Origin of the sequence: Paractinoplanes polyasparticus, assembly GCF_019710575.1 — a bacterium.
GTDB lineage: Bacteria > Actinomycetota > Actinomycetes > Mycobacteriales > Micromonosporaceae > Actinoplanes > Actinoplanes polyasparticus.
Genome location: NZ_JAHWFK010000020.1, coordinates 54,982 through 112,652, shown reverse-complemented (window position 1 = coordinate 112,652; position 57,671 = coordinate 54,982). Strand labels below are relative to the sequence as shown.

The window sequence follows — 57,671 nt, the reverse complement described above, 5'->3', positions numbered from 1 at the left end:
CGGCTCGTCGTGAAGCTGGGCACCACCAGACTGAGCGTCGCGATGGTGGCGACCGTGGCGAAGGCGCCGCCGGTGCCCTCGGCGTTGAAGACCGCGACGTGCCGGCGTAGCGCGCCGACCAGCAGCGAGATGCCGAGCAGGCCGTTGCAGGTGATCATCACGGCCGCGAAGACGGTGTCCCGGGCCAGCGACTGGGCCTTCTCGCCGCCGCTGATCATCAGCGTGACGATGAGGGCGACCTCGATGATGGTGACCGCCACGGCCAGCACCAGCGACCCGAACGGCTCGCCGACCCGGTGGGCCACCACCTCGGCGTGGTGGACGGCGGCCAGCACCGCCCCGCCGAGCAGGCAGGCGGCCACCACGACGACCACCGACGGCAGGTCGCGGCCCCACGTGAACACGAGCGCGACGATGGCGATGATCGGAACGAACACTGTCCACTGCGCGAGGTAGCTTCCGACTCTGGCCGCCATCAGGCAACTCTGTCAGATCCGTCCGCGGTCGGTGCCCCGCCTGCGGGCGAACGTCGCGGATGACCCGGGACATCGCCTTTCGGCGGGCGCATGCTCACCGGACGAAGCAGGATGGGGGCATGGCGTACGTGAACCCGCAGGGCGAATTCTCCCGGGACCAGCGGTACATCGCGACCCGGATCACCGAGGACGGCCGGGACGGCTACCCCGTCGAACCCGGCCGGTACCGGCTCGTGGTCGCCCGTGCCTGCCCGTGGGCCAACCGCGCGATCATCGTGCGGCGGCTGCTCGGCCTCGAGGACGTGCTCTCGATGGGCATCTGCGGCCCGACGCACGACGAGCGCAGCTGGACCTTCGACCTCGACCCGGGCGGACGCGACCCGGTGCTCGGCATCGAGCGGCTGCAGGAGGCGTACTTCAAGCGCTTCCCGGGCTACGACAAGGGCATCACCGTGCCCGCGATCGTCGACGAGCCGACCGGGCAGGTCGTCACCAACGACTTCCCGCAGATCACCATCGACCTGTCGCTCGAGTGGACGCGCTACCACCGCGAGGGCGCGCCGAAGCTCTATCCCGAGGAGCTGCGCGACCAGATCGACAAGGTCAACCGGTTCGTCTTCGCCGACGTCAACAACGGGGTCTACCGGGCCGGGTTCGCCGGCACGCAGGAGGCCTACGAGAAGGCGTACGACCGGCTCTTCGCCCGCCTCGACCAGCTCTCGGAGCTGCTGGCCGGGCAGCGCTACCTGGTCGGCGACACGATCACCGAGGCCGACGTGCGGCTGTTCACGACGCTGGCCCGGTTCGACGCGGCCTACCACGGTCATTTCAAGTGCAACCGCAGCAAGCTGACCGAGATGCCGGTGCTGTGGGCCTATGCCCGCGACCTGTTCCAGACGCCCGGCTTCGGCGACACCACGGACTTCGTCCACATCAAGCAGCACTACTACATCGTCCACAAAGACATCAATCCCACCGGGATCGTGCCCAAGGGCCCCGACCCGAGCGGCTGGCTGACCCCGCACGACCGCGAGAAGCTGGGCGGCCGCCCCTTCGGCGACGGCACTCCCCCGCCGCCGCCGAAGCCCGCGGAACGTGTGCCGGCGGGGCACGGCGCCTGACGTCGGTTCCCGCTAACGAAAATCGGCGTTCTCGACGATGTGGTTCGGGAAGCCGACGCGGGCGGCCCGCAGCATGGCCTGGCCGACCTTGTCGGTGGAGGTGACGTACTTGGGGGCGATGCGTTCGAGCAGCGGGACGATCGGGCCGACGGCGGTGTAGAGCGCGTTGTACCAGCCGGTCTTCGAGCGGACGCCGTGCATCGGCTGGATCATGCCGGGACGGAAGGCGTAGCCGTTGGGCAGCAGGGCGATGATGTCGTTCTCGGCCCGGCCCTTCACCCGCGCCCACATCTGGCGCCCCTGCGCGTTGGTGCCGGCGCCCGAGACGTACACGAAGGTGATCTGGGGGTTGAGCTCGGCGAACGTGCGCGCGGCGGCCATCGGGTAGTCGTACGAGATCCGGGCGTACGCCGCCTCGTCGAGGCCGACCGACGAGATGCCCAGGCAGTAGAAGCAGGCGTCGGCGCCGCGCAGGTCGTCCTTGATCGGCGACAGGTCGGTGAAGTCGGCCGGCTTCACCTCGCGCAGCTTGGGGTGCGAGACGCCGGTCGGTGTGCGGATCACCGCCAGCACCTCGTCGACGTCGGGCGCGAGCAGGCTCTCGCGCAGCGCGCCCTGGCCGACCATCCCGGTCGCTCCGAAGACCACGACCTTCATCGTTCCTCCCGCGGTGAGCCCTGCCACCGATCATTTCACTGCTCCCGGGCTGCCTGAGCAGGGGCGGCGAAATTGTCGTACCTCCCGCCTAGGGTTTGCCCGTGACCGTTGAACGATGGCCGGCCGCCCAGGTCGAGACGCTCGCCCCCGATGCCCCGTCGGTCAAGGCGGCCCGCGGCCTGTCCTCCCCCGGGTCGTGGTCGGCCGCCGGGCGGCTCGACGACATCCTCTGGGGACAGTGCCGCAGCTATCAGGTCTGCGTCGATCTGGCCGGTCCCGCGTTCAAGTGCAACTGCCCCAGCCGCAAGATCCCCTGCAAGCACGCGCTCGGCCTGCTGATGCTCTGGTCCGAATCCGATCTGCCGGCCGGGCCGGCGGCCGAGTTCGCGCGCGAGTGGCAGGCCGCGCGCGCAGCCCGGGCCGCGGCCAAACCCAAGGCCGCCACCGCGGCTCCCGATCCCGCCGCCGCGGCCAAGCGGGTCGAGCAGCGTGCCGAGCGGGTCGCCGGCGGCATGGCCGAGCTGCGCCGCTGGCTCGACGACCAGATCCGCCAGGGCCTGGCCGGGGCCCAGCGCGGCGGCCACCAGCCGTTCGAGGTCATGGCCGCCCGGCTGGTCGACGCGCAGGCGGGCACCGCGGCCGGCGCTGTGCGGCGGCTCGGCTCGGTCGCCGGCGTCGGGCCGCAGTGGGCCGACCGCCTGCTCGGTGAGCTGGCCCTGTTGCGGCTGCTCGTCGCGGGCTACGACCGCCTGCCCGAGCTGCCGCCCGAGCTGGCTGCCACCGTCCGCAGCCGCATCGGTTTCCCGGTGCCGACCGACGAGGTGCTGGCCGGTCCCCGCGTCGCCGACCGGTGGCAGGTGCTGGGCCAGGTCGAGTCCGACGAGGGCTCGCTGACCACCCGGCGCACCTGGCTGCGCGGCTCCGGCCACGGCCGGTTCGCGCTCGTGCTCGCGTTCGCCGCCCCCGGCCAGCCCCTGGTCTCCGACCTCGTCCCCGGCACCGAGTTCCGGGGCGAGCTGGCGTTCTATCCCGGCGCGGCCCCGCTGCGGGCACTGGTCGCCGAACGGGTCAGCGCGGCCGAGCCGTTCCGGGCGCCCGACGGCGCTGTGACCCTCGACGAGGCGCTGGCCGGCTACTCGGCCACGGTCGCCGCCGAGCCCTGGCGCTTCGACGCTCCGGTGCTGCTCACGGGGGTCGTGCCGAGCGACGACGGCTGGCTGGTCGACCAGTCCGGCGCCGCCCTGCCGCTCGCCTCCGGCCACCGCGAGCCGTGGTGGCTGCTGGCCGCGGCCGGTGGGCGTCCGGCGACGGTGGCGGCCGAGTGGTCGCCGATCGGCCTGCGCCCGCTCGCGGCCTGGGTCGAGGGCGCGTTCGTGGCCGCCGCTCCCCCGGCGCCCGGCCCGGCCGCCCCGCGCCACGCCGAGCTGCCGCCCGAACTGCTGGCCGCGGCCCTGGTCGGCACCAACCGCCGCCCCTGGGCCGGCGAGTCGTCGCTGCTCGACGCGGCCGCCGTGGCGCTCACCCGGCGCCGCGCGGGCGTGCGGCCCGGCGCCGGTCACGCGGCCGTGCCGGCCGCCCCCGACGAGACCACCGCCCCGTTGCCCGCTGCGGCCGGCGCCCGCGTGCAGCGCATCCTGGCCGGGGCCGTTCCCGGCGGCGGCCAGCTCGCGCAGGAACTGCTGGCCCAGTGGCTCACCGCCGCGGCCGAGAGCGGCCGGCACGTGCCCGCGGTCGTGTTGCCCGCGCTGCTCGACGCGGGACGCCGCAACTCGATCGTCCGTCCGGCGCTGGCTCGCGTCGCCGGCCGCCGCGGCTCCTGGCTGGCCGGCATGCGGGCCGACTGGCGCTGGCTGCGCGACGAGACGCCGGTGGCCGTGGTCCTGGCCGACTGGCACACAGGCAGCGCGGGCGAGCGGCTGGGCCACCTGACCGAGCTGCGGGCGACCGACCCGGCCCAGGCCCGTGAGCTGCTCGAGAGCACGTGGGCCGAGGAATCCTCCGACGACCGGGCCCGGTTCCTCGGCGCCCTGGCCACCGGCCTGTCCCTGGCCGACGACCCGTTCCTCGAGCAGGCCCTCGACGACCGCCGGAAAGAGGTGCGCGAGGCCGCCCTCGGTCTGCTCCGCCAGCTGCCCGGCTCCCAGCTGCGCACCCGCATGAAGGAGCGGGCCCTCACCCTCGTGCGGCGCGAGCGCCGGGTGCTGGGCGCCGACCGGCTCACGGTCACCCCGCCCGAAGAGCTCGACGCGGCCCTGCGCCGCGACGGCGTGGCCGTCACGCCCGCCCGCGGCATCGGGGTGAGCGCCTGGTTGCTCGAGGAGATCGTCGCGGCCGCCCCGCTCGACTCGTGGTCCGACCCCGCGACGATGCTGCGGCTGGTCCGTGGCAACGACTGGGAGGGGCCGCTGCGGCACGGCTGGGCCAAGGCCGCGGTGGTGCAGGAAGATCCCGCCTGGGCCGCCGCCCTGCTGCGCGACTCGTCCGGCTCGCTGCGGGAAGCCGTCCGATGGGACCTGCACCTCGTGCTGCCGCCCGACGAGCTCGGCCGGCTCGCCGCCGACGCGCTGCGCCGCGACGACGGGCTGGCCACCCGGCTGCTGGCGCTGCACCCGGGTCACTGGCCCGAGGAGCTGTCCGTCGCCGTGCTCGAGACGATCGCCCACCGCGCCCGCACCGACCGGCACAGCTGGCAGCTGGGCGAGCTGTGCCGCGCGGCCGGGCTCTCCATGCCACCCGGTTACGCGGACCTCGTCGGGCGCCTGGCCCGGCAACTCGACCAGGAACCGGCCGACGCCTCCCGGGTGCGCCCGGTCGCCGACCTGGCCCGCACCCTGACCTTCCGTCACCAGATGCTCGACGAGCTGAAGACGGCCTGACCACACCCGCTTTTCTGTCAGAGGTGGGCGATAGCCTTCGGCTCTGGCGAAGACCAAGGAGCTTCACGTGACCGCACTGCGCCCGCACGCCGAGGACCAGTACGCCGAAGAGCTGGCCCTGCTCGCCGCGGCCGACGACCGGCCCCGCCCGCCCGGCTGGCGGCTCTCCCCGCAGGCCGTGGTGACCTACCTGCTGGGCGACGGCGCCAAGATCACACCGAAGTACGTCGGGCCCCGCCGCCTCATGGAGGTCGCGGTCTCCACCCTCGTCACCGACCGCGCGCTGCTGCTGCTCGGCGTCCCCGGCACGGCCAAGACCTGGGTCTCCGAACACCTGGCGGCGGCCATCTCGGGCGACTCGACCCTGCTCGTACAGGGCACTGCCGGCACCGCCGAAGAGGCGATCCGCTACGGGTGGAACTACGCCCGCCTGCTCGCCGAGGGCCCGACCGACGCCGCCATCGTGCCCAGCCCGATCATGCGGGCGATGCAGACCGGCACGATCGCCCGCCTCGAAGAGCTCACCCGCGTGCCCTCCGACGTGCAGGACGCGCTGATCACGATCCTCTCCGAGAAGACCCTGCCGGTGTCCGAGCTCAACACCGAGGTGCAGGCCCAGCGCGGCTTCAACCTGATCGCCACCGCCAACGACCGCGACCGCGGCGTCAACGAGCTGTCGAGCGCGCTCCGCCGCCGGTTCAACACCGTCGTGCTGCCGGTGCCCGCCTCGGCCGACGACGAGGTCGAGATCGTCGCCCGCCGAGTCGCCCAGCTCGGCCGCTCGCTCGACCTGCCCGAGGTGCCGGCCGCGATCGAAGAGATCCGCCGCGTCGTGACGGTCTTCCGCGAGCTGCGCAGCGGCCTCACCGAAGACGGCCGCACCAAGCTGAAATCCCCCACGGGCACCCTGTCCACGGCCGAGGCGATCTCGGTGATCACCAACGGCATGGCGCTGGCCGCCCACTTCGGCGACGGCCGCCTGCGCCCGGGCGACGTGGCCGCCGGCATCCTCGGCGCGGTCGTCAAAGATCCGGTGTCCGACGGCGTCGTCTGGCGCGAATACCTTGAGACCGTGGTGCGCGACCGCCCCGACTGGCGCGACTTCTACCGGGCCGCCCGCGATGCCTGAGCGGCTCTACGGTATCCGCCACCACGGGCCGGGCTCGGCCCGGGCCGTCGTGGCCGAACTCGAGCGGCAGCCGCCCGAGGTGCTGCTGGTCGAGGGGCCGCCCGAGGCCGACGCGCTGGTGCGCTGGGTGGCCGACGCCGGCCTCGAGCCGCCGGTTGCCCTGCTGGGCTACGCCACCGACGATCCGCGGCGGGCGGCGTTCTGGCCGTTCGCCGTCTTCTCGCCGGAGTGGCAGGCCATCCGGTGGGCGGTCGAGCGGGGCGTGCCGGTTCGCTTCTTCGACCTCCCGTTCGCCTACCGCCTGACCGGCGACGCCCGCCCGGCTCCGCGGCCGGCTCCGGCCGACGCTCGACCCGTTCCGGGCGGTGCCGGGCCTGCCGCTGTGGCCCCGGCTGACGGCCCCGCCGCTGCGGTCCCGGCCGACGGCCCTGCCGCTGTGGCCCCGGCCTACGGCCCCGGCTCTGCGACCCCGGGCGACGGCCCCACTGCTGCGACCCCGGGCGACGGCCCCGCCTCTGCGGCCCCGGCGCCCGGCGGGACCCACGCGGAGAACGGCTCGGACGCTGCGTCGGCCGCGCCGAGCGGATCGGGCGGGGGGAGGACTCCGGGTTCCGTGACGCGGGGGCGACCGGACTCGGACAGCACGCCGGACGGGGCCGACGCGAAGAGCGGGCCGGGCTCGGTGTCGCCAGACGATTCCGACGGCGTTCCGGGCGCCTCGCAGCCGAACGGTTCTCACAGCGTTCCGGGCACCTCGCAGCCGAGCGGTTCGGAGGACGGTCCGGGCCTTGAGCCGTCGGGCGGTTCGGAGGACGGTCCGGGCCTTGAGCCGTCGGGCGGCTCTGATTCGGAGAGTGCGCCGGGCGATGGGGAGCTGCCGGAGGAGGCGACGCCGCGGCGGCCGGTGGATCCGATCGGGGAGCTGGCCGCGGCGGCCGGCTACGACGATCCCGAGCGCTGGTGGGAAGACGTCGTCGAGCACCGCGGCCTACCGGCGTTCGAGGCGATCGCCGAGGCGATGACGGCCATCCGCGACGAGTCGCCGGAGGACCCGGACGACCTGGTGCGGGAGGCGTACATGCGCAGCGTGCTGCGGGAGGTGCGCAAGACCTACGACGACATCGCCGTCGTCTGCGGGGCCTGGCACGTGCCGGCGCTCACCCGCAAGGTCGCCGTCAAGGACGACAACGCGCTGCTCAAGGGGCGCAAGAAGGCCAAGGTCGACTTCACCTGGGTGCCCTGGACCTACGGGCGGCTGGCGTCCTGGTCGGGCTACGGCGCCGGGGTCAATTCCCCGGGCTGGTACCACCACCTGTTCACCTCGGCCGACGAAGTGGTGCCACGCTGGCTGGTCGACGCGGCCGGCGTGCTGCGCGCCGAGGGTGTGCCCACCTCGTCCGCGCACGTCATCGAGGCGACGCGCCTGGCCGAGGCGCTGGCGACCCTGCGCGGGCGCCCGCTGGCCGGACTAGCCGAGGTCACCGAGGCGGCCGAGTCCGTCATGTGCGACGGCGAGCCGCTTCGGGTCGAGCTGATCACCCGCAAGCTGGTCGTCGGCGAACGCCTCGGCGGAGTGCCCGACGACATGCCCGCCGTGCCGCTGGCCAAAGACCTGGCGGCTCAGCAACGCGCTGTCCGCCTCAAGCCGGAGGCGCTCGAGCGCGTCGCCGATCTCGACCTCCGCACCGAGACCGGCCTGCGGCGCAGCCATCTGCTGCACCGGCTGCGCACGATCGACGTGCCGTGGGGCGAGGCCGTCACGACCAGAAGCAGCACCGGCACCTTCCGCGAACAGTGGCGCCTGCGGTGGCAGCCCGAGTTCGCCATCCGCCTCGTCGAGGGCAGCATGTACGGCACCACGGTGGCCGCCGCGGCCACGGCCAAGGTGGCCCAGGCGGCCGACAAGGCCGAGACGCTGGCCGAGGTCACCGCGCTGGTCGAGACGTGCCTGCTGGCCGACCTCTCCGACGCGTACCCCCAGGTTCTGGCCTCGCTCGACACCCGGGCCGCGCTCGACGCCGACGTGAACCACCTGATGGCGGCGATCCCGGCGCTGGCCCGCACGCTGCGGTACGGCGACGTCCGGCGTACGGATGTGGCCGGGCTGGCCGAGGTGACCGCGAGCCTGCTGGGCCGGGTCTGCGCCGGGCTGCCGTCGGCCGTCGGCTCCCTGTCCGACGAGGCCGCCAAGGTGCTGCGCGACCGCATCGACGGCGTCCACACCGCGGTCGGCCTGCTCGAGGACGACGACCTGCGCGAGCGCTGGATGTCCACGCTGGCCTCGCTGGCCGGGCGGGCCGACCTGCACGGTCTGCTGGCCGGGCGGCTGACCCGCCTGCTGCTGGACGCCGGCCGGCTCGACGGCGCCGAGGTGCGCCGACGCCTGCGTCTGCCGCTGACGATCGGCACGCCGCCGGCGCACGCGGCAGCCTGGGTCGAAGGCTTCCTGTCCGGCGGCGGTCTGCTGCTCGTGCACGACGACGCCCTGCTCACCCTGCTCGACGACTGGCTGGCCGACATTCCGGCCGAGGCGTTCGACGACGTGCTGCCGTTGCTGCGCCGCACGTTCGGCGCGTTCGAGGCCGGCGAGCGGCGCGCGATCGGCGAACGCCTGGCCGGTCCGCGCGCCGCCGACGACGAGGCGGCAGTAGGCGGCCTCGGCTTCGATCCCGCCCGCGCCGACCTGGTGCTGCCCACGCTGAGCGCCCTGCTGGGCCGCGACATCACCGCTACCGGGGAGGCGCGATGAGCGACGACGACACGATCGACGAGGTGACCCGGGAGCGGCGGCGGCGCTGGCGGATGGTGCTCGGCGGGGCGGCCGAGCAGTCGCTGGGCAAGGCCGAGGGCCGGGACGGCGCGATGGACTCGGCGCTGGCCGCGCTCTATGAGGGCGGCGGCGGGGACGGCGATGAGCGCAGCAACCGGCGGTCGGCCGGGCTGGGAGGGTCGGCGCCGAAGGTGGCGCGGTGGCTGGGCGACATCCGGGAGTACTTCCCGAGCACGGTCGTACAGGTGATGCAGCAGGACGCCATCGAGCGGCTCGACCTGTCCCGGCTGCTGCTCGAACCGGAGATGCTCGGGGCCGTCGAACCCGACGTGCACCTGGTCGGCACGCTGCTCTCGCTCAACCGGGTCATGCCCGAGAAGACCAAGGACGCGGCGCGCCAGGTGGTGCGCACCGTGGTCGAGCAGTTGGAGAAGCGGATCGAGCAGAAGACCCGGGCGGCGATCAGCGGGGCGCTCAACCGGGCCGCGCGGATCAACCGGCCGAAGCACGCCGACATCGACTGGAACCGCACGATCCGGGCCAACCTCAAGCACTACCAGGCCGAGCACCGCACGGTGATCCCCGAGCGGCTGATCGGGTACGGGCGGCGGACGACTGCGGTCCAGCGCGACGTCGTGCTCTGCGTCGACCAGTCCGGGTCGATGGCGGCCTCGGTGGTCTTCTCGGGTGTGTTCTCGGCCGTGCTGGCGTCGATGAAGTCCTTGCGTACGTCGTTGGTCGTCTTCGACACGGCGGTGGTCGACCTGACCGAGCAGCTCGACGACCCGGTGGAGGTGCTGTTCGGCACCCAGCTGGGTGGTGGCACGGACATCAACCGGGCCATCGCGTACAGCCAGCAGTTGATCACCAGACCCCGGGACAGCATCTTCGTGCTGATCAGCGACCTGTACGAGGGCGGCATCCGCGAGCAGATGCTGCGCCGGGTGGCCGAGATGACCGCGGCCGGCGTGCAGGTCGTGGTCTTGCTGGCGCTTTCCGACGAGGGCGCGCCGGCCTACGACCACGACAACGCGGCGGCCCTGGCGGCGCTGGGAGTGCCGGCTTTCGCTTGCACGCCGGACGCTTTCCCCGACCTGATGGCGGCCGCGATCGAACGTCGGGATCTTCAGGCTTTCGCCGCGGCCCAACAGAACGAGGCGGTTGTGAGGGGCCGCTCCGGTAACTAGCGTTAGGGGTATGAGTGCTTACCTGAGCAACCCGCAGATCTGGCAGGAGAGCTGGGACCGTCAGCAGGAGGCGTTCCTGCCCGACCGTGAGGAACGGTTCGCCGCGATGCTGTCGGCGGTGGCCGCCACCACCGACGGCCCGGCGCCGCGGGTGCTCGACCTGGCCGGCGGCACCGGCACGATCTCGCTGCGCACGCTGGCGCGGTTCCCACGGGCGCGCGTCACCGTGCTCGACCAGGACCCGGTGCTCATGGCCATCGCGACGGCCTCGCTGCGCGACCGGGGCGACATCGTCGACGCCGACCTGAGCGACCCGGGCTGGCGGGCGAAGCTGCCCGAGGAGGGTTTCGACGCGGTGCTCACCGCGACCGCCCTGCACTGGCTGCCGGCCGAGCGGGTGGCGACGCTGTACGGCGAGATCCGCGAGGTGCTGCGGCCGGGCGGCATCTTCGTCAACGCCGACCACATGCCGGAGGACTCGCTGCCGACGTTGTCCGAGCGGCTGCGCGATCACGGCCGGGCCGAGCGCGAGGCGCGATACGCCGCGGGCGCCGCCACCGGGTGGAACGATTGGTGGGCCCTGGCCGCGGCCGACGAGTTCCTCGCGCCGAAGGCGGTCGAGCGGGAACGCATCTACCCGAAGACCCGCCACGGCCAGGAGTGGAACCCGCCGGCGCTGTGGCACGTCGACGCGCTGCGGGTGGCCGGCTTCAACGAGGCCGGCGTGCTGTGGCGCGGCGGCACCGATGCCGCCGTCGTCGGCCTCCGCTGACCTACTCGCGCACCCAGCGCTCATGACGCACGCAGCGGCCGGGGCGGGGCGGTGTCGGGCTTCACGGAGCGACGGCTGCACAAAGCGACGAGAGGAACACGGTTAAGCCATGCCATTGAGTGGGGAGTACGCGCCGAGCACGTCGGACTGGGCGCGCAAGCAGGCCGAGAAGATCGAGGGCACGTCCGGCGCCGAAGGCAACGAGTTGCACGGGTATCCCGTGGTGCTGCTGACCTCCGTCGGGGCCAGGAGCGGGAAGCTTCGCAAGACGCCGCTGATGCGGGTCGAGCACGAGGGCGAGTACGCCGTCGTGGGTTCGCTGGGCGGCTCGCCCAAGAACCCGGTCTGGGTCTACAACCTGCGCAAGGAGCCGCACGTCGAGCTGCGTGACGGGACCGATGAGCACGACTATCTCGCCCGTGAGGTCGAGGGGGACGAGCGGGCTGTCTGGTGGGAGCGCGCGGTGGCGGCGTTCCCGAACTATGCCTCGTACCAGAAGAAGACCGAGCGACTCATCCCGGTATTCGTCCTCACCCGCCTGCCGGAGTAACGCCGGCCACCGCCTGAAGGCGGGCCGGCCGAGCCTCGCGATGGAGCACGCGTGGAGCGGGTGGTTGTGGGGCTTCGTCGAGCCTTCGTCGCGGAAAAGCGGGTGCCATCCGGGCCGCCACGGACGATCATCGGGGTATGCGTACTCCCCACCAGGCGGTCGAGCGGCTCGGCGGCCGGCACGCGGACGCGGCGACCACCGTGCCCGCGCCGGTTGCCCTGCCGCTGGCCGGCGCGGTGGACGACGGCGACCGCCTGGTCGACGTGGTGGACCTGCTGGCGCTCGATGCCTTCGTCACCGGGCGGGAACCGTACGGCCGCAGCAAGTACCTCGAGAATGTGCGCTCCGACGCCCCGCTGATCACCGACGATGCCCGCGTCGTGCGGGACGCTGTCGACGACGACGGGCAGGGCCGGCTGGCTGTCGGCGAGGGCTGGACGCTGCACGTCAACCGGTGGAAGCAGAGCCGCCGTGCCCGGGTCACCGTCACCGCGGTCAGCGCCGAGCTGGCCGAGTCCGTCCTCGAGGCGGCCACCCTCGACGCCGTCGAGGAGCCCACGCCCACGCCGGACAACGTGCCCATCGGCTTCTGGCACTTCGGTCAGCACGGGCCGCGCCGGGCCGCCCGCGAGATCGACGCCGCGCCGTGGCCGGCGATCCGGGGCAATTACAGCGGCGTGGTGGCGGCGACCCTCGAACGCCTGATGGCGCTGACCAGCGAGTCGATCAGCGGCCGCCTGCTGCTGCTGCACGGTGAGCCGGGCACCGGCAAGACGACCGCGCTGCGGGCGCTGGCCCAGCAGTGGCGCTCGTGGTGCCAGGTCGACTGCGTGCTCGACCCGGAACGCCTGTTCAACGACCCGGCCTACCTGATGAGCGTCGCACTGGGCAGCGACGACGAGAACGAGCCGCGCTGGCGCATGCTCATGCTCGAGGACTGCGACGAGCTGATCAGCGGCGAGGCCAAGGCGAGCGCCGGCCAGTCGCTGTCGCGGCTGCTCAACCTGACCGACGGCCTGCTCGGTCAGGGCCGCAACGCGCTGATCGCGATCACCACCAACGAGGACCTGGCCTCGCTGCACCCGGCGGTCGTGCGTCCGGGGCGGTGCCTGGCCAGCATCGAGGTCGGACGGCTTCCGTACGCCGAGGCAGTCGGCTGGCTGGGCCGCTCGGCCGGCATCGGCGCGTCGGGGGCGACGCTGGCCGAGCTTTACGCGCTCAAGACGGGAAGCGAGCCGGTGACCGTACCCAAAAGCACACCGAACACCGGCATGTATCTGTAATAAGAAAGGCTTCCCTCAGCAAGGGTCGCCTTACCTAATAAATGCGCCCGCCGTCGCTATCAGCGACGGCGGGCGCATTACTCGGAGCGGTCAGCCCTTTTCGTACGTAAGGCAGTCGGCCTTCTCGCCCGACTCGCCCACGACGATCGCCGGGGCGTGGCACTCGAGGTCGGTGTTGTGCACACAGTCGGAGCGCTTACACGCTCCCACCTGCGCCAGGGCCTTGCCCATGCCGCCCTTGTCACCGGTCTGCACGTAGGTGTCGCACTCGGCGGAGATCGCGCTGCCGATGGTCACCGCGAACGCGGTGCAGCCGTCGTGGTTGTAACCACAACTGGTGACCGTGCACGTCTGAACGCGGGGCATTTCCAGCATCTGAGTCATGGCTTCGTCGCCTCCAAAGTCTTCATTCCGGTCTCGTCCCGACGATAAACCATTTCCCGGAAAGAGAGAAACCACACCACGATTTAAATTGATTAGGTAAGGCGTGCCTAATCGCTATTCGGCAAACTTCTTCTCGTCGGCCGCGGGCCCGTACGACTCGATCAGCACCCGGGCGCCGAGCCGGCTCCCGATCTCGGCCGACCAGTCGTCCGGCCGCCGCAGCGCGCCCGGTCGCGCCCGCCGCAGCCGCTCGGTGAGCGCCGCCTGGTGGTCGAGATCGCGCGGCGGCCCGGGCACGATCCGCGTCCAGGGTTCGTCGTCGACCGTGTACGACTCGCAGATCCGCAGCGCCGGGCAGCGGTCCGGGACGTCGAGGTGGGTGACCGCGATCCCGTCGACACCGCCGGCCACCTCGACCGCGTACCGGTGGGCGACCGCGTCGAAGTGCCCGGCCCGGAAGGCGCCCTGCCACTCCCCCGTCGCGTTGTGCCCTTCGGGCAGGTCGAGCGCCAGGTCCTCGGTCACGAACGGCCCCGCCCCGTGCCGGGTGGTGTAGGTGCGCACCACCCCGAGCCGCCGGAACGAGCCGCAGAGCGCGGCCACGTTGTCGAACGTGGTCGTCGACCAGGTCGTGTGCGGGTGCCACCCCCGCCACTCGTCGAGGAGCACACCCTGCGCCCCCTCGAAGACGCACGGCCCCTCGCGCAGCAGCTTCGCTTCGTAGCCGGAGACGATCGGCACCGTGCGGCCGAACGCCAGGAACGCCTCCAGCACGTCGTCGAGCGGCACGCCGGCCGGCCCGAGGCGGGACTCGACCTCGGCCAGCCGGCGGCGCAACCTCGTACGGGAAAGGGTGTCGGAGACGCGCGGGGCGTCGGCGTGACTCAGCGCGTACGCCATGGTCTCCCCGACGCCCAGGCCGCACGATCCGTGACGGTCCCCGCCGCGCTCCCGCTCGCGTCGCTGGTTGGCCGCCCGATGCCAGGGGGTGGCCAGCAGCGCGTCCCCGTCCACCGTGAGCAGCTCGTACGGGTTGCCGAGGGCGGCCCCCTCGGCGGCCAGCGTGAGCGGATCGACCACCACGAACCGGGTCAGGTGGGTCGGGACGCCCCGCAGCGTGCCCGACCCGAACTGCGCGAACGTGTGCTGCCGGCCGTCCTCGGTGACCACGTTGTGCGCGGCCTGCGCGCCCCCGTTGAAGCGCAGCACCGCCCGAGGTCTTTCCCGGGAACACAGAGCGTCCACGACGGTGCCCTTGCCGGCATCCCCGTAGCCGAGGTCGACCACCGCGACGTGCTCGGTCACAGCCGCTCGTTCCCCGAGCCCGTGGTGCCGATCGGCAGCTGATTTGTGCGGACGATGCCGCCACGCTGCAGCGGAGCCAGCGCCTTGCCGACCGTCCCGCGGTGCGTGGACCCGGCGTCGACCAGATCGTCGAGCCCCGCGTCGAGGTCGATCGTGCCCTCGCCGAGACCCACCGTGAGGGCGATCGTCTCGCACACCGCGTCCAGGTCGTCGAGCTCGAGCACGTTCTGCCCCAGCAGCTCCCGCCACCGCTTCAGCACGTCACGGTTGCCGCCGTGACCGGCCGCGGTCGGCAGCAGGTAGTAGACGTCGAACGTGCGGGTCAGCTCGGCGACGATGGCCTCGGTGCTCATCTTCTCGGCGCGCTCCCCGAGGAACTTCTCGACCTCGCGCGGCTTGAGCTTCGCGTACGGCATCTCGTCGCCGATGAGGAACAGGTAGCCGCGGCGGCCGCGCTTTTCGAACGAGTCCAGCGCCGTGTGCCGCGCCATGAAATACATGGCCAACTCGTACGACTCCATCATCTGACCGCCGCCACCCCCTTCGAGCACGATGCGGGCCAGGTCGTCGTCCATCCGGTTGTCCGACTCGAACTGCCCGATCTGCAGCGGCACCCGGTCACAGCTGGCGTCCCCGACCGCCCCGAACAGAATGTGTGGATCGGTCGCGTACGACTTGCGCGTCAGCAGCCCCAGCAACTGCGGCAACTTGGTCTGAAGCACCCGCGGCACCCCACCCATCGAGCCCGTGACGTCGAAGAGCACGGCGATGGGCGTACTGAAGGGGTGTTCTTCGCTGTCGCGGCTCTCCCGCTTCGCCACGCCCTTGGGGTCGAGGGCCGGGTGTGCCTGACGGGCGCCACTGTCGCTGTACGCGAAGGCGCTCACCCCGGTGGCCCGGCGATAGTTGTCGGCGGCGGTGTACACGTCGGTCGACCAGCGTCCACTTCCCATGTCTGTCTCCTCAGATCGTGAAGGGCCGGAAGGTCCGCGGCCCGTACAGGCTGTGCAGGACTTCATCGAGCTCGCCGAGCAGCCGCCACGCGTCCTGCGGTCGCATGCGCGGCTTGTCGTAGGAGCAGCCGTCGGCGAACTTTTTCAGCGCCGGCGGCAGGTCGTCGGCGATGCGGTTCATCAACCCGGTAGCCATGTAGATGTCGGTGGCCGGGCCGGCGGTCTTGGCCGCGAGGACCTCAGGCGGATAGGCATTTCGGCGCTTGGCGACGATCGCCTTGACGTGCGCCGTCGAGTAACACCAGTCGACGAGCGCGACGCCGTGCTGCCCGGGGTGGATCAGGACGTGCTCCTCGAGAATCGCGCCGTGAACGACGCCGGCCCGATGAGCCCAGCCGAGCCCGACAAGCAGGCGGCGCCAGATCCAGGCGACATCACGCGGATCCCGTCGAGTGGTGAGGTCGCTCAGCGGAACGAAGCCGGCCAACCGCTCCAGAACGTTGACGCGCCGCCTTCTCCGCTCGCCGTCCTCGTGCAGATAGCTCTCGATCAGCCGCGGCGCATAGGGCCGGAACTTCGGGTCGCCCTTGTCCCGCAACGCTTGCAGGGCAACGGCTTCTGCTTCCATGAGGTCGTTGTCGGCCGGGCTGCGCGGAATTTTCAGCAGGCTACCGTCGTCACCGGTCATCAGGTCGGCGATGTCGCCGACGGCCACGCGCCGGTTCCGCTCGCGATAGAGCTGCGAGAGAGCCGCGAAAGCCCGAGTGGCGGTCGCGCTTTGCGCTTCGGTCACGGCGTCCGGGTGTACGGCTTTCGCGTACGTCCGGTAGGCGGCCTCGCCATCGCCGAGGTCGGCGAAGGTGGAGGCTTTTCCGATGCGCGCGACGGCTTCGGCGAACATCATCGGACGTCGTCCTCGCGGGTCGGCCGCAGCAGAGCGGGATGCAGCAGCTTCGCGTCGCCGGCTCGATAGAGTTTCGGCTTCGGCCCACCACGCTCCCCGCCACGCGTCGCGGTTTGACCGGTGCTTTCGACGAAGCCGGGAACCGAGAGAACCTTCCGGTGGAAATTCCCGGCGTGTAGTTCCTCGCCCCAGACGACGGCGTAGATCTTTCGCAGCTCGGAGATGGTGAACTCGTCCCCCGCGAACGCGGTCGCCAGCGGCGTGTATTCGAGCTTGGCCCGTGCCCGCTCCAGCCCGTCGGCCAGAATCGAGTCGTGGTCGAAGGCGAGGCTTGTAGCCTCTTCGACTGGCACCCAATAGGCGGCGGACGCGTCCGAACCGGCCAGCGGCTCGGGCAGACTCGGCGCGAAAGCCAGGTAAGCGACGGAAAAGACGCGCATGCGCGGGTCGCGGCCCGGGTCGCCGTACGTCTTGAGCTGCTCCAGGTGCACCCGCTCGAGCACACCCTCGCCCGCCCTGAGGCCGGTCTCCTCGGCGAGCTCCCGCAACGCCGCAGCGTCGGGCGTCTCGTCGCGGACGAACCCACCCGGAAGGGCGCGGTGGCCGGCGAACGGGTGCTCGGCGCGCTCGACCAGCAGGACGCACAACCGGTCGTCGCGGATGGTCAGCGCCACCATGTCCGTGGTGACGGCGACCGCCGGGTAAGCCGCCGGGTCATACCCGGTCAGAAACTCTTCCTCACCCATGCCGCTCCTAGGTTGTTCTCAGATACAGAATTTCTTGATCTGAGAACAACCTATCGCCCAAGCGGCTGGAAGACAAGTACCGCTGAGCCCGGCACCCTTCGGAACCGGGCCGACCAGTCGTACGGGCAGTCAGTAAGGTCCGATGGTGAACGTGGCTCCGCTGGTCACGAGCGTCGCCTTCGCGGCAGGGCCGGCGGTGGTCTCACCGTTCGCCACCACCGTCAGGATGTACGCCCCCTCGGCCGGAGGGCCGGACGCCGGCAAGCTGTTCTGAGGACTCAACTGGGTCGCTGACAGATCCAGGGTGCAGACCAGCTCGGTGTCGCGGATGACCGTAACCGCCTCGCACTCGGCAACACCACGGTTGCCGGCTGCCTCATACGCATCCTTGACGAGAAACACGTGCGCGTTGCCGTCCGTCGGCGTACCGGCGGCATCAAAGGTCAGGTCCGAAAACCCCGCACCGAGAACGTCGACAGTCACTACCGCGCCGGCATTGGCAGTATTGGGCGAGATCGTGATGCCGTTGCTGTAGGTGAAGGGAATCGGCGCATCGTTCGTGGAAACGTCGGCGTCCTCGGGCTGACCGTTGTTGTCGGGGTCCAGGCTGCTCACCGCGCCACCCGGAGCGTTCACGATCAGCGCGAGGCCGGCTTCCGCCGCCCGAGGCCCGGTGATCGCCGTGAAGCTGTTGCCGTTGGGTGCGCCGGTGATTCTGGTCAGCGCCACTCCGCCGATCGAGCCGGTTACCGCGCCGGCAGCCGTGTTGAACCCCGCGCCGGTGACGGTGATCAGTTGACCGCCACCCGCCAGACCGTTCGCCGGAATGATCGACTTGATGGTCGGGCGGACGGCCAGGGTGTATGACGCTGTGGCCAACAAAGAGCTCGCGGTGGTGGAAGCACTGTCGTAGACGCAAACGTTCCACTTGGCCGCGGTCAGCGAACCGACCAGCTCGAGGCCACGGGGATTGATCGTGCTCGTGGTTCCGTCGTCATTCAGAACCGGATACGGACTCGAAGGCACCTTGAACGCGACCTTCGTCGCGGAGATCCGAGTGACCGTGGCCGGATCCACGGTCAGCGCACCGGCCGTCATCCCCGCCGGGGCGGCGGCGATCTGGATAACCCCTCTGGCCGTCGCACTGCAGGTAGTGGCACCGCTCGCGGCGACGTACTGGAACTGAACAACCGGCTCGGTGCCGGCTGGGAAAGGCGCCGGCGCCGCCGGGGTCGCGGTGACCGTACCGATGATCGTGCCGCCGCCACCGCTGGGACCGGAGACGCTGCTCAGGGTCATCGGCAGTGTGACCGCCATGGCCGGCACACTCGTGCCGCCCAGGACCAGAACGGTCGCGGCGGCGGAGGCGAACCAGGCTCGGCCGACACGGCGGAGCATGCGTTGAGACATTGGGCTCGCAAACCCTCTCAAGCTTGGGGAAATGCCATAGGCCCTCGATGGCAGCGTATCGACTCGATCGCTTGCTAACTCGAAAATCGACCTGAACCAGACGGGCGTCAGCATCCCGGGGTGACCGTGGTCGACCCGGTTCCCGAGCAACCACCGCAGCCACAGTCACCGGCAACCTCGGCTCGGGAACGGGAACCTTCTACCTCTTCCCCGCCAACGTCACCAATGTGCCGGTGCTTGAGGGCGCCTGCAACCTGACGTACGTGAGCAACGGCTCCGTCAGCGCCATTAGCTACGACGCCAACTACATCCAGAGCGGCATCTCCAGCAGCTCGACGTTCACCGTCTCGTCCTTCTGATCGGAAGGACGGGCAAGGCGCGGCCCGGAGCATCCGCTCCGGGCCGCGGTTCGTCGGTAGCCGGGTCAGCCGAGCTTGCGCCATTCGCGGGCGATGACACGCCGGCTTTCCGAGGACGAGGGTCGCCCACGGCTGTCGACCGCCACGGTGGCAACGCTCTTACCGGCGCTGGTCCGCCAGCACACCATCAGAAGCGAGGGTGGACCCTTTTCGATGCAGGTGGAGTGTCCGACATCGAGCGATATTCGTAACTATAGGCAATCAGGCAACCACAAATAGTTACGCTTCCGGCGAGACGGCTCGCGGCGGTTCACCGAGCGCGGAGCCCACCAATCCAGAGACGCGGTCCGTAGCGACCCGTAGGAGGACCTCGCATGCGTAAGTCCAGCAATTCACGAACCCGGCTGGCGGTCGCCGCCGGGCTGACGACAAGCGCGGTCGGCGCCGCGCTGCTCGTCACACCAGGTGTGGCGTTCGCCGCCACCACGGTCACGCCGACGGTGGTGGCGCCTGGCGGTTCCGTAACGATCTACGACGACACCGCGACCTTCTCCGCCGGCGTCGCGTCGCCGCCCAGCGGCGCACTCAACCGGGTGCAGATTCTGACCACCGGCACCACCTGCGTCACGCCCATTCCGGCGGCTTCGACAACGGTCGTCGCCGCAACCGTCACGGAGTCGTCGGTCGCGAACGACACCGTCACGTTCACGGTGCCCTCCACCCTGCCGGCCGGCACCAACGGCACGGCCAAGCGGTACGTCGTCTGCGTGTACGAGCCCACCGGTGTCAACGCCAACGCCAGGGTCGGACAAGCCGGCGGGTACACCATCACGGTCGGCGCTCCCCCGGTGGTAACTCCGGCTTTCGGCACGACGGGCGGGGGCAACCAGATCACCGTGTCGACCGGTACGGCTGGAAACATCTTCACCGGCGTTGCCACCGTCACCGCAGCCTTCAACACCGATGCCATGTGCGCGGCCGCCCTCGGCACACCTGTCACCGGTACGTCGACGGTCGCGACAAAGACGTCGGACTCGTCGGTCAACATCACTGTGCCCTCGGGTGTCGCCTTGCCGGGCGCGAACTTCGTCAAGTACAACCTCTGCCTGTACAACGGCACCACGGCTACGTCCGCTCTGCTCACCGCCGCGAACTACACCGTCTCGCAGGTCCAGATGTCGGCCAACACCGGCTCCTGGCTGGGCACGAACGGACTGAACATCACGGCTCCGAACCCCATCCTCGCCGGGTTCGACAGCCCTGGCGCGATGTTCGTGACCGCAACGACCTGCCCGGCCTACGACTCCACCCCTGCGCTCGGCACCTCGGTGCCCGTCACGGGCTCCAACGCCCCGCGCAAGGTGGCTGACAACCGGCTGGCGCTGACGGTGCCTCAGCTCTACACAAACGTAGGCGCGTGGAACTCGGCCAGAGGCACCCGAGGGAGCATGCCCTGGCAGCTCTGCATCTACGGCAGCGCAACGAACACAGAAGCGGCGATTGCCGCGGCGCCGTACTCGGCCACCACGCTGCACACGATCGGTGGCGTGACCCCGCGGGCGGGTACCGCGCTGGGCGGCAGCCGTATCACCGTCAGTGGCACGGCGTTCCCGACCGAAGCCGGCGAGATCACTGCGACCCTGGGTGGCTCTCCGCTGATCAACATCACGCCGCTCACCTCCACTGCCTTCTCGGCCACGACCACCGCGCACATCCCGGCGAACAACTCAGCCCTCGTCGTGAGCACGAACGCCGGCTCGGTGACCTACCAGAACGCCTACACGTTCACGAGCGCGCTGTCGGTCAAGCCCAACACGGCGCCCAACACCCGGTCGATCGACGTGGTGGTCAACGGTCTCGGGTTCCAGAGCAGCACCTGGAACTCCGGCGATCTGACCGGTGCGCACATCTACCTCGTCAACGGCGTGTACAGCTCCTCGAACGTGGGTGGCGCCCGCGCCAACCCGCCGACCGCCGAGTGCTCGAGCGTCCTGGTCCTCACCGACTCCGAGCTGATCTGCCGACTCGACCTGACGTCACGACTGAACGCGGGTGGAACGGCGGCGTTGAGCGTTGCGCCGGACCCCGCCACGATCGACACCACAGCCGGCAGCCGGGTGGCGACTGGAGCGCTTGCACTTGCCGGTACCAATTTCTCGTCCCTTGACCTCGGCAAGACCATCACCGATCCCGCCGCGGCCCCGAGCCTTCCCGCCGGCACCACCATCGTCGGCATCCTGGGTAACGACAGCGTGCTTCTCTCGAACGCCGCGAGCGCCACCACCAACGACGCCCCTGTAGTTATTTCGGCTCGTGGCCCGCTGAAGACCATCACCGGAACAACGGCAGACGGCGCTGCCACTCTCACCAGCATCTCGCCCGGGCTGGAGGCCGCCGACGAGAACAGGTTCGTCTTCGGTCCTTCCATCCCCGCCACCGGCTTGACTCTTACTGGGACCATCGCGCCGAACGCCACTTCGGGAACCCTGTCCGGCACCGTCACTACCGGTATCGCTGGTGCAACACTTTCCGTCTTCGCAGCGACGGCCACCGTGCCGGTGCCGGAAGGCGCGTACAACCTGACGTACGTGAGCAACGGGTCGGTGAACGCCGTCTCGAACGACGCCTCTTTCATCCAGAGTGGTATCTCCAGCAGTTCGACTTTCACGGTCGCGCAGTTCTGATCTGACAGCGGCAACAAGAGCGGCCCGGAGCGAAAGCTCCGGGCCGCTTTCGTTTGTACGGGCATCAGCCGAGCTTGCCCCATTCTCGATTGACGACGCTCACGCTTTCCGATTGGGAAGGGCGCCCCTTGGCGTTCACCGACACCGTGGCGACACTCTTCGCCGCGCTCGTCCGCCAGCACACCAGCAGTGTCGGCTTCTTCGCCGGTTTGTCCTCGTTCGCCAGCTGGAAGGTCTGTGAGCAACTGACCGCGCCGATCTTGGCAATTCCGCCGGCGACCCAGCCCAGTTCGCGCTGACCGGTCAGATCTCCCTTGGCAGTGATGATGCGCATGGTCCGGCCCGCCTTCACCGACCCCGTCGATCTCACCTTGGCGCCGGCCGCCGCGGCCGACAACTCGGGTACGTCGCGCGGAATGACCGGATTGAAGTTCTTCACACCGTGTGCCGCGGCGAAGCTCTTCGCGGCTTTCACTCGCTCAGCGCTCGACTTGGGCTCGGCTGACGGTCCCGGCGCCGCGGTCGTCTGCGGCGACGGTGACCGGGTCGGCGGGCTGGTGCTGGTGGTGGGCAGGCTGTCGGCAGTGGCCTCTTGCACATCCGCCGACGCGGAGGGCGTCGATGTGCCGTTGGCCGTTTGCACGGTGTCGCTGCCGTTCGATCGGTCGATAACGGCATAGCTGCCGATGCCCACCACGGCAAGTCCGGCCATCCCCCAGGCGAGTGCGCCGCGCGACGCGAGTGACCGGGATCTCGGCCCCTTCGGGAAATCATCGTTGGACATGCTCAGGTCCTCTGCGATCGGCTGTCGGGCCGGCCGCAGGAGTCGCAGGCCGGCCCCGGATCCTTCATGTTCGCAAACATCCGTATATATAGGGCCTAATCCAGCAACCTCTCAGGCGCTTATACACCCTTGGCCCGTCAGGTGGCCGTTGTTTCGACGCGCTCCTGCAGGCGGCCCAGGGGAGAACAAGGTCGTCCGCGGCGAGTCCTCTCAAGGTCGCGGCGAACGCTTCGCTTTCTGCCCCGAACCACGCATGACAGCCCGGGACGGATCCCGGGGCCGTTGGCGTGCACCCGAGCTGCACCACGGAAAAGTCTGCCCGATCGAGGACGGGCGCCGACTCTTCTCGTCGACCACCTACGGGGAGGACGACCATGAAGAAGCACCTGCGCCGTTACGCGATGGGCGCCGTGGCCATCGGCGCCATCGCCGGGAGCGCCGCGATCGCCCTGCCCGGCAACATCACCGCCGCGAGCGAGTGGCAGCCCGCCACCTACACGCCCACCACGTACAACCTGACCGAGACGCCCGAGCAGCTGCTGCCGGCCGCCGTGTCGGCGCAGAAGCCCGTACGCGTGGTGACCACCGCCCTCGACGACGACGGCAAGCCCGTCATCAAGGTCACGACCGCCACCAGCCGAACCGCGGCCGCCAAGGCCGTGAAGGCCGGGCAGACCGCCACGAACGCCGTCGGTGTGGAGCTGGACGCCGTCGCGACCGCCACCGACGTGCCCAGTGGCTCGGACACCTATCGCAGTCAGCAGTGGGACTTCTCGAAGATCCGGGTGGGCGACGCCTGGCCGAAGTCGACGGGAGCCGGCATCATCGTCGCCGTGCTCGACACCGGCGTCGACGCCAAGCACCCCGATCTGGCCGCCAACGTGCTCACCGGCTACGACGCCATCGCCAACACGGCGGGGGTCAGCACCGACACCAACGGGCACGGCACCCACGTCGCGGGCACCATCGCGGCCGTCACCGGCAACGGCGTCGGCGTGAGCGCCGTCGCGCCGAATGCCAAGGTCCTTCCGGTACGGGTTCTGGCCGCGAACGGGTCGGGCTACATGTCCGACGTGGCCGAGGGCATCGTGTGGGCCGCCGATCACGGCGCGGGCGTCATCAACATGTCGCTCGGCACCACCTCCAAGGTCACGGCCGTCACCAACGCCATCGCGTACGCCCGCAACAAGGGCGTCACGGTGGTCGCCGCTGCCGGCAACGAGCGGACCGCGGGCAGCCCGACCAGCTACCCGGCCGCCGACGCCGGCGTCCTCGGGGTCGCCGCCACCGACTCGTCCGACAAGATCGGCACCTACTCGAACGCGGGCAGCTACGTCGACGTGGCCGCGCCCGGCACCGCGATCCTCAGCACCTATCCGACGGCCCTCGGCGGCAGGACCGGGTACGGCTCGATGAGCGGCACCTCGATGGCGTCGCCGCACGTCGCCGCCGTGGCCGCGCTGCTGAAGGCGTACCAGCCGGCGCTCACCCCGGACCAGGTGCAGTCGGCGCTGGAGAGCTCCGCCGTCGACCTGGGCACGAAGGGCCGCGACAACGACTTCGGCTACGGCCGGATCGACGCCACCGCCGCGCTCGCTGCCGTCACGCCCCCGACCGTGAGCCCCACGACCAGCCCGACCACGAAGCCCACGACGAGCCCCACGGCCAGCCCCACCACGAAGCCCACGACGAGCCCGACCACGAACCCGACCGCCGGCCCGACGCCGTCGCCGAGCAAGACGACGAGCAGCGCGCCCACCCCGACCCCGTCGGCCAGCAAGACCACGAGCCCCACCCCGGCGCCGACGCCGACGAAGGCCAAGGTCACGCCGGTCGTCGCGGTCAGCACGTCAGCCACGTCGGTTGTCTACGGCGGCACGAGCACGGTCAGCTACACGGTCACCGCGTCGGGCGCTGCCTGGGCCGGCAAGCCGGTGCAGATCGCCCTGGCCGGCGCCGGATCGAGCGACTTCCAGCTCAGCAGCGCCAGGACCGACGCGTCGGGCCGGGTGGCCGTGTCGGTGAAGGCCACCGCCAGCTTCAAGATCAAGCTGGTCGTCCTCGCCACCGACACCTCGGTGGAGGCCTCCTCGCCGCTCACGACCTTCACGGTCCGCGCCCAGGCGACCGTCCGGAGCACGGCCGCACGTTCGCTCAACGTCACGCTGACCGGCGCGACCGGCCAGAAGGTCCAGGTCCAGAGGTACGTCAACGGCAAGTGGGTGGCGGTCCGCAGCTTCACGGCCACGGCCCGGACGACCGTGACCGGCCTCCCGTCCGGCGCGAAGGTCCGCCTCGTGGTCCCGACCACGAAGGCCGTCACCGGCATCACCACCGCATCGGTCAAGGTCGCCTGATTCAGGCCGCCAGGTGAGACCCCGGAGCCCCAGGGCTCCGGGGTCCGCCGCTTTCCAGCCGGCCAGACCGGTTCGCCCGGATGGGCAGTGCCGCGCGACTCGCTGCCGGTTGAGCCGGACCCCTGCGCCTCAACGGGCGAAGGCGCCTGCCGGCCCGTTCTCAGTTGAGCCGCGCCCACTCTCGCTGGATGACGGCGACGCTGTCGCCCGACGACGGCCGGCCCTGCTCCGCCACCGCGACGGTGACGACGCTGCGGCGGGCCGATGTGCGCCAGCAGACCAGCATCGACGGCACCACCCGGGCCCGCTCACCCGATTCCGTGCGCACGGTCTTGGTGCAGCGTGCCCCGCCCACCAGCCAGCCCGTGTCCCCGGCGATGGCGAGCTCCGGCCGCCCGGTCAGGTCGTAGCCGGCCGAGGTCACCCGGATCCGGCCGGAGCCGGTGGTCTCGCTGTGCTCGTTGAGCTGCGCCGCTGCGGTCAGGCCGGGCGACGTGGACACCGAGGGAGAAGGTGGCGGCGGTGTCGGGCTGACCTGCTGCCGGGCGCCCGATCGGCTCACCCGCCCGGGCGAGGCCGCGGCCACGGTCCGGCCCGAGCCGGAATCCGACCGCGAGGCCGACGGCGACGGGGACGGCTCCGGCACGATCGCGCGGGGTTCCCGGACGGCAGTGTCACGCGACAGGCCGACCAGCTGACTCTGCACCACAAAGACGCCCGCTCCGCCGAGCGCGGCCAGCCCGGCCAGCGCCACGCCGAACTGCTTACGCCGCTGGTTGCGCCGCTCGCGCGCGAGCGACCGGTAGACGCCGTTCTCGTCCTGCACTGTCATCCGCGCGCGTCCTCCCGTCCGAAAAGTCTCGGAACGATCGTGCCACCGAGGCGGACAAAGCGCTCCAAAACCATCGGAACCAAGCTGCACCGCGTCCCTTCCCGTCCTGCCAACCAGCGCGACCGAATCGGTCTGACATGAACAAGCAGATGCGTCGTTATGCCGTCGGTGCCGTCGTCCTGGGTGCGGTCGCGTTCACCCTTCCGACCCAGGAGCCGGACTGGCGGCCGGTCACCCGCAACCTCTCGGCGAGCCCCGAGCGTCTGCTTCCGCCGGTCATCTCCACCGCCCGTCCCGTACGGGTCGTCAGCACGACTGTCGACCGGGACGGACGTCCCCAGGTGTCCGCCCGCACTGTCACCGACCGCAAGGCGGCCACCGCCCTCGTCACCGAGGGCCAGAACGCGCCGGGCGCCGTCAGTGTCGAGCTCGACGCCCCGGTGACCGTCGCCCAGGTCGACCCGTACCTGCCCGCGCAGTGGGACCTGGCCCGCACCCGGGTCGACGGCGCCTGGCCGCGCTCGACCGGGGCCGGCGTCACCGTCGCGGTCGTGGACAGCGGCGTCGACGCGACCCACCCCGACCTGGCCGGTCAGGTGCTGCCCGGCGCGGACTTCATCACCGGCACCGAGGGGCCGTCGGTCGACCCGCACGGGCACGGCACGCATGTGGCCGGCACGATCGCCGCGCTCACCGGCAACGGCGTGGGCGTGGCCGGCATGGCGCCGCACGCCCGCATCCTGCCCATCCGGGTGCTCGCCGCGAACGGCTCGGGTTACATGTCGGACGTGGCCAACGGCATCGCCTACGCGGCCGACCACGGGGCCGACGTCATCAACATGTCGATCAGCTCGGCCTCGCAGGTCGCGGCCGTCAGCAACGCCGTCGCGTACGCCCGCAGCAAGGGAGTCGTGGTCGTTGCGGCCGCCGGCAACCAGCGCGCCCAGGGCAGCCCGGTCGTCTTCCCGGCGGCCGACGAAGGGGTCATCGCCGTCGCCGCGACCAATCCGGACGACTCCGTCGCCGGCTACTCGAACCGCGGGGGGTACGTCGATGTGGCCGCTCCCGGCACCGGGATCCTCAGCACGTACCCGGGCGACCGCTACGTACGGATGAACGGGACCTCCATGGCCGCGCCCCACGTCGCCGCCGTCGCCGCGCTGCTCGAGGGATCCGACCGCGCCCTGACCCCGGAGCGGATCGAGGCCGCCCTGACCTCGTCGGCCGTCGACCTGGGCGCCCCGGGCCGCGACGACGACTTCGGCGCCGGCCTGATCGACGCGGCCGGCGCCATGGCCGCCGTGGCCCCGGCGCCCACCACCCCGCCGGCCACACCTGCCCGTACCGCCGAGCCGACGCCGACGCCGGCGGCGTCGTCGTCACCATCGACGCCCGAGACCGCTGAGCCCACGACGGCCGCCCCGAGTCCCGCGCCGACCACCACCGCGCCCAGCCCGGCCCCCACTACCGCCCCGACCACAGCCGCACCCAGCGCCACCCCGACCACGGCCGCACCCAGCGCCACCCCGACCACGGCGGCACCGATCATTCGCCTCGTCCGGACCGACGCGGGCGAGCTGACCGTCGTGATCGTCGGCGCGGACGGCAAGGAGGCCCGGATCGAGCGCCGTACCGGCGACGAGTGGCGCACGGTCGTCACCTACCCGGCCACGCGGATTGCCCGATTCACCGGCCTTGCGACGGGCCTCGAACACCGTGTCGTGGTGTCGGGCACCACAAGCGCCGTGATCCTGCTCTGAGCGCTGTCCAGCGACAAGATCATCCGGTTTACTCAACACCCATGGGCATCATTTCCAGGGGATTCGGCGGCCGGCGGCGTGAGTCGGTGCCCGGCCTGCCGCCCGGCCAGTACCTCACCCACGATTTCCCGGTGCTTTCCGCCGGGCCGACCCCGCGCATCCCGCTCGATCGCTGGCGCTTCACCGTCACCACGGAGACCGGCGAGAAGACGAGCTGGAACTGGACGGAGTTCCAGGCGCTGCCGGCCGAGGACGTCACGGTCGACATCCACTGCGTCACCAAGTGGTCCAAGCTGGGCACCACCTGGCGTGGCGTCTCGCTCGACACCCTGCTGGCCGACGTCGAGTCGGCGGCCGACTACACCATGGTCCACAGCTTCGGCGGCTACACCACCAACGTGCCGATGGAAGATCTGCTCGACGGCAAGGCCTGGGTGGCGTACAAGTTCGATGGTGAGGATCTCGAGCCCGAACACGGCGGCCCGGCCCGGCTCCTCATTCCGCATCTGTATTTCTGGAAATCGGCGAAATGGGTCAACGGCGTGCAGCTGATGCCCGATGATGACCCCGGTTTCTGGGAGGCCGCCGGCTATCACATGTACGGAGACCCATGGCGCGAACAGCGGTATCAGGGCGACTGATCTGGCGGGCTGCGACGGTTGCCGCAGCCCACTGGGAGACGCCGACAGCACGCACGTTGGTGCTCGACGTTCCGGACTGGCCGGGCCACCTGCCCGGCCAGCACGTCGACGTGCGCCTGACCGCCGAGGACGGCTACCGCGCGCAGCGGAGCTATTCGATCGCCTCGGCGTGGCCCCATCCGGAGGGCAAGGTCGAGCTGACGGTTCAGCGGCTCGACGACGGCGAGGTCTCGCCCTATCTGACCGACACCGTCGAGGCCGGCGATCAGATCGAGCTCCGCGGCCCGGTCGGCGGTTGGTTCGTCTGGCGGGACAAGCAGCCGGCGCCGGTGCTGCTGATCGGCGGCGGCTCGGGGGTGGTGCCGCTGATGGCGATGGTGCGCGCCCGGTCGATGGCCGGCACCAAGCAGCCGTTCCGGCTGATCTACTCGGTGCGTACGCCGGAAGACCTGCTCTACGCGGACGAGTTGCGCCGCCGCGTCCGCGACGACGCCGGCCTCGACGTCCACTACGTCTACACGCGTAAGACGCCGGACAACTGGCCCTCGCCCCCGAAGAGGATCGACGTGGCGGCCCTGAACACGTACGGTTGGCCGCCGGACTTCGCACCCGACTGCTTCGTGTGCGGTCCGACGACGTTCGTCGAGACGGCCGCGGACATCCTGGTCGCGCTCGGCCACGACCCGCGCCGGATCCGCACCGAACGCTTCGGAGGGACGTCGTGACACAACCCGGGCCCAGGGGCGCCGCGCTCGACGGCAACGCCATGGCCGGCGACCTGCGCGAGATCTTCGCGGTCGACGTGACCGCGGCCCGGTTCATGTGCGCGGGCTGCACCCACACCGACGCGGTGGCCACGCTCGTGGTGTGGCACCAGTCGCCCGGCCTGGTGGCACGCTGCCCGAACTGTTCGGACGTGGTGCTGCGGGTCGTACGGGCGCCCGACCGGGTCTATCTCGACCTGCGGGGCAGCGTACGCCTCGAAGTGCCGCTCGAAGGCAGCTGATCTTGACCCGCCCGGGGGCGCCGGAGGATCCGCTGCTGGCCGAGGCCGGCGACTGGTCCGCGTCCATCGGCGCCGCCCAGGACGAGCTGATCCGCACCGCTCCCGAAAGCGTGCTGATCATTCAGGGCGGCCCGGGCACCGGAAAGACGGACACCGCGCTGCGCCGGGTGGCCTGGCTGCTCGACGAGCCCGAATACGGCTTGGGCGCGACCGATGTGCTGGTGGTCGGGCCGTCGCACGCGTTCGCGCGGCGCACCCGCGCGCTGCTCGAGGGCTGGGGACACGAGGGGGTCGCGCACAGCTCGATCGACGGGCTGCTGCCCAAGGCGGTCACCGGCCGGCCCGAGGCCCCGCACGTGACCCGGCTCAAGGGCGAGGCGCGGATGGCCGGGCTGATCGGCCGGGCGATCGAGAAGCACCGGGCGCGGCAGCGGGCCATCCCGCCCGTGCTCACGATCCGCGGGCGGGCGGTGCGCCTCGACCCGGCCACGGTCGAGCGGGTGATCACCACGGCCAAGGCGAGCGAGGCGACCGCGGGTGACCGGCGGCGCCTGCTGCGGGCGGCGCTCGTATCCGGTACGCAGGACCCGCGGTTGATTCTCGATGCGGCCGACATGCTGGCCGACCGCCTGTGGCCGGAGTTCGAGGCGACGACCTTCCTGTCCGAGCTGTTCGCCTCGCGCCTGATGCTGACCGCGGCGGCCGAGGGCGAGTTCACCGACCGCGAGATCGACGCGCTGTTCCGGGTGACCGACGAGGAGCCGCCGTTCAGCGAGGCCGACCTGCCCCTGCTCGACGAGGCCGAGCACGTGTCCGGCATCGAGCCGCAGACCTACGAGCACGTGGTGGTCGACGAGGCCCAGGACCTCTCCCCCATGCAGTTGCGGGCGGTGTCGCGTCGCTCGGCCAACGGCTCGCTGACCGTGATCGGCGACATGGCCCAGTCGACCGGCCCGTGGGCCCGCGACGACTGGCACGACGTGCTCGCGCACCTGCCCGCCGAGATGCCGCACGTGCACCGTGAGCTGCACTTCGGCTATCGCATCCCGCGCCAGATCTTCGAGCTGGCCGCCGAGTTGCTGCCGACCGCCGCGCCCAGCGTGCAGCCGCCGACGACCGTGCGGGACGGGCCGGCCGACCCGGTGATCGCGCCGGTCGAGCCGGCCGGGCGGGCGGCTGTCGTGGTGGCGGCCGCGGCCGACCACGCCGCCGACGGGCGTTCGGTCGCGGTCATCTGCCCGGCGCGCTGCCGCGACGAGATCGAGGCGGCGCTGCGGTCGGAAGATCTTCCCTGGGGTACGGCCCCGGGCGACGAACGAGGGCCGGCGATCACGCTGCTGAGCCCGCACGAGGCGAAAGGCCTGGAGTTCGACGCGGCGATCGTGGTCGAGCCGGGCTTCATCGTCGACGACGACCCCCGCGGGCACCGGCTGCTCTACACCGCGCTGACCCGGGCCACCGGCCACCTGCACCTGGTGGGCGCGCCCGAGGATCTGCCGGCCGACTTCGGCGCGCAGCCGGCCGAACCGGACCCTGTCGCCGAACCCGTGGTGGACCCGGCGCCGGCGCCCGTAGCCGCTGTGCCGCCGGAGGCGTTGCCGATGCCGGACGACCCGGTGCTGCGCGAGCAGATCGACATGGTCGCCCAGAGCCTGGCCGAGACGCTGCTGGCCAACCTGACGCCGGAGCTGTGGCCGGTAGCGCTCGACCGCCTGATCGAACTGATCAGCCCCGATCCGTGAGCCCCGGGCGCCCGGCCGGCCCCCCGCGTGGCGTCAGGAGCGGAAGCCGCCGCGCAGGCGCTGGGCCAGGGTGACCGGCGAGGGCGGGCTGCCGGTCGCGGGCCGGGGTTTCGCCGGGATGGACCGGCCCACCGGGCGGTCGTAGTCGGCGGTGGCGATGGCCTCGATGATCTGGCCGTCGCCGAAGTTCTCGGAATCGGGAATCGACGGCACGAAGCCGACCAGGACCCCGTTGCGCATGATCTGGGCCTCGAGACCGGCCGTGCCGTCGTTGTCCCAGATCGCCTCGCGGCCGTCGGGCAGCATGACCCGGATGCCGTACTGGGTGACGCCGGCCTGCGGCAGTTTCACATGGGCGAAGACATTGCGCGCCCGCAGCGTGTCGACCATCCGCCGTGCCCGTTCTTCTTCCATGTGGGGACGGTACCGACGGGGGCTGAGGGCAGCCTGAAGATCGCCTGTGGCACTCGTGTGAATGACCGGCTACGGCCGGACATCGACGCAGGTCACATCGACGTACGTTACTCGTACGTAACAGGAATGTCACCGTGTTTCTTTTCTCGGCGACCTGAATTACCGTTCGGTAACCGGAGCGCTCCGGCTTCCTCTCCCCCACGGACCGGAGGCCACTCGATGGGCAGGCGTCTATCCCTTCTCGGCTGTCTCGTCATATCGTCCCTGCTCTCGCTAGCCGTGGCCGCGCCCGCCGCCGCGGCCGTCGACCCTGCCGTGACCGACTACGTCGCGCTGGGCGACTCCTACTCCTCGGGCGTCGGCGCGCCCGGGCAAAGCGTGTTCTGCCTGCGCAGCAAGCAGGGCTATCCCGGCCAGTGGACCGCCCGCAACAAGCCGAAGTCGTTCACCGACCTCAGCTGCGGCGGAGCCGTGACCAGCGACGTCCGCAACCTCCAGGTCCCGTTCCTGAGCAGCGGGGCCGACCTGATCAGCATCACGATCGGCGGCAACGACGCCGGCTTCGCGCCCACGGTGATCGGCTGCCAAGTAGGCAGCGACGCGGCCTGCCTCGACAGGGTCGCCGCCGCGCGCGCCGACATCACCGGCGCCCTGCCCGGCAAGCTCGACTCGACGTACGCGGCCATCAAACGCAAGGCCCCGAAGGCCAAGGTCGTCGTGCTCGGCTATCCGATCCTGTTCGACACCGCGTCGGCGTCGTGCGGCCTCACCGGCATGAGCCTGGCCAAGCGCCGGGCCCTCAACGAGGGCGCACAGGTGCTCAACGACGTCATCCAGGCCCGGGCCCAGGCCGCCGGCTTCACGTTCTCGGACGTCCGCGACGAGTTCGCCGGCCACGGCATCTGCTCGTCGCGCCCGTACCTGAACGGCCTCACGGTCATCCCCCCGCAGAACTCCTTCCACCCCAACGTCAACGGCTACACGTACGGGTACCTGCCCGCACTCGCCGACGTGCTGTAGCTCCGCCGTGCCCCGGGCGGGTGCCACCCTTTAGCACCCGTCCGGGACCGCCCGACCGCCCCCACCACCCGGATCGTTCCGTGGCATGGCAAGCGTCTACGTCCTCGTGCTCCTGCTCGACCTCGCGCTGGTGATCATCGCCCTGGTCGACTGCCTCCGCCTCAAGGAGGACGAGATCCGCACCGCCCCCTGGGCCGCCTGGATGTTCGCGATCCTGCTGCTCTCGCCGTTCGGCGCCATCGCCTGGTTCGTCAAGGGCCGCCCGGTTCCGAAGGTGCCGCTGCGTCCCCGGCCGGTCTTCGTAGCCCCTGACGACAATCCCGACTTCCTCAAGTCCCTGGCCGCCGCCATCCGCGATGGCGACCCGGATCGCTGATCCCTGTCCCCCACGACGCCCTTGTGGCTGGGCTCAGCAGAAGCAATCCATCGAGGTGACATCCGATCTGGGCCGACGTGCCCTGCTCGGCGCAACGGCTGTAGCCGCCGCACTCGCACCGCCGGGCGGGCTCGCTGCCGGCGCTGCCCCGATATGCGATCGACTACTACATCAGCCTCTACAACCACGACCGGGACACCCTCCGCGCCAGCTTCGGCCTCTACCGGGCCTGGGACGCCACGCTCGCCCAGAACAAGCTTCGCGGGGGCGACAAGCTCACCATCCCGGTCCTCGCCATCGGCGGCGAGAAAAGCTGGGGCGACACGCCGGGACACGAGATGAGCTCCATCGCGCAGAACGTTCAGACGCTCGTCGTGCCCGGCGCCGGCCACTGGGTCGCCGAGCAGGCGCCCGAAGCGTTGCTGGCGGCGCCGACCGCGTTCCTGGCCCCGTACCGCGACGGGACTGCGCGGTAGCGAGCGTTTCGACGACCGAGTGGCTCTGCTCCCTGGACCACCCGTCCCGCCGAAGGCCAGGAGCTGTTGCGAGTTTGTTAAACGCCTTAATAAACTCCCCGAACAGATAGCGCGTGATCTATCTGACGAGGGAGACCTGGTGAAGCGATCCATGACCGCGGCCCTGACCGTCGCATCGACGGCCGTAATGCTGCTGGCGGGACAGCCCGCAACAGCTGGCAAGCCGCGGGGCGAGCTGGTGACCGGCACCTACTCGGCGGGAGCGGCCGACGCCTGGAAGGCGCTGCCGTCAACTCGGGTCGGGGACGACGGGGGCCGGGCGGTGGACGCCACTGTGGTGGTCGATCCGTCGCAGCGGCGGCAGCGGTACAGCGGGATCGGCATGTCGATCGACGAGACCAGCGTGTCGAACCTGTGGAAGCTGACGCCGGCTGAGCGGGAGAAGGCCGTACGCCTGCTCGTCGACCCCGAGCACGGAGCCGGGTTCGACCGGTTCCGGCTGACCATCGGCAGCCCGGATCTCATCGAGCATCTGCCGTTCTGGTCGTACGACGAGCTGCCGCCCGGTGTCACCGAGGACTTCGGGCTCAAGTACTTCTCGATCCAGCGAGACATCGACCTGCACATGATCGACACGATCAAGCTGATCCAGAAGTACAACCCGGACGCGACGTTCTTCGCCTCCGCGTGGAGCGCGCCGGCCTGGATGAAGACGAACAACCGGTTCACCGGCGAGGTCGCGCTCAAGCCGGGCAGCACCACCGAGCACTATCAGATGGGCAAGCTTCGCGACGACTGCATCGACGTGCTGGCGCGGTACTACGTCAAGTACATCGAGTCGATGCGGCGCCAGGGAATCACCGTCGACGCGATCACGATGCTCAACGAGCCGGGCATGGATGTCGTCTATCCCGCCATGGACATCAGCGTCGAGCAGCAGCAGAAGCTGGCCGTCGCGATCAAGCAGCAGTTCCGGCGGTCCGGGCTGAGGACGCAGCTCTACGTGCACGACTTCAACTTCTGGGACTGGCGCGACCCGAACAGCACGGCCACCAAGAACTACTACCGGATCATGAACAACCCGGCCACGCGTCAGGCCGCCGACGGCATCGCGTTCCATCCGTACTGGGGTGATCCGGCCGTCATGCGCGAGGCCCGTCAGGAGTTCGGCAAGCCGGTGCACATGACCGAGACGAGCGATCTCAACCCGGCCACCGTGCTCAGTTACTTCCGGCTCGACGCGAGCAGCTACACGCTGTGGGCGCAGGCGACCGACCAGACGGGCGGCACGCTGCACTGGACCGACAAGCGCGACAACAACGTCGACTGGGAAGAGGTCGGCCGCACCACCAAGTGGCCCGACCGGCTGGTCAAGGTCAACACCGAGACCAAGACTTTTTCCGTACGCGGTGAGCTGTACCCGCTCGGGCAGTTCGCCCGGTACCTGTCCCCCCGCGACGTGCGGGTCGAGTCGAGTGCGGCATCCGCCGGGGTCAGCAACGTCGTCTACCGTGACGGCGACCGGTTCACCGCCGTGCTCGCCAACGGCACCGGCGCGGACAAGAGTGTGCGCGTCCAACTCGGCGGCCAGTCCTTTGTGGTCGGCGTGCCCGCAAACGCCTACGCCACGTACCGGTGGAAGGCCGATGCCCCGCGCCGTGACCACGCGCCTGTCCTGCGGGCCGTCCCCCCGCTGACCGTCGACCAGTACGCGACGACCCTGTTCCGCCTGTCGGCGACCGACCGGGACCGCGACCGGCTCTCGTTCTACGCCACCGACCTGCCCGCCGGCGTCTCGCTGGACGCGGCGACCGGCGTGGTCACGCTCAGCCCGACCGCCGCGGGCGCCCAGCAGTTGACGTTCCATGTGACCGACGGCGCGGCCCGCGACTCGGTGACCGTCACCGTGAACGTCACGCCGAAGGGCGCTCCGGTCGGCGTACGCGTCGAAGCGGAGTCGTACGCCGGGCAGAACGGCTGGACCGAGGGCGGCGCCAACTTCGTCGAGAGCAACGCCGGGGCCAGTGGCGGCAAGAACATCGGCTGGACCGCCGCCGGCAACTGGCTGAGCTACCGCGTCGACGTCGCCGAGGCCGGGACGTACGACCTGGAACTGCGCGTCGCCAACGGCACGGGCGCGGTCGCGGCCGACGCCATCTCGTTCCGCAACGCGGCCGGAGCGAAGCTGGCGACCGTCTCGGTGCCCGCCACCGGGGGCTGGGCGACCTACCAGTCCGTGCACGTGCCGGTGACGCTCGCCGCCGGCGACCAGCTGGTCACGCTCTTCTGCGAGACCGGCGGCTTCAACCTCGATTACCTACGGTTGAGCTGATGTGGGCGGGTGCCGCTGCCACGGCGGCGGCACCCGTACGGCTGACATGCCGGCCGCGGCGGCGGACTGCAGGCCGAAGTCGGTGTCCTCGAACACCAGGCAGCGCTCCGGCGCCACGTTCAGCAGCTTGGCGGCGATCAGGAAGCACTCCGGGTCGGGCTTGCCGTTCAGGTAGTCGCCGGCGCAGACCATCACCTCGAACTTCTCGAGCAGCCCCAGCGTCGTGAGCGACGCCGTCACCGATTCCCGGCTGCTCCCGGAGACGACGGCGAACGGCACTTTCCCGTACGCGTCCTCGATGTGCTCAAGCACCTCGGGCACCGCCGCGACGGTGGGCAGCAGCTCCTGGAAGATCTGCTCCCGCCGCGCGTCCACGACGGCGACCGGCATCGCGAGCCCCTGCCGCGCGTTCAGATCGGCGATCACCGAGGTCGGCGTGCGGCCGCCCCACGCGTAGAACAGCTCCTCACCGAACTCGGCGCCCCACTCGTCGAGGGCCCGTTGCCAGGCCTGGTAGTGGATCGGCATCGAGTCGGCGATGGTGCCGTCACAGTCGAACAGGTACGCGTCGAACTCGCCCTCAGGCAGCGGCAACATCACGCCGACCACGATAATCCGCAGCCGTTGTCCGATTCGGGGGTGCGCCGTTCGTCGGAGACATGGACCACGAATCCGGGGTCCGCGTCTTTGCGACCGGGAGGCCCGCGTGACCGTCAGCCAGCTCGCCCCGCACCGCCACGCCGCACGCGTGCAGCGCGACCGATGGGCCGTCACCGCCGTGTTCCTGCTCAACGGCTTGACGCTGTCCACCTACATCGTGCGGGCCCCCTCGTTCAAGGCCACTCACGATCTGAGCGACGCCCGGTTCGGGCTGTCCGGGCTGCTCTTCGCGATGGCGGCGCTGGCCTGCATGCAAGCCGTCGGACCGCTGACGGCCCGGCTCGGCACCCGGACGATCCTGCGCGGCGCTCTCGCGGTGATGCCACTGCTGCTGGCCGGCCTGGCCGTCGCCCCCGGACCGGAGTGGTACCTGATCGGATCGGCCGTGCTCGGCGGGGTGCACGGCGCCACCGACGCGGCGATGAACGCGAGCGCGGTCGCCGTCGAGCGCGAGGCGAAGCGGCCCATCCTCAACGGCTGCCATGCGGCCTGGAGCGTGAGCGCGGTCGTCGCGTCGCTGTCCACGGCCGCCCTGGCTCACGTCGGTGTGTCGCTGGCCGCGCACCTCGTCGCGACCGGCGCTCTGCTGCTGGCCGGAGGCCTCGTCATCGCGCGGTGGCTGCCGGACAGCGGGCGCGCGAAAGCCGAGCCTGGCGTCCCCGTGTCGCTGCGGTCGGGCTGGAGCCGTCCCCTGGTCCTGCTCGGCCTGACCGCCACCGCGCTCATGATCTGCGAGGGCGCGGCGCTCGGCTGGGGCGGAATCTTCCTGCACGAGGCGCGCAACGCCTCGCTGAGCCTGGCCGCGGTGGCGATCACCGCCTACACGGGCGGCCAAACCCTGGGCCGGCTCGCCGGTGACCGGCTCACCGGCCGCGGCGGCGGCAACCGGCTGTTCCGGATCGGCGCGGTGATCGCGGCGGGCGGCTTCGCCGTGGCCGTCCTGGCGCCGCATCCCGGAGTGGCGGTGGGCGGCTTCGCGCTGGCCGGGCTCGGCTCTTCGGTGCTGGTGCCGCTGACCTACAGCGCCGTCGGCCGGCTGCCCGGCGCCTCCACGGCGGCCCTGGTGTCGCGGCTGACCACGTTCACCTACACCGGGATCCTGCTCGGCCCGGCGCTCATCGGCTGGGCCGCCGGACACATCGGCCTGGCCGCCACCATGACCGTGGTGATCCCGCTGCTGCTGCTCGTGATCGTGGTTCCCCGGCCGAAGCGGTGACACGTCACCCGATCGGGTCTCTTGCCTAGCCGGTCTACGCTGACCTCTGCCCGATTCGCGAATTTTGTGGCGATCCGAGAGGTACTCGGTTCTCTCCTCGGGCGAGAGGAACACCTTCGTGACAGAACCATCGCCGGACCCCCGACGCGGTCCGGCCCTCGCGGTCGCCCTGGCCATCGGTTTCGCCGTGTCGGCCGTCTTCACGTTCAGCGCCCCGTCCGCCGCGGAAGGACCCACGCCGGCGGCCGGTCCGGGCAGCACGCTTGTAGCCCGCATCGCCGAGGCGCCGTCGCAACCTTCGGAGTCCGAGCCACCAGAGCCAAGGGAGCCGCAAGAGCCGACACAGTCAACCGACACCGATCCGGAACCGAACCCGCAGGAGCAGCCACGACGCGTGACCCTCGAGCCGCGCAGCGGGCGGCCGGGAACGGAGGTCCTGGTCTCCGGCGCGGGCTTCATCTGCGAGCCGCCGCGCGGTGACGGCCGCGATCCGGTCGTCGTCCAGTGGTCGGGCCTCGACAGCTTCGAGAAGGCCTATCCGGATTTCGACAGCGGACGCTTCACCGCCGCACTCACCGTGCCCGCCGAAGCCACCGGCACCATCGAGGCCACGGTCCGCTGCCTCTGGGACGACAGCGGCCATCGGCAGACCTTCACCGTCGAGCCCGAGCCGGACGTGTCCACGCCCCCCAGCGATCCGGTGACCAGCGACCCGACGATCCCTCCGACGCCCCGCCCGTCCACACCAACCAGCCCGGCCACCCCGTCGACACCCAACCTCCCGCCGACAGCGCCGACGTCCTCACCGACACCGAGCCCGTCCCCCACCCCCAGCGCGAGTGCGGCGCCGCCCGCCGCGCTCGCACCCGGCACTCCCCCTCCGCCGCCCAGCACGACCCCGGCGCCCTCGCTGTCGCCGGTGGCCGAGCGAGCGGGTGTGCCGCCGATCTCGAAGAGCGAGTTCCTCCCGACGTTCGATCAGCTCTCCTTCACCATCCCGATCATGGTGCTGGCCGCAGCCCTCGCCGCCGTGCTGATCATTCTGGTCGCGTTCCCGGCCGACATATTCAACAAGACCTATGAGAACTGCCGGGAGGAGATCCACCGCTTCCTTCACCTGCGCCACCTCTCGAAGCTCCTTTCGGTGCCGCCCTGGGTGCAGGGGGTGGTGCTGGCCGCAGCCGCGGTCAGCCTCGGTTTGCTGCTCAGCAGCGATGAGGGCCCGGCCGGCGGCGACAAGGGCAACATCATCGCCCAGACGATTGCGCTGGCGGTGGCCGCGCCCCTGGTGATGGCCGCTTACGCCACGCCGGGCGAGCTCCATCTGCGTCGATTCCGCAAGGCGGTGATGACCGTGCCGCTTCCCGCCCTCGTGTTCGCCGTCCTCTGCGGACTGCTTTCGCACGGGCTGAAGCTGGAACCCGGGTACACCTTCGGGCTGTTCGCGATGTTCTTCATGCTGCGCGGTCAGAAGCACCCACCCGAGGCGAACAAGGGTCGCGCGGTGCTGTTCAGTGCGCTGTGCCTGGCCGCGCTGGTCGCGGCCGGATACGCCGGATTCACCGTCATCTCGCCGGCCGCGCATTCGGGGGCGGCCGGCTGGGCAGCGGTCGTCTTCGACGCGATCTGTTACTGGCTCGTCGTGCTGGGAGCGGAAAGCCTCATCTTCGCCCTCCTGCCGATGCGTTTCCTCGACGGGCGGACCCTCGCCGGCTGGAGTCTCTGGCTCTGGACCATCCTCCAGTTCGGCGCCGGGTGGTTCTTCTGGATGGTGCTCCAGCTCAAAGTGCACGCCAACGCCGACAAGTTCGATGCTGACAAAATTACCGGCAACGCCGAGCTCAGGGCGGTCCTGTTCTTTGTCGTCTTCGGCACCTTGTCGCTGGCCTTCTGGGGCTATTTCCAGTGGCCCGGCCGGCCGACATGGAAGCCCGGCGACAGCCACTCACCGCCCTTGAGCGAACTCTTCCGGCCACGGGTCGCCGCGCGGCGTTACCGCGACGAAGTGGTGCTGGCCGGGCGGGGGCTGGCCCGGGGCTGGCGATGGTGCGCGGACTGGCGCCGGCGAAGCGCGCCCCTGCGCAGGCGGGTCAGGGGCCTGCTGTGGGCGCCGCTGCAGGAGCCCGCGACCCGCGCCGCGTATTACTTCTTCTCGTTTGTGGCCCGAGTTTCACAGAGCGTGAGTGAAGCCGCCTCCCACGCCGCCGCTCGGACCCGTCCTGAATAGACGGGTGGCCCCGGCCAGATCGGCCGGGGCCACCCCATTTGCTAGTCGAGCAGGCCCGTAACCGTGCCCGCCGCGACCGTGCGGTTGCCCTCGCGGACGGCGAACCCCGCGCCCACCTCGAGCGCGACCGGCTTGCCCAGCGTCACCGCGACCTTGTCGAGCGTGTCGCCCGGCATCACCAGGTCGATGCCGCCGAGGTCCATGCCGCCGGACACGTCCGTGGTGTGGAAGAAGAACTGCGGCCGGTAGTCCGTCGCGAACGGCGTGTGCCGGCCACCCTCCTCCTTCGTCAACGCGTACATCCGCGCCTCGAACTTCTGGTGCGGCGTAACCGAACCCGGCACCGCCACCACCTGACCGCGCTGCACCTGCTCGCGCTTGATGCCGCGCAGCAGGATCGCCGCGTTGTCGCCGGCCTCGGCCGTCTCGAGCGACTTGCCGAACGTCTCGAGACCGGTCGCCACGGTGGCGATGGTCGGCCCGAGCCCGACGACCTCGACCGGGTCGCCGACGCGCAGCGTGCCGCGCTCGATCTTGCCGGTGACCACGGTGCCGCGGCCGCTGATGGTGAGCACGTTCTCGATCGGCATCAGGAACGGCTCGCCGAGCTCGCGCGGCGGGACCGGCACGTACTCGTCGACCGCGTCCAGCAGGTCCACGATGGACTGGACCCACTTCGGGTCTCCCTCCAGCGCCTTGAGCGCGCTGACCCGCACCACGGGCACCTCGTCACCGGGGAACCCGTACTCGCTCAGCAGCTCACGCACCTCGAGCTCGACCAGGTCGAGCAGCTCCGGGTCGTCGACCGCGTCGCTCTTGTTGAGCGCCACCACCAGATACGGCACGCCGACCCGCTGGGCGAGCAGCACGTGCTCGCGGGTCTGCGGCATCGAGCCGTCCTGCGCCGACACGACCAGGATCGCCCCGTCGACCTGAGCCGCGCCCGTGATCATGTTCTTCACGTAGTCGGCGTGGCCCGGCATGTCGACGTGCGCGTAGTGCCGGCTCGGCGTCTCGTACTCGACGTGCGCGATGGTGATGGTGATGCCGCGGGCGGCCTCCTCCGGCGCCTTGTCGATGCCCTCGAACGCCACGTACCGGTTGGAGGCCGGGTCGCGGTCGGCGAGAACCTTCGTGATGGCTGCGGTCAGGGTCGTCTTCCCGTGGTCGACGTGCCCCATCGTGCCGATGTTGACGTGCGGCTTGCTGCGGATGAACTGGCTCTTGGCCATGGTTGTCTTCTCGATCCTCACTGGATGCAAGGCATTACTGGGATGCGCGCCCGATTGCCGGTCGGGACACGCCAGAACCGCAGGGTCGAACCACCCTTCCCCTGCGGTTCTGCTACTGCTGGGGAAGGGTCAGATTCGGGTATCGGCGCCGCTGAGAGAACGCACGCACACGGGAGCCGCCCCTTGGGGCAGCTGCACACCGAGCGCGAACATGCGGATCACGGTAGGCGGTAACGCGGCGCCCCTCCACCTAATTCCCGCGGGTGCGACCCGGCGTCACCAGGTGAAGGTGGCGCCCTTGGCTTCGCTGTTCAGGGTGCGGCCGTCGCGGTCGTAGCTGAAGGACATGACCACGGCGTAGCTGTGGCCGCGGGGCGGGCTGGCGGCGGACGGGCCGCAGGTTCGGGTGGCGGCATCGCCCTCGAAGATCAGGTCGTCGCAGGTTCTGGTGGGGCCGACCACGCGGCCGGTGGTGGCGTCCTTCAGGGCTACTGCGATGCGGCCGCGGCCGCCGCCGGGGGCGGTCACCGAAGCTTGGTAGCGGACGTCGCGGCCGAGCATGTGGCAGGGCTGGACGCGGGCCGCGGTCTTGGTGCGGAAGTCGATCGCGAAGCTCTGGTTGCACTGCCACGGGCCGTACGGCTGGGCCTCGGGGTGCGGCGACCGCGTCGGCGGGCGCTTGGTGGGTCTCTGCGCGGCCTTGGGCCGTACGGTCGGAGCCGCCGTCGCCGGGGCAGGCGGCGTGCCCACCGCCGGCAGCGGGCGCGTGTTGCCGGCTGGCGTGCGGCCGGCGTTCCGGTTCGCGGACACGTTCGTGCGGCGCTGCGCGGCGGTCGAGGGAGTTGGGGCAGCGGCCGCGGGCGCGGTTTCGACGATCACCCGCGGGGCGGCCAGGTCCTTGGTCTCGCCGTCGTCCCGGCCCATGTTCCACGCGGTGGTGGCCACCGCCGAGGCGATCATCGCGGCGACGACCAGCGCCATCGTGGCGCCGGGACGGGCCCAGCGCCAGCCGGGGACAGCGTTGCGCTTCCCGGGATGCCGCTGCGGCGGCACGAGCGACGGCGCCGGGTGAGACACCGGCTCGGCGCGGACGGCCGGAACGGCGGGGTCCGACGAGGCAGCGCGGCCGGACCGGGCAGCGCGGTCGGCTGTCGGGGAGACCAGCCAGGAGTCGTCGGCCGATGGGAGCGACGCGGAGTGCAGGACGGGCGCGGATCGGGGCGGCGCGGACAGGGCGTCGGGCGGTGGCGGCAGCGCGGGTGTGCCGGCGAAGCGGCGGGCCACGTCGGAGAGGTCGGCCACCAGCTCGGCGGCGGTCGGGCGCAGGCGGGGCTTCTGCGCCATGCAGGCCATGATCACGTCCCAGACCGGGTCGGGGAGGCCGGAACGGCGGACCGGGTTGCCCTCCAGGTGCTGACGCATCAGATCGGGGATGGAGTCGCTCAGGTACGGCGGCCGGCCGCTGACCAGCTCGTACAGGAGCACGCCGAGGGCGTACACATCGGTTGCCGGGCTGGCCGTCGCGCCGTGGAAGGCCTCGGGCGACATGTAGTGCGGGGTGCCGACGACCGCGTTGGGCGTGGTCATGCTCGGCGTGTTCAGGATGCGGGCGACCCCGAAGTCGGTCAGCCGGGTGTCGAGGCGGCCGTCCGTGGTCGCGAGCAGGATGTTGTCGGGCTTCAGGTCGCGGTGCACGACGCCCAGGTCGTGCGCCTCGGCCAGCGCGGCCGCCACCTGCGCGGTGAGCCGGGCCGCTTCGCCCACGGCCACGGTCGGCCGGGTACGCAGCAGGTCGCGCAGGCTGCCCCCGCTGACCAGGTCCATCACCAGGCCGATGGTCTCGCCCACGCTGAACAGGTCGTGCACCCGCACCACGTTGCGGTGGCGCAGCATCCGCAGGATCGTGCGCTCCTGCACGAAGCGGGTGACCAACCGGGGCTGGCGCAGCAGGCTCTCGTGCAACAGCTTCACCGCGACCGGCTCGCCGGTGGCCCGGTCGAGCGCCTCCCACACCGTGCCCGTGGCGCCCTGCCCGATCGGGCGCTGGAGGACGTACGAGCTGCCGACGCACCGTCCGCTCAGGTCCATGGTCGACGTGCCGTGCGTGTCGGCGCGTGATCCGACGCTCAACCGGTCCCTCGTGCCATGCTGGGTCACTCGACGGTCCTTCCGCAGCGGACAATGCCCCGGAATATTGCTGTTTGTCCGCTTCGGATAGCAAGCCTTTACGCCCGGTTTCGCACCTTCGGTCGGAGTCCCGGATTCGCCGTTACTTGGACGTGGCGGTGTCGTTCGTGCTGGTACCGGACAGCGTGCGGATCGCCCCGAGCAGCGTCGACCGGGTGAACGGCTTCTCGATCAGCATGCTGTTGTCGTCGAGGTGCAGCTGCGGACCGAGCGATGCCGCCGTGTAGCCGGACATGTAGAGCACCGGCAGGTGCGGCTGGTGCGTCCGCAGCGCCGCCGCCAGCTCGGGGCCGGTCATCGTCGGCATCACCACGTCGGTGATCAGCAGGTCGGGGTGCGCGCCCGCGGCCACCTGGGTCACCGCCTGCAGGGCGTCGGTCGCGACCGTGATGGCGTACCCGGCCGGCTCGATCAGGCGCTGCACGAGCTGCGCCACCTCGGGCTGGTCCTCGACGATGAGCACCCGGCCGATAACGGCCGGCGCGCCCTGACGGCCGGACACGGCCAGCGGCTTCTCCTCGGCCGCGGGCAGATAGAGGTGGACCGTCGTCCCCATCCGCGGCTCGGACTCGAGCTCGATGTGGCCGCCCAGCGCCTGCACGATGCCGGCGGTCGTGGCCAGCCCGAGACCGGCGGCGGTGGGGCGGGTGGTGAAGAACGGCTCGAGCGCCCGCCGGCGCACCTCGGCGCTCATGCCCACGCCGGTGTCGGTGATGACGATGTGCACGAGCCGGCCCGGCGGCACGCCCTCGGGGCCCTTACCCGCCTCGACCAGTTCGTTCATGGCGGCCACCCGCAGCATGCCGCCGTGCAGCATCGCGTCGCGGGCGTTCGCGGCCAGGTTGACCAGCGCCTGCTCCAGCGGGCCACGCTCGGCCCGCACGGCCCACACGTCCGGGCCGAACGCCAGGTCGAGGCCGATGTGCTCGCCGAGCGTACGGCTGAACAGAGACTGCACATCGGTCAGCAGGTCCGGAATCGGGATGATCTCGGGGCGGTTGCCGTCGCTGCGGCCGAACGCGAGCAACTGGTGGGTCAGCGAGCGCCCGGTGCCGACCGCGTCCAGGATGTCCACGGCCAGCTTGTGCTGCTGGCTGGTCTCCTCGGTCGAGGCGGAGATCATCTCGGCCGAGCCGCCGACCACGGTCAGCAGGTTGTTGAAGTCGTGCGAGATGCCGCCGATGAGCTGACCCAGGCTGTCCAGCCGGCGCAGGTGGTCGAGCTGACGCTTGAGACCGCGGGCGTCGATGTGATCGGTGGTGTCGGTGACCATGCAGACAACGCCGGTGAACTCGCCGTGATCGCCCATCAGCGGCATCATGCTGATCCGGACGCTGCGCTGCGACCCGTCGGCCCGCATGAGCCGGGTGCCACCGACCGTGGAGCGACCCTCCCGGCACTCGGTGATGCGCCGGTCCAGCTCCTTCTGACCCTGGTCGTTGAGGAAACCGCGGAGCGAGACGCCGACGAGCTGCGAGCGGGGCATGCCCAGGACGACACCGATCGGTTCGTTGGCGTACGTCACCACGGCGTCCGGATCGAGCTGAAGCACCCCCTCGGGGATGGTCTCGAGCACCCGGCGATAGCGCTCCTCGCTGGCCCGCAGCCGCTCCAGGGCGCGCGCGCTGGAACAGGCGAGCGCCAGCTCCCCGGCGATGTCCCGGGCCAGCTCGACCTCGGCCGTCGAATAGAACGACCCCGGCGCCTCGCGGGTCAGCACCAGATATCCCGCGTACGTGTTGTCGACGATCACCGGGCACAGGACGGCCGAGTGGATCTCGTGCTCCTCGCCCGCCAGCGGCTCGACGCCGTCGCCGGCCAGCACGATGGGCCGGCGGCTGGCCGCCAGCGCCGTCGAGAAGTCGTCGTCGGGCAGCTGGTCGACGTGATCGAGCACGCGGGCCAGCGAGGCCGACCGCCCGTCGTCGACATGGTGGTAGGTGATCGAGTCGTAGCGCCCGTCGTCGCGCAGCAGCTGCACCCCGGCCCCGTCACCGATCATGTCGGCGGCGGCGCGGGCAGCTGTGGACTGCACGGCGGCAGGTTCGTGCGAGACCCGGCTCAGTGCCAGGGCCAGATCGGCGAGCGCGTACCGGAGGGGGTAAGCCATGACACCCATGACGACATGATCCGCGCCTTACGAGGTGCGTGGTGCCGGTTCGCCAGGTTTGCAACCATTCATCGGACGATCTCGGGCAGCACCCGGGCCGCCGGTCCCCGCAGGTTGACCGTGCAGAACGGGTCGAGCGGCGTCGGCTGCGGGTTGACCTGGATGACGGCGCCGCCCATCTTCGCGGTCACCTGCGGGATCTCGGCCGCCGGATACACCACCCCCGACGTACCCACCGTGATCAGCACGTCGGCGTTGGCTGCGACCTCCACCGCAGCCTCCAACGCGGCGACCGGCAACGTCTCGCCGAACCAGACCACCCCCGGGCGTACGAGGGACTGGCAGAACCCGCAAGCGGGCGGGGTCCTCGGCCCTTCACCACCCGCCCCGCCAACTGCGGTCCCGTCCGCCGGCTTCCCGCACCCGGAACAGCGTGGGGCGAAGAGCGAGCCGTGCAGGTGGATCGGGTTCTTCGAGCCGGCCCGCTCGTGCAGGTCGTCGACGTTCTGCGTGATCACGGTGCAGCCCAGACGGGCGACCGCCTCGTGGCCGGCGTTCGGCCGCACCCGCTCGACCAGTTCGCGCCGCCATTCGTACCAGCCCCAGACCAGGGCGGGATCACGCTCGAAGGCCTCGGGGGTGGCCAGCTCCCCGGCGTCGTAGCGGGCCCACAGTCCGGTCAACGTGTCCCGGAAGGTGGGCACGCCGCTCTCGGCCGACATGCCGGCCCCGGTGAAGACGACGAGCCGCTCGGCTCCGGCGATCAGCTTGACTGCGGCGCTCAGGTCGGCGGCGGCGCCCATATCGGTCGCAGCGCTCAGTGGGTCCATCGCGAAAGTGTGCCTGTCGCGGCGCACGGGAAACGAAGGGTTTTCTCCACTATTGACAATCGTCGATTTTATGTAACGGTGTTACGACACCCGCCGGTGTATGCGATTCGGGAGTTGAGGGCAGCTCCCGCGGATCCCTCTGGCCTGTCCACCGGGCCACCGACCATGCGGAGCACATGCCCTCATGAAATCCAGAATTCTCTTCAGCGCGCTGGCCGGGCTTCTGCTCGCCGGCCTCACCGTACTGTTCGCGCCGGCCTCCCCCGCGAGCGCGCACGGCAACGTCACCGGTCCGGCGTCGCGCAACTACGGCTGCTTCGAACGCTGGGGCAGCAAGTTCCAGGACCCGGCCATGGCCACCGAGGACCCCATGTGCTGGCAGGCCTGGCAGGCCAACCCGAACGCCATGTGGAACTGGAACGGGCTGTTCCGCGAGAACGTCGCCGGCAACCACCAGGGCGCCATTCCCGACGGCCAGCTGTGCAGCGGCGGCCGCACGGAAAGCGGCCGCTACAGCGCCCTGGACGCCATCGGCGACTGGAAGGCCACCAACGTCGGCAACAGCTTCAACGTCAAGCTGTTCGACGGCGCCCGCCACGGCGCCGACTACATCCGGGTGTACGTCAGCAAGCCCGGCTTCAACCCGGTCACCCAGGCCCTGAAGTGGTCGGACCTCGAGCAGGTCTCGCAGATCGGCAACACCCCGGCCGCCCGGTGGACCCAGCGTGCCGACGGCGTCGAGATCGACGTCCCGGTGTCCGCGCCGGGCCGCAGCGGACGGGCCCTGCTCTACACGATCTGGCAGGCCAGCCACAGCGACCAGTCCTACTACTTCTGCAGCGACGTGAACTTCGGCGGCACCACGACCCCGCCCACCACGCCGCCCACCACACCTCCGACCACCCCGCCCACGACCCCGCCGACCACGCCTCCCACCACTCCCCCGACGACGCCGGCCGCCGGGGCGTGCTCCGCGACGTACTCGACGAGCAGCCAGTGGTCGGGCGGCTTCCAGGGCGAGGTCCAGGTGACCGTGGGTTCGTCGGCCATCAAGAGCTGGACGGTGACGCTGGCCTACGGCAGCGCCCCGTCGGTGCAGCAGTCGTGGAACTCGACGGTCTCGGCAAGCGGCAATTCGCTGGTCGCCAAGAACGCCGCCTACAACGGCGCCCTGCCGGCCGCCGGAACGACGAGCTTCGGCTACATCGGCTCCGGAACCGCCACCACCCCCACGGTGACCTGCGCGGCCACCACCTGACGGCTCCACTGAGGCACCCACCCCCTGGCGCTGGACAGTGACAGCCGTTACAGTTTCTGGGAGCGCTCCCATCTATTGATCCCGGTGAAAGGAGCCCAGCTCAACCCGGCGGATCACCTTCAAGCTGCGGGGGACGGCGTCCTGCCCTCCCCGTCCCCCGTCAGCACACCACTACCCCGCGGGCCTCCGCTCGGCGGCTACCGTCGCGAGCAGGTGGAAAGCCTGCGCCTCGGCCGAGGTCCCCGGCCGGTCGAAGGTCGGCGCGCCGCACGCGTTCCGCACCAGGCCGTGCTCGTCGACCTCGCGCGCGGCCGCGGCCAGCAGATCCCGGCCCACGGCGGCATAGGTGTCCGGCAGCCACCCGTCAGCGGCGCCCGTCAGGGCCGCGTAGGCGAACATCTGCGCGGCGTTCGTCTCGCGGAACGACGTGTCATCGTCGAGCACGTCGTGGAACAACCCGTCGTCGCGGCGCAGGGCCAGGCATGCGTCCAGCACCTCGCGCGCGTGGGCCGGCAGATCCGTCGACACCAGCGACGGGGCCAGCCGGACAGCCCGGGCGATTCCCGCCACCACCCAGCCGTTGCCGCCACCCCAGCGCGCGGGGCGGCCCGGCTCGATCGCCGAATAGAGCCCATCCCGGCACAGGTGCCGACGGTGCCCGTGCACTTGGCGCACGGTCTCGTCCAGTTCGCCGCTCAACGCGAGGAACGGCACCACCATGTAGACGGTGTCCGCCCAGACCTGCGACGAGCCGAGCACGTGGCAGATCGTCCCGTCCGGCGTACGCGGCGCATCGTGCAGCAGGAAGTCGAGCTGGCGCCGGGCGGCGTCCGCGAACCCGGCCCGTACGACCGCCTCTCCGCACGCCGCGCCGTTGACCGCGTTGTCGTCGGGGCCGCCGAGCCGGCCGTCGGGCGTCTGCCGTGCCACCGCCGACGAAGCCATCAGGTAGGCCAGGTCGTCCCGGCCCAGGTCGAGCGCAGCGTGCGCGGCGACCCCCTGCTCCCAGCTCTGCCGCTGCATCGCGAGCAGCGCGTCGAGCACCCGACCGTCAGGCGTCATGGAACAACGCGCTGACCGATTCGCCGTTGTGGATGCGGCGCATCGCCTCGGCCAGAGCGGGCGCGACCGACAGGATGGTGAGCTTCTCGGTGTGGTTCTGCGCCGGGATCGGCACGGTGTTGGTGCAGACGATCTCTTCGATCTCTTTCTCGGCCGAGAGCCGCTGCACCGCGTCGGCCGCGAAAAGCCCGTGCGTGCAGGCCACCCGGACGCTGCGGACGTTGCGCTCGCGCAGCCGGTCCAGCAGTTCGAAGACCGTGCTGCCCTTGGCGATCTCGTCGTCGAGCACGATCACGTCCTTGTCGGCGACGTCGCCGATCACCGTGCTGATGACCACCTTGTCGTCGGCGTAGCGCTGCTTGGCGCCGGCCGCCACCCCGATGCCGAGCAGCCGGGCGAACGCCGCCGCCTCCTTGGCGTTGCCCAGGTCGGGCGAGACGACCACGGCGTTCTCCAGGTTGTAGCGCCGGAAGTGCCGGGCCAGCTCCTGCAGCGCGTGCAGGTGGTCGACGGGGATGTTGAAGAAGCCGTGCACCTGCGGCGAGTGCAGCGTCATGGCCAGCACCCGGTCGGCGCCGGCCGTGGTGAGCAGGTCGGCCACCAGACGGCCCCCGATGCTGATGCGCGGCGCGTCCTTCTTGTCGCTGCGGGCGTACGCGTAATGCGGCAGCACCACCGTGATGCGGCCGGCCGAGGCGCCCCGGGCCGCGTTCAGCATGAAGAGCAGTTCGACGAGGTTCTCCTGCACCGGCGGAACGAGCGGCTGGATCAGGTAGACGTCGCGTTCACGGCAGTTGGCCTGCAACTGCACCTCGATGCAGTCGTTGGCGAAGCGGGAGGTGCGGATCGGCAGCAGCGGCACCCCGAGGTGGTCGCAGATCTCGGCGGCAAGGTCAGGATGGGCGGATCCGGAGAAAACGGCGATGTCGCGCACGGTCACACCCTAAAATGCCCGGTCGACGGGTGAGAAATGCGGTCCCCGTAAACGCTAGGTTGGGCACCATGAACGGACTCGCTGTCGCGTGCCGGCGCGTGGTGCACATCTACCGGGCCGAAGCGGGCGATGTGGTGGCCTTGGCCGGTGTCGACCTGTCGATCGCCCCGGGTGAGACGATCGCGCTGGTCGGCCCGTCCGGTTCGGGCAAGTCGACGCTGATCGCCCTGCTGGCCGGGCTGATGCGGCCCTCGGCCGGGCGGATCAACATCGGCACCTACGACATGGGCAAGCTCTCCGACGGCGAGATCTCCCGCCTGCGCGGCACCGAGATCGGCGTGGTCCTGCAGGGCGCGGCCCGCAACCTGCTGCCGTACGCGTCGCTGCACCGCAACATCTGGCTGGCCCAGCGCCGCGCCGCCCACACCCGCGGCATCACCCTCGACGACCCCGACCGCATCCTCGACCTGGTCGGCCTGCCCGGTCAGGGCCGCCAGCGACTGGCCGACCTCACGCCCGGCGGACGCCAGCGGGCCGCGCTCGCCGTCGGCATCGCCTCCGGCCCGGGCCTGCTGCTGGTCGACGAGCCCACCAGCCGCCTCGACACCGCCGGCCGCGACGAGGTGCTGGCCGCGATGGAGACGGTGAACGCCGAACGCCAGACCACGATCGTCGTCGTCACCCACGACAACGAGGTCGGCGCGCGCCTGGGCCGCGCCGTGACCATCCGCGACGGCCGGGTCGGCGCCGAGGGCCGCGACGGCCAGGACTTCGCCGTGGTGGCCGGCGACGGCACCGTGCAGCTGCCGCCCGAGGTGCTGGGCTCGTATCCGCCCGGCACCCTGTTCACCGTCCAGCACATCGACGGCGAGGTCACGCTCGTCCCGGGCGGAACGGAGACCGTGGCCTAACCGCGCACCCAGACGGCTTCGCCGTCGCCCAGGTGGAGTTCGCGGTCGCAGGCGGCGGCGGCCTCGGGGTCGTGGGTGGCGAAGACCACGGCGGCGCCGCGGGCGGCCTCGGCTCGCAGCAGTTCCATGACGCGCTGGCGGTTGGCCGCGTCGAGCTCGCTCGTGATCTCGTCGGCCAGCAGGATGTCGCCCTGCAGGGCCAGGCCGCGGGCGATGGCCGTGCGCTGCTGCTGGCCGCCGGAGAGTTCCTCGATGAGCTGGTTGGCCTGGCCCGAGAGGCCCAGCGGCTCGAGCGCCTCGGCCGTGCGCCGGCGGGCCTCGGCTGCCGTGCCGCCGGTGGCGATGACCGCGACCGAGATGTTCTCGGCGGCGGTCAGGATCGCGGCCAGGCCGTTGTCCTGCGGGATCAGCACGACGCCGAGCTTCACCGCCTGGTCGCGGCCGGTCAGCCGCTCGCCGTCGACCAGCACCTCGCCGGCGACCGGTGTCAGCAGGCCGGCCATCGCGCTGAGCAGGGTCGTCTTGCCGGCGCCGGACGTGCCGGTGACGGCCAGGATCTGACCGGGGCGGGCCTCGACCGAGACGCCCCGCAGCACCGTGCGGTCGCTGTCCCAGGCGAGGTCGGCCCCGGCGACGCTGAGTGTCTTCACGTGGTGGTCCCCTCAGGAAGGCGTTATTCGACGACGGAGATCGCGGCCCGTGGCCAGGGCCACGGCGGCCAGCAGGAGAAGCACGAGCACCGTCACGCCGACCAGGATCAGCACCCGGGGCCAGGACGGCAACGGCAGGTCGACCGGGTCGACCCCGGCCAGCGGCAGCGCCCACGCGGTCGCCGCCCACCCGGCCAGCGCGATCAGCATGCCGGTCACCGCGGCGATGCCGACCAGTGCCGGGTAGGTCCACAGCGTCGCCCTGCTCATGGTCGCGCGGCGCAGGCCCTGCACGCGCAGCGCTGAGAGGTCCTCGACCCGGCGGGCCCGGTCGACTGCGGCCGCGAGCACGAGGACGAACGCGCCGAGCAGCACGGCGAGCCCGCCCGCGAGCAGGTGGAACCAGAGCGACAGGGCCGGGCCCTGCTCAGCGAGTTGCCGGAGGACCTGCGCGGACCGGGTGTCGGAGCGGATCGTCAGGCCCTGGGCGGTCAGCCGGTCGACCACGTCGGCCGGAGCGCGGGAGTTGAGCCACACCTCGGGCAGCAGGGCCAGGGCGGCGTCGGTGGCGAGCCGGTCGGCGTACTCGAGGTCGACCAGGCTGGCGTGCTCGCCCAGGCGCGGCACGGCGGGCAGGCCGACGACCCCGGTGACCGCCATCGGCCGGCCGTCGAGGCCGGTCAGCACGTCACCGGACGGCGGGCTCCCCGCGTAGGCCACCGGCAACGGGTAGGGCGTGTCGACCGGCTGCACCCAGGCGCCGTCGGGTAATCCGCCGGGCTCGTCGACCTCGATGCGCAGACCCTCGGGGGCGGTGCCGACCCGGCCGTGCCGGACCATCCGCCATCGACTCGCGTCTTGCAGCCAGGAGGAGTCGCCGCTCACGCTCTCGAGGGTCAGCTCGCCGGTCACGCCGACCACGTTGCCGTTGACCTGAAGCTGGAAACCGTTGATGCGGCAGCCCTGGTCGCACGCATCGACCCGCTGCTTGTAGGTCCACTCGCCCGGGCGCAGGTCGCCGAGCGCCACCAGAGTCTCGCCGAGCCCGGTCAGCGACGAGACGGCCACATTGAGCCGCAGCTCCTTGCCCTTCACGATGCCGCCGGCGGTCGCCTTGATCCTGAGGTCGGGGCCGCCGATCGTGGGCGCGGCGGGCGCCTCCGGGCGCAGCGCCCGCGCCACCTCACCGGCCGGCGGCGCGCCGTCGGGCCAGCTCGGCACGGTGGTCAGCCGGGTCGAGTCGACGGCCAGGCCGAGCGGTTCACGGCCGTCAGTGTTGCGCAGGCGGGCGGCCGCCATGGCGAATTTCCCCTCCGGGTCGACCTGTCTTACGGCATGCAGCAGCCGGCTACGGTGCACCGGTCTCACTTCGAGCACGCGGCTCGCGCCGACGCCGAGCTCGGCCTGAACGACCCGGCCCCGGGCGGCCACGTCGATCGCGCAGGTCGCATATCCGGCGACGGCCACGGTCGCGACCAGCAGCGCGAAGAGCCGCTGGGCGCCGGGACGGCGGGAGAGCTGGAAGCCGGCCAGGGCCGGACCGAGCCGGCCGGCGGCGAGCGCCCCGGAGGCGTACCGGGTGACCAGCGGCAGCAAGCCGCGCCCGGCGAGCAATGCGAGCGCCAGCATGACCAGCGCGGGAGCGAGCAGGCCGACGCCGGTGAGCGACCCGCCGGTGATCACGAGTTGCCCCACGGAAACGACGGCGAGCAGCACGATCACGGCGTCGAGAGTGATCGCGCGGTGGCGGCCGGCGGTCACCGGCCGCCGCAGCAGCGTGGCCACCGGGCTGACGAGCTGGCGCCGCTGAGCCAGCACGGCTGCGGCCAGTGCGGCCAGCGCGGCGTAGGGCGCGTACCGGAGGGAATCCCAGCCCTCCTCGATGCCGACGCCGGGGAACCGAGCCGCGGCCACCGCGTTGACCAGCAGTTGGCCGGCCAGGCAGCCGGCCACGGCGCCGGCCAGGATCGCCGCGAGACTCTCGCCGATCGCCAGCCACCACCGGGTCCACCAACGCGCGCCGCGCAACGCGACGATCGCGAGCTCGGGCCGGCGGCCCTCGGTGCCGTAGCCGACCGCCAGGAAGATGCTGAAGCAGGCGAGCAGCACGAGTGGGACGGCCAGCACCGGCACCAGCAGGTGGGCCGTCGCGCGCCCCGAGTCGATGCGGTCGAGCAGGGCCGGGACGGCGGTGTTGACCTGGAGGTTGGGGCCGATCTCGGTGGCCTTGCGGATCAGCTCCAGCAGGGCGGCACGCAGCTCGCCGAGCCGGTCGGGGTCGAGCGCGTCGGGGCCGGCCAGCCCGTCGATGGACAGGTCGGTCAGGCCGTGGTCCATCGTGGTGAACGTCGTCGCACCGGTGAAGACGGGCTCCGAAGCCCCCACACCGGGGAGGGTCGTGAAATAGCCGTGCGTGCCCCAGTAGACGTCTTCGGGGTCCTCGACCGCGTAGGTGCCGGCGATGACGAGCCGCCTGGGGTCACCGTCCCTCACCCACAGCGGCTGCGGGACTTCGACATATGCCGCGGACGACAGGGCCACCTGGTCGCCGGCGGTCAGCCCGAGGCGCCGGGCCGTCGCCGCCCCGACGACGATGTCGTCCTCGCCGACCAGGCAGCGGCCGCTGACGATGCGCAGGTGGGCGCAGACGTCCTGCCGGAACACCATCCGGTCGGCGTTGCTGTTGTCCGGCCGGAGCCCGATGATCGGGTAGGACGAGCCGTAGACATAGGTGAATCCGGGCAGCTCGATCAGGGCGGCGCCGACGTCGGTGAAGTCCGGCGCGCCGCTGTCGACCCGGGCGTCCTGCATGCCGGTGATGACGAGGCTGCGCTCGCCGGGCGTGGACGTCTCGATCTGGCCCGCCGCGACGGCCCGGTCGATCGCCGTCAGGTAGGCCGGCGAGGCCACGGCCGAGGCGACCGCGAACAGGGACAGCAGCGCCAGGGTGACGGCCTGTCCACGCCTGGTCCAGACCATGGCCAGCACCAGCGACATCATCGCCCCGCCGCCCCGCCGCGCAGCCCGCGCACCAGCGGCAGCACCGAAAGCCACCCGACCAGGCCGAGCAGCCCGAACGCGATCAGCCCGGCCAGCCCCAAGGCCGGCCACCCCAGAGCGCCCGGCAGCGGCAGCACGTCCCACCCGTCGGTGAAGCCGCGCACAGCCACGCGCGCCAGCGGGTCGGCGATCGCCGCCGCCACCAGCCCCACCATCACACCCGCCACGATCAACACCCAGGCCCCCGCGTACGCCGTGCCGACCGCCGCCCCGAGCGGGAGCCCCTGAAGACGCAACGCCCGCAGTTGCTCCAGCCGCCGGCGCCGGTCGACCGCGCCGGCCACCCCGAGCGTCGCCGCCGCCAGCAGCAGCCCGACCGCCCCGCTGAGCAGCCCGAACCGGGCGACCGCGGCCGGCCCCTGGTCGGCCAACCGGCTCGATCGGCGAGCCACCGTGTCCTCGCCGGTGACGACGAGCCCGGCCGCACGCAGCGCGTCGACCATGCCGGGGCCGGCCCCGGGCGCGAGCCAGACCTGGAACTCACCGGGCGCGTCGGCGTCGCCGGCGATGCGGCGGCTGGTCTCGAGGTCGATGAGAACACCGTTGCTGCCCACCGCGGGCAGCACGCGTGTGGTGCCGTCGACCCGTACCGGGACCGGCTGATCGCCGAGCGACGACATCGACGGCTCCTTGAACCGCCACTCGTCCGGCGGCGGCCCGGCCAGCACGACCGGCGGCGGCAGGGCACTGTCCACGGCGTACACCTGAATGCCGATGTCCGGGGTGCCGGCCCGGTTCTCGTCGCTCGAGATACGCAGGTTCCCGTCGACCGTGGCGATGTCGAGGGCCGCGCCGGCCGTGCCGGAACGCCACCGGGCGATGTCACCGAGCTGGCTGCGGCCGAGGATCTCGGCCGACGGCCCCTGCTGGCTCAGTGCGCGCAGGGTCACCGCGCTGCGGGGCGGGGCGGGCGGGACGCTGCCGCTGGCCTCGACCGGGCTGCTGAGCTGCCAGCGCAGGATGCGGCAGCCGGGCGCCGTACGGCACCCGGAGACCGGCGCGGTGAGCGACTGCTCGCCCTTGCGCAACGTGCCGAACCGCACCTGGACGGGCAGGCCGGTGCCCTCGTGCTGAAGGGAGAGGCCCACCGCGACCGGTTGCCGGCTGTCGTTGCGCAGCCGCAAGGTGAGCCGGTCGCCGGTGATGGCCGGCGCGGGCCTCGGACCGGGGTTGTCGGCCGTCGCCGCGGCGAGCAGGCCGGCCGGGCCGTAAACCGGGCGCCAGCGGGCCACGGCGGCCAACCGGGAGCTGTCGACCGCGAGCAAGGGCGGAGCGTTGGTGCGGTCGACGACCACGGCCATGGCCTGGTCGCCCTCGGGATCGGCACGGCGCACAGCGTCGAGCAACGTGGCGCGGGTGGGCGTCTGCACCGACAGCACCCGTTCGGCGCCCAGCTCAGCCTCGCTGCGCTCGGCCCGGGCCCGGTTGTCGCCGAGGGTCAGACCCAGCGTGGTGGCGAAGAGGGCGACCGCGACGACGACGAAGGCGAACACCCGGTCGCTGCCGGGCTGTCGGGAGACCTGCACCGACGTGAGGCCGAGCCGCAGATGACCCGTGCGCATCGCCAACCCGCCACCCCGGTCGGCGGCCTGGGCCAGCAGCCGGGCCACCAGCAACGCCACAGCCAGCGCGACCAGGCCCGGAGCGGCGAGCGCCAGCCCGCTGTCGGGCGCGCTCGACCGGGCCTGATAGATGGCGGCCACCGCGATCACGAGCAGCAGCAGGTCAGCCAGCCCGCCCCGCCAGTCGCCACGACCCGAGCCGACCTCGCGCAGCAGCTCGGCGACCGGGCGGCGCAGCGCCACGGCCTCGACCACGGCGAGCACGACGAGACCGCCGAGCAGCACCGCGACAACCGCGGCCAAGGAGAGCAGCAGGGCCTCCCGCTGCTCGACGGGCGCGGCGACGGGACCGGCCAGCCACCGCGCGAGCAGGTAGCCGAGCGGCACGCCGATCAGCGCGCCCGCGGTCAGCGGCAGCATGTGTTGCCCCCAGACCAGGCGCAGCATCGCGGACCGTGTGCTGCCGCGCAGCTTGAGCAGGGCAGCGTCGCCGCGCCGGTCGCGCCCGGTGTAGTGGCCGGCCAGGCCGATCGCGAACCAGGTGAGCACCAGCGTCTGCGCCATCGCGACGACGACGCCGACCTCGATCTCCTGCCGGTTGCGGTCGATCGCCTCGATCAGCGGCCCGGTCGCGTTGACGAGCCGCAGGCCTGAGGCCGCGAGGCGCACCTCGGCCTCGCGCAGGACCGGGCCGAGCCGGAACCCCTGTTCGCCGCGCAACAACTCGTCCGGCACGGTGAGGTCGAAGGTGACGGACGGTTCCCCGAGCTGATCCGACCGGAACGTCTCGATCGGCGTGAAGGCCGGGTCGAGGCCGCCGTTCGCCTCGAACAGCGAATTGCCCCAGTAGGTGCCGCCCGAGTCGATGTATGTGAACGTCGCCACCACGGTCAGGACGATCGGCTCCGCGCCGGGCGACGCCCGCAGGGTCATCGGGTCGCCCGGCCGGAGACCCAGCCGCTGCGCGGCGGCGACGCTGATCGCCGCTTCCCCGGGCGAGGCGGGACAGGCGCCGTCAAGCTGCACGTGGGCGCAGAAGTCGTCGCGGAAGGCGAGATTCATGGACGGGGCGCCGCCGCCGGCGCTGGCCGTGAGCGGCAGCGCCAGCCCGGTCACCGGGTCGGCCTGCGGCAGCGGCAACTGGCTCTGCACCCTCGACGCGAGGTCGTCGATCGCGGCCTGGGGGTCGCCCGCGGTGTCGGCCATCTGCCGCACCGACACGGTCCGCTGTTCGGGCGGGGCGGCGGTCACGTCGGCCGTGGCCGCGCGGTTGATGCTGGCGTAGGCGAACCACGGCCCGGCCGCGGCGACGGCGGCGGCCAGCGCGGTCAGCATCAGCACGGTCAGCACCTGGGCCGTGCGGGTCCGCACCGCGCCCCAGATGAGCGTGAACATGACTGCCTCCCCCGGCCGGATCCCCCGGGAGGTTACGCCACCCGGAAGGCGTCCGGGTGCCCGCGAATCACAGCCAGTCGCGGCGCTTCAGATAGAAGTACAGCAGGATCGAGATGGACACGATGGACACCGTGCTCACCACGAAGCCCCAGAACTTCTCGAAGCCCGGGTACGGCAGGTTCTGCCCGAAATAGCCGGTGATCGCGGTCGGCACGGCGATGATGGCGGCCCACGCGGCCAGCTTGCGGGTGGTGTCGTTGAGCGCGTTGCCCTGCTCGGCCGTGTCGGCCTGCAGCAGCGCGTCGATCCGGTCCCGCAGATGCTCGACCTCGTCGACGGTGTGGGTCGCGTGGTCCTCCACATCCCGGTAGTACGGGCGCAGCTTGGCGTCGACCAGCCCCAGGTCGGAGCGCATGGCCTGGCCGACCAGCTCGGGCATGGGCGCCACGGCCCGGCGCAGGGCGGCCAGCAACTTCCGCTGCTCGATGCCCCGCAGACGGACCGCTCGCGGCGCTCCGCCCTCCTCGAGAAGGTTGTCCTCGACCAGGTCCATCGCCGCGTCCAGCTGCTGGGCGGCCCCGTACTGCCCGTCGACCACCACGTCGAGCAGGCCGTAGAGCAACCAGCCGACGCCGCCGCCGTCGAGCTCGGCGTCGGCCTCCCACCGGGTGACGAACTTGCTCGTGTCACTGGGCGACTTGCGGACCGTGATCAGCGTCCGGGGCGTCACGAAGACGCTGATCTCGGTCTTGCCGAACTTCGTACGGGAGTCCTCGGTGGCGATGTCGACCGCGTAGACGTTGAGGAAGACGTGGTGGGGGTAGCGGTCGAGCTTGGGCCGCTCGTGGTCGACCGTGGCGTCCTCGACGGCCAGCGGGTGCAGCTGGAACTCCCGGGCCACCAGGGTCAGATCGTCCGGGGTGGGGTGGAACAGGTCGAGCCAGAGCACCGCGTCCGGGTGCTCGTCGAGGAGCGGGGCCACCTGGTCGTACGGAAAATCCTTGGCGATCGGCCGGCCGTTCTCATAGAGGCGGGTCTCGATCGGGCAGGTGGGTTCGGTCACGGGAACCA

Annotated in this window: 46 protein-coding genes (1 of these 46 running past the window's edge); 24 read left to right on the top strand and 22 right to left on the bottom strand. The window is 71.4% G+C overall.

Annotation, left to right across the window (positions count from 1 at the left end; all coding sequences use genetic code 11):
- Positions 1 to 476 carry the 5' portion of a calcium:cation antiporter gene (locus tag KXC43_RS20840; protein WP_221377769.1) on the bottom strand. 625 nt of this gene lie to the left of the window's left edge, so only the first 476 of its 1,101 coding nucleotides appear in the window; the start codon lies at positions 474 to 476; its stop codon lies off the left edge, out of view.
- A gap of 119 nt (positions 477 to 595) precedes the next feature.
- On the opposite strand from KXC43_RS20840, the gene KXC43_RS20835 reads away from it, so the two are divergent.
- Positions 596 to 1,597 carry a glutathione S-transferase family protein gene (locus KXC43_RS20835; protein ID WP_221377768.1) on the top strand — a complete coding sequence of 334 codons (1,002 nt, stop codon included), beginning with the start codon at positions 596 to 598 and terminating at the stop codon, positions 1,595 to 1,597.
- Between the two features lie 12 nt (positions 1,598 to 1,609).
- Here KXC43_RS20835 and KXC43_RS20830 read toward each other — a convergent pair whose 3' ends face one another.
- Positions 1,610 to 2,254, bottom strand: coding sequence for a Rossmann-fold NAD(P)-binding domain-containing protein (locus tag KXC43_RS20830; protein WP_221377767.1), 645 nt, complete (start codon positions 2,252 to 2,254; stop codon positions 1,610 to 1,612).
- A 101-nt stretch (positions 2,255 to 2,355) separates the two neighbouring features.
- On the opposite strand from KXC43_RS20830, the gene KXC43_RS20825 reads away from it, so the two are divergent.
- From KXC43_RS20825 to KXC43_RS20790, 7 genes are all read left to right on the top strand, one after another.
- Entirely contained in the window at positions 2,356 to 5,130 is a 2,775-nt protein-coding gene (locus KXC43_RS20825; protein ID WP_221377766.1) for an SWIM zinc finger family protein, read from the top strand.
- A 67-nt stretch (positions 5,131 to 5,197) separates the two neighbouring features.
- A complete protein-coding gene (locus tag KXC43_RS20820; RefSeq protein ID WP_221377765.1) occupies positions 5,198 to 6,259 on the top strand; it encodes an ATP-binding protein in 1,062 nt (353 codons plus the stop codon).
- Entirely contained in the window at positions 6,252 to 9,008 is a 2,757-nt protein-coding gene (locus KXC43_RS20810; protein ID WP_255644468.1) for a DUF5682 family protein, read from the top strand. The genes KXC43_RS20820 and KXC43_RS20810 overlap by 8 nt, the downstream gene beginning before the upstream one ends.
- Positions 9,005 to 10,216 (top strand): VWA domain-containing protein, encoded by a 1,212-nt coding sequence (locus tag KXC43_RS20805; RefSeq protein WP_255644467.1) that lies wholly within the window; start codon positions 9,005 to 9,007, stop codon positions 10,214 to 10,216. Before KXC43_RS20810 ends, KXC43_RS20805 begins: the two co-directional genes overlap by 4 nt.
- A 10-nt stretch (positions 10,217 to 10,226) precedes the next feature.
- A complete protein-coding gene (locus tag KXC43_RS20800) occupies positions 10,227 to 10,988 on the top strand; it encodes a class I SAM-dependent methyltransferase (RefSeq protein WP_221377764.1) in 762 nt (253 codons plus the stop codon).
- Positions 10,989 to 11,097: 109 nt separating this feature from the next.
- Positions 11,098 to 11,538, top strand: coding sequence for a nitroreductase family deazaflavin-dependent oxidoreductase (locus tag KXC43_RS20795; protein ID WP_221377763.1), 441 nt, complete (start codon positions 11,098 to 11,100; stop codon positions 11,536 to 11,538).
- A gap of 137 nt (positions 11,539 to 11,675) precedes the next feature.
- Positions 11,676 to 12,821 (top strand): DUF5925 domain-containing protein, encoded by a 1,146-nt coding sequence (locus KXC43_RS20790; RefSeq protein WP_221377762.1) that lies wholly within the window; start codon positions 11,676 to 11,678, stop codon positions 12,819 to 12,821.
- 90 nt (positions 12,822 to 12,911) lie between these two features.
- Here the strand turns inward: KXC43_RS20790 and KXC43_RS20785 are convergent, their stop codons facing one another.
- From KXC43_RS20785 to KXC43_RS20760, 6 genes are all read right to left on the bottom strand, one after another.
- Positions 12,912 to 13,205, bottom strand: a complete 294-nt coding sequence (locus KXC43_RS20785) for a DUF1540 domain-containing protein (RefSeq protein WP_221377761.1) — start codon at positions 13,203 to 13,205, stop codon at positions 12,912 to 12,914.
- A 114-nt stretch (positions 13,206 to 13,319) separates the two neighbouring features.
- On the bottom strand, positions 13,320 to 14,510 hold the full coding sequence (locus KXC43_RS20780) for an adenylosuccinate synthetase (protein ID WP_221377760.1): 1,191 nt from the start codon (positions 14,508 to 14,510) through the stop codon (positions 13,320 to 13,322).
- Positions 14,507 to 15,463 (bottom strand): hypothetical protein, encoded by a 957-nt coding sequence (locus KXC43_RS20775; protein ID WP_221377759.1) that lies wholly within the window; start codon positions 15,461 to 15,463, stop codon positions 14,507 to 14,509. The genes KXC43_RS20780 and KXC43_RS20775 overlap by 4 nt, the downstream gene beginning before the upstream one ends.
- A 10-nt stretch (positions 15,464 to 15,473) precedes the next feature.
- Positions 15,474 to 16,367 (bottom strand): serine/threonine-protein kinase, encoded by an 894-nt coding sequence (locus tag KXC43_RS20770; protein ID WP_221377758.1) that lies wholly within the window; start codon positions 16,365 to 16,367, stop codon positions 15,474 to 15,476.
- Entirely contained in the window at positions 16,364 to 17,113 is a 750-nt protein-coding gene (locus KXC43_RS20765) for an NUDIX hydrolase (protein WP_221377757.1), read from the bottom strand. The genes KXC43_RS20770 and KXC43_RS20765 overlap by 4 nt, the downstream gene beginning before the upstream one ends.
- A 129-nt stretch (positions 17,114 to 17,242) precedes the next feature.
- Positions 17,243 to 18,511, bottom strand: a complete 1,269-nt coding sequence (locus tag KXC43_RS20760; protein WP_221377756.1) for an IPT/TIG domain-containing protein — start codon at positions 18,509 to 18,511, stop codon at positions 17,243 to 17,245.
- Between the two features lie 239 nt (positions 18,512 to 18,750).
- Here KXC43_RS20760 and KXC43_RS51055 point away from each other — a divergent pair, with 239 nt between their 5' ends.
- A complete protein-coding gene (locus tag KXC43_RS51055) occupies positions 18,751 to 18,882 on the top strand; it encodes a hypothetical protein (RefSeq protein WP_255644466.1) in 132 nt (43 codons plus the stop codon).
- 374 nt (positions 18,883 to 19,256) lie between these two features.
- Positions 19,257 to 21,566: a beta strand repeat-containing protein gene (locus KXC43_RS20755; RefSeq protein ID WP_221377755.1), complete on the top strand. Its 2,310-nt coding sequence runs from the start codon at positions 19,257 to 19,259 to the stop codon at positions 21,564 to 21,566.
- Positions 21,567 to 21,630: 64 nt separating this feature from the next.
- On the opposite strand, the gene KXC43_RS20750 is transcribed toward KXC43_RS20755, so the two are convergent.
- Positions 21,631 to 22,350: a hypothetical protein gene (locus KXC43_RS20750; RefSeq protein ID WP_221377754.1), complete on the bottom strand. Its 720-nt coding sequence runs from the start codon at positions 22,348 to 22,350 to the stop codon at positions 21,631 to 21,633.
- A gap of 374 nt (positions 22,351 to 22,724) precedes the next feature.
- On the opposite strand from KXC43_RS20750, the gene KXC43_RS20745 reads away from it, so the two are divergent.
- A complete protein-coding gene (locus KXC43_RS20745; RefSeq protein WP_221377753.1) occupies positions 22,725 to 24,707 on the top strand; it encodes a S8 family serine peptidase in 1,983 nt (660 codons plus the stop codon).
- A gap of 160 nt (positions 24,708 to 24,867) precedes the next feature.
- Here the strand turns inward: KXC43_RS20745 and KXC43_RS20740 are convergent, their stop codons facing one another.
- Positions 24,868 to 25,539, bottom strand: a complete 672-nt coding sequence (locus tag KXC43_RS20740) for a hypothetical protein (protein ID WP_221377752.1) — start codon at positions 25,537 to 25,539, stop codon at positions 24,868 to 24,870.
- Positions 25,540 to 25,676: 137 nt separating this feature from the next.
- On the opposite strand from KXC43_RS20740, the gene KXC43_RS20735 reads away from it, so the two are divergent.
- The 5 genes from KXC43_RS20735 to KXC43_RS20715 are packed head-to-tail and all read left to right on the top strand — an operon-like array spanning position 25,677 to position 30,688.
- A complete protein-coding gene (locus tag KXC43_RS20735; RefSeq protein WP_221377751.1) occupies positions 25,677 to 27,299 on the top strand; it encodes a S8 family serine peptidase in 1,623 nt (540 codons plus the stop codon).
- A gap of 41 nt (positions 27,300 to 27,340) precedes the next feature.
- Complete coding sequence (locus KXC43_RS20730; protein ID WP_221377750.1) at positions 27,341 to 27,940, top strand: sulfite oxidase-like oxidoreductase; 600 nt, start codon at positions 27,341 to 27,343, stop codon at positions 27,938 to 27,940.
- Positions 27,910 to 28,665 carry a ferredoxin reductase gene (locus tag KXC43_RS20725; RefSeq protein WP_221377749.1) on the top strand — a complete coding sequence of 252 codons (756 nt, stop codon included), beginning with the start codon at positions 27,910 to 27,912 and terminating at the stop codon, positions 28,663 to 28,665. Before KXC43_RS20730 ends, KXC43_RS20725 begins: the two co-directional genes overlap by 31 nt.
- Positions 28,662 to 28,946: a DUF6510 family protein gene (locus KXC43_RS20720; RefSeq protein WP_308129174.1), complete on the top strand. Its 285-nt coding sequence runs from the start codon at positions 28,662 to 28,664 to the stop codon at positions 28,944 to 28,946. Before KXC43_RS20725 ends, KXC43_RS20720 begins: the two co-directional genes overlap by 4 nt.
- Positions 28,947 to 28,948: 2 nt before the next feature.
- Positions 28,949 to 30,688, top strand: coding sequence for a UvrD-helicase domain-containing protein (locus tag KXC43_RS20715; RefSeq protein ID WP_221377748.1), 1,740 nt, complete (start codon positions 28,949 to 28,951; stop codon positions 30,686 to 30,688).
- Positions 30,689 to 30,721: 33 nt separating this feature from the next.
- On the opposite strand, the gene KXC43_RS20710 is transcribed toward KXC43_RS20715, so the two are convergent.
- A complete protein-coding gene (locus KXC43_RS20710) occupies positions 30,722 to 31,102 on the bottom strand; it encodes a hypothetical protein (protein ID WP_221377747.1) in 381 nt (126 codons plus the stop codon).
- 219 nt (positions 31,103 to 31,321) lie between these two features.
- Here KXC43_RS20710 and KXC43_RS20705 point away from each other — a divergent pair, with 219 nt between their 5' ends.
- From KXC43_RS20705 to KXC43_RS20690, 4 genes are all read left to right on the top strand, one after another.
- Positions 31,322 to 32,122 (top strand): SGNH/GDSL hydrolase family protein, encoded by an 801-nt coding sequence (locus KXC43_RS20705; protein WP_221377746.1) that lies wholly within the window; start codon positions 31,322 to 31,324, stop codon positions 32,120 to 32,122.
- Positions 32,123 to 32,207: 85 nt separating this feature from the next.
- Positions 32,208 to 32,498 carry a PLD nuclease N-terminal domain-containing protein gene (locus tag KXC43_RS20700; protein WP_221377745.1) on the top strand — a complete coding sequence of 97 codons (291 nt, stop codon included), beginning with the start codon at positions 32,208 to 32,210 and terminating at the stop codon, positions 32,496 to 32,498.
- 338 nt (positions 32,499 to 32,836) lie between these two features.
- Complete coding sequence (locus KXC43_RS20695; RefSeq protein ID WP_221377744.1) at positions 32,837 to 32,974, top strand: hypothetical protein; 138 nt, start codon at positions 32,837 to 32,839, stop codon at positions 32,972 to 32,974.
- A gap of 139 nt (positions 32,975 to 33,113) precedes the next feature.
- Entirely contained in the window at positions 33,114 to 35,306 is a 2,193-nt protein-coding gene (locus KXC43_RS20690) for a carbohydrate-binding protein (RefSeq protein ID WP_221377743.1), read from the top strand.
- Here the strand turns inward: KXC43_RS20690 and KXC43_RS20685 are convergent.
- Entirely contained in the window at positions 35,292 to 35,903 is a 612-nt protein-coding gene (locus KXC43_RS20685; protein WP_255644484.1) for an HAD family hydrolase, read from the bottom strand. The two genes, KXC43_RS20690 and KXC43_RS20685, sit on opposite strands and share 15 nt — an antisense overlap.
- A 109-nt stretch (positions 35,904 to 36,012) precedes the next feature.
- Here KXC43_RS20685 and KXC43_RS20680 point away from each other — a divergent pair, with 109 nt between their 5' ends.
- Both KXC43_RS20680 and KXC43_RS20675 read left to right on the top strand, forming a co-directional pair.
- Positions 36,013 to 37,182, top strand: a complete 1,170-nt coding sequence (locus tag KXC43_RS20680) for an MFS transporter (protein WP_221377741.1) — start codon at positions 36,013 to 36,015, stop codon at positions 37,180 to 37,182.
- A 394-nt stretch (positions 37,183 to 37,576) separates the two neighbouring features.
- On the top strand, positions 37,577 to 39,409 hold the full coding sequence (locus KXC43_RS20675) for an FGLLP motif-containing membrane protein (RefSeq protein WP_221377740.1): 1,833 nt from the start codon (positions 37,577 to 37,579) through the stop codon (positions 39,407 to 39,409).
- Between the two features lie 41 nt (positions 39,410 to 39,450).
- Here KXC43_RS20675 and tuf read toward each other — a convergent pair whose 3' ends face one another.
- From tuf to KXC43_RS20655, 4 genes are all read right to left on the bottom strand, one after another.
- A complete protein-coding gene (gene tuf, locus KXC43_RS20670) occupies positions 39,451 to 40,641 on the bottom strand; it encodes an elongation factor Tu (RefSeq protein WP_221377739.1) in 1,191 nt (396 codons plus the stop codon).
- Positions 40,642 to 40,917: 276 nt separating this feature from the next.
- The gene (locus tag KXC43_RS20665) at positions 40,918 to 42,771 is read right to left on the bottom strand and encodes a serine/threonine-protein kinase (protein WP_255644465.1); all 1,854 of its coding nucleotides are present in this window, start codon (positions 42,769 to 42,771) and stop codon (positions 40,918 to 40,920) included.
- A gap of 139 nt (positions 42,772 to 42,910) precedes the next feature.
- Positions 42,911 to 44,938: a hybrid sensor histidine kinase/response regulator gene (locus KXC43_RS20660; RefSeq protein ID WP_255644464.1), complete on the bottom strand. Its 2,028-nt coding sequence runs from the start codon at positions 44,936 to 44,938 to the stop codon at positions 42,911 to 42,913.
- A 68-nt stretch (positions 44,939 to 45,006) separates the two neighbouring features.
- The gene (locus KXC43_RS20655; protein WP_304522915.1) at positions 45,007 to 45,768 is read right to left on the bottom strand and encodes an SIR2 family NAD-dependent protein deacylase; all 762 of its coding nucleotides are present in this window, start codon (positions 45,766 to 45,768) and stop codon (positions 45,007 to 45,009) included.
- Between the two features lie 184 nt (positions 45,769 to 45,952).
- Between KXC43_RS20655 and KXC43_RS20650 the strand changes: the two genes are divergently transcribed.
- Positions 45,953 to 47,026: a lytic polysaccharide monooxygenase auxiliary activity family 9 protein gene (locus KXC43_RS20650; protein WP_221377737.1), complete on the top strand. Its 1,074-nt coding sequence runs from the start codon at positions 45,953 to 45,955 to the stop codon at positions 47,024 to 47,026.
- Between the two features lie 171 nt (positions 47,027 to 47,197).
- Here KXC43_RS20650 and KXC43_RS20645 read toward each other — a convergent pair whose 3' ends face one another.
- Together KXC43_RS20645 and KXC43_RS20640 are read right to left on the bottom strand one after the other, a co-directional pair.
- Positions 47,198 to 48,088, bottom strand: a complete 891-nt coding sequence (locus tag KXC43_RS20645) for a glycoside hydrolase family 88 protein (RefSeq protein ID WP_221377736.1) — start codon at positions 48,086 to 48,088, stop codon at positions 47,198 to 47,200.
- Positions 48,078 to 49,022, bottom strand: a complete 945-nt coding sequence (locus KXC43_RS20640; protein ID WP_221377735.1) for a ribose-phosphate diphosphokinase — start codon at positions 49,020 to 49,022, stop codon at positions 48,078 to 48,080. The genes KXC43_RS20645 and KXC43_RS20640 overlap by 11 nt, the downstream gene beginning before the upstream one ends.
- Before the next feature lie 68 nt (positions 49,023 to 49,090).
- Between KXC43_RS20640 and KXC43_RS20635 the strand changes: the two genes are divergently transcribed.
- Entirely contained in the window at positions 49,091 to 49,933 is an 843-nt protein-coding gene (locus tag KXC43_RS20635) for an ABC transporter ATP-binding protein (protein WP_221377734.1), read from the top strand.
- Here KXC43_RS20635 and KXC43_RS20630 read toward each other — a convergent pair.
- The 4 genes from KXC43_RS20630 to KXC43_RS20615 all read right to left on the bottom strand — a co-directional run bounded on the left by KXC43_RS20630 (position 49,930) and on the right by KXC43_RS20615 (position 57,663).
- Positions 49,930 to 50,583, bottom strand: a complete 654-nt coding sequence (locus tag KXC43_RS20630) for an ABC transporter ATP-binding protein (RefSeq protein ID WP_221377733.1) — start codon at positions 50,581 to 50,583, stop codon at positions 49,930 to 49,932. The genes KXC43_RS20635 and KXC43_RS20630 overlap by 4 nt on opposite strands.
- A gap of 12 nt (positions 50,584 to 50,595) precedes the next feature.
- The gene (locus KXC43_RS20625; protein WP_221377732.1) at positions 50,596 to 53,583 is read right to left on the bottom strand and encodes an FtsX-like permease family protein; all 2,988 of its coding nucleotides are present in this window, start codon (positions 53,581 to 53,583) and stop codon (positions 50,596 to 50,598) included.
- On the bottom strand, positions 53,580 to 56,600 hold the full coding sequence (locus KXC43_RS20620) for an FtsX-like permease family protein (RefSeq protein ID WP_221377731.1): 3,021 nt from the start codon (positions 56,598 to 56,600) through the stop codon (positions 53,580 to 53,582). Before KXC43_RS20620 ends, KXC43_RS20625 begins: the two co-directional genes overlap by 4 nt.
- Positions 56,601 to 56,667: 67 nt before the next feature.
- The gene (locus KXC43_RS20615; RefSeq protein ID WP_308129172.1) at positions 56,668 to 57,663 is read right to left on the bottom strand and encodes a magnesium transporter CorA family protein; all 996 of its coding nucleotides are present in this window, start codon (positions 57,661 to 57,663) and stop codon (positions 56,668 to 56,670) included.
- Positions 57,664 to 57,671: the final 8 nt, after the last annotated feature.

Excerpts from the sequence above, each read along its gene's own strand:
- KXC43_RS20835 (WP_221377768.1), top strand. The coding sequence starts at position 596 with ATGGCGTACGTGAACCCGCAGGGCGAATTCTCCCGGGACCAGCGGTAC.
- KXC43_RS20830 (WP_221377767.1), bottom strand. The coding sequence starts at position 2,254 with ATGAAGGTCGTGGTCTTCGGAGCGACCGGGATGGTCGGCCAGGGCGCG.
- KXC43_RS20810 (WP_255644468.1), top strand. The coding sequence starts at position 6,252 with ATGCCTGAGCGGCTCTACGGTATCCGCCACCACGGGCCGGGCTCGGCC.
- KXC43_RS20805 (WP_255644467.1), top strand. The coding sequence starts at position 9,005 with ATGAGCGACGACGACACGATCGACGAGGTGACCCGGGAGCGGCGGCGG.
- KXC43_RS20800 (WP_221377764.1), top strand. The coding sequence starts at position 10,227 with ATGAGTGCTTACCTGAGCAACCCGCAGATCTGGCAGGAGAGCTGGGAC.
- KXC43_RS20795 (WP_221377763.1), top strand. The coding sequence starts at position 11,098 with ATGCCATTGAGTGGGGAGTACGCGCCGAGCACGTCGGACTGGGCGCGC.
- KXC43_RS20790 (WP_221377762.1), top strand. The coding sequence starts at position 11,676 with ATGCGTACTCCCCACCAGGCGGTCGAGCGGCTCGGCGGCCGGCACGCG.
- KXC43_RS20785 (WP_221377761.1), bottom strand. The coding sequence starts at position 13,205 with ATGACTCAGATGCTGGAAATGCCCCGCGTTCAGACGTGCACGGTCACC.
- KXC43_RS20775 (WP_221377759.1), bottom strand. The coding sequence starts at position 15,463 with ATGGGAAGTGGACGCTGGTCGACCGACGTGTACACCGCCGCCGACAAC.
- KXC43_RS20770 (WP_221377758.1), bottom strand. The coding sequence starts at position 16,367 with ATGATGTTCGCCGAAGCCGTCGCGCGCATCGGAAAAGCCTCCACCTTC.
- KXC43_RS20765 (WP_221377757.1), bottom strand. The coding sequence starts at position 17,113 with ATGGGTGAGGAAGAGTTTCTGACCGGGTATGACCCGGCGGCTTACCCG.
- KXC43_RS20760 (WP_221377756.1), bottom strand. The coding sequence starts at position 18,511 with ATGCTCCGCCGTGTCGGCCGAGCCTGGTTCGCCTCCGCCGCCGCGACC.
- KXC43_RS20755 (WP_221377755.1), top strand. The coding sequence starts at position 19,257 with ATGCGTAAGTCCAGCAATTCACGAACCCGGCTGGCGGTCGCCGCCGGG.
- KXC43_RS20750 (WP_221377754.1), bottom strand. The coding sequence starts at position 22,350 with ATGTCCAACGATGATTTCCCGAAGGGGCCGAGATCCCGGTCACTCGCG.
- KXC43_RS20745 (WP_221377753.1), top strand. The coding sequence starts at position 22,725 with ATGAAGAAGCACCTGCGCCGTTACGCGATGGGCGCCGTGGCCATCGGC.
- KXC43_RS20740 (WP_221377752.1), bottom strand. The coding sequence starts at position 25,539 with ATGACAGTGCAGGACGAGAACGGCGTCTACCGGTCGCTCGCGCGCGAG.
- KXC43_RS20735 (WP_221377751.1), top strand. The coding sequence starts at position 25,677 with ATGAACAAGCAGATGCGTCGTTATGCCGTCGGTGCCGTCGTCCTGGGT.
- KXC43_RS20730 (WP_221377750.1), top strand. The coding sequence starts at position 27,341 with ATGGGCATCATTTCCAGGGGATTCGGCGGCCGGCGGCGTGAGTCGGTG.
- KXC43_RS20725 (WP_221377749.1), top strand. The coding sequence starts at position 27,910 with ATGGCGCGAACAGCGGTATCAGGGCGACTGATCTGGCGGGCTGCGACG.
- KXC43_RS20710 (WP_221377747.1), bottom strand. The coding sequence starts at position 31,102 with ATGGAAGAAGAACGGGCACGGCGGATGGTCGACACGCTGCGGGCGCGC.
- KXC43_RS20705 (WP_221377746.1), top strand. The coding sequence starts at position 31,322 with ATGGGCAGGCGTCTATCCCTTCTCGGCTGTCTCGTCATATCGTCCCTG.
- KXC43_RS20700 (WP_221377745.1), top strand. The coding sequence starts at position 32,208 with ATGGCAAGCGTCTACGTCCTCGTGCTCCTGCTCGACCTCGCGCTGGTG.
- KXC43_RS20695 (WP_221377744.1), top strand. The coding sequence starts at position 32,837 with ATGAGCTCCATCGCGCAGAACGTTCAGACGCTCGTCGTGCCCGGCGCC.
- KXC43_RS20685 (WP_255644484.1), bottom strand. The coding sequence starts at position 35,903 with ATGTTGCCGCTGCCTGAGGGCGAGTTCGACGCGTACCTGTTCGACTGT.
- tuf (WP_221377739.1), bottom strand. The coding sequence starts at position 40,641 with ATGGCCAAGAGCCAGTTCATCCGCAGCAAGCCGCACGTCAACATCGGC.
- KXC43_RS20660 (WP_255644464.1), bottom strand. The coding sequence starts at position 44,938 with ATGGCTTACCCCCTCCGGTACGCGCTCGCCGATCTGGCCCTGGCACTG.
- KXC43_RS20655 (WP_304522915.1), bottom strand. The coding sequence starts at position 45,768 with ATGGACCCACTGAGCGCTGCGACCGATATGGGCGCCGCCGCCGACCTG.
- KXC43_RS20650 (WP_221377737.1), top strand. The coding sequence starts at position 45,953 with ATGAAATCCAGAATTCTCTTCAGCGCGCTGGCCGGGCTTCTGCTCGCC.
- KXC43_RS20645 (WP_221377736.1), bottom strand. The coding sequence starts at position 48,088 with ATGACGCCTGACGGTCGGGTGCTCGACGCGCTGCTCGCGATGCAGCGG.
- KXC43_RS20635 (WP_221377734.1), top strand. The coding sequence starts at position 49,091 with ATGAACGGACTCGCTGTCGCGTGCCGGCGCGTGGTGCACATCTACCGG.
- KXC43_RS20625 (WP_221377732.1), bottom strand. The coding sequence starts at position 53,583 with ATGATGTCGCTGGTGCTGGCCATGGTCTGGACCAGGCGTGGACAGGCC.
- KXC43_RS20620 (WP_221377731.1), bottom strand. The coding sequence starts at position 56,600 with ATGTTCACGCTCATCTGGGGCGCGGTGCGGACCCGCACGGCCCAGGTG.